Genomic DNA, 57,149 nt, shown 5'->3' with positions numbered 1-57,149 from the left:
GTTGACGGTATCATGTCTGAGATGAGCTTGAAAGGCGCATCAAAGAAGAGGCTCATCAGGACGCTGGCAGAACAGTATAATTTCGATAAGCAGAAGGTGATGTTCAGGCTCAAGCGCGCGCTGATCACGGAGAGGTATGCGGCGGTGCACGCGGAAGCGGGAGGAGCGGGACATTGAGGGAAGGGACGTTATTGTTTTATATCGATACGCTATAAAACCACAAGTAAAAGTCCTAAAATTATCATTTCTGTAATAATAACTTTGATGCGGTCGTCGTTTATTCTCAAAAGGCGAAAGGCGCCGCGCGCTCACATCGCACCGCCGAGTTCTTACAAGTTCGCATCAGTTCGTTGCTTTTTATAAAAGACTGCTGCCGCGCTTCTTCGCGCTCTTTGCGGTGGATTTTAATTACTGTATCTGCTCCTGTTTGTGTTATCAGAATACTTTCGCCCCGCTTCGTTAGAGTTTATGCCCTCTCCCCCCCTAAAACAACTCATCAGCATTTAAATACTATAAAAATTAAATATATGTTACAAGAGGCTATCAGAGGGATTAAATTGGAACTTTTGGATGCGATATTAATAACCATTAAAGCCGCAGGAGATTGTATTCCAGGGCGAACTGCGATTCAAAAACTGGTCTATTTTGAATCTTTATTTGGACTTGTTGATGTAAAATATAAGCCGCATTACTACGGTCCCTATAGTTCCGAAGTCTCCAGCACCATCCACGAGCTTACATACCTCGATTTTGTGAAAGAAGAAGTGGAAACCCGCGAAACAACCGGATTTACAGTCTCTGAGGACTGGAAAAGGTACTGCTATACAATTTCCAGAGACGGCAATGAGATAACCGAACATATTAAGAAAGAACACACGGATGAATATAATAAAATTGTAAATTTAGTCAAGATCTGCAAAAAAACCGCGAACCTTGATGTAAATATTCTATCGTGGGCTGCAAAAGTAAATTACATTCTTTCAGAGCAGGGTAAGCCTATGACACCTGAAGAAATAACATTAACAGCCGAATCTTTTGGCTGGAAACTGGACCAGTCACAAATTGATACTGCGGTCGAACTTTTAAAGCAATTGAATCTTTGTCAGGCTGAGTAATGCTTGAATTTGAAAAATTTTTCAGGGATCCTCTTTATGGTTTTATCGGGCTCACACATAAAGAACTGGAGCTTTTAAGTACACCCGTCGTTCAAAGACTCAGGCGAATTAAGCAATTGGGAAACACTCATCTGGTCTATCCAAGCGCCTGCCATTCCAGATTTGAGCATACGCTTGGAGTTCTTCATATAGCAACCAGAATGGCAGAAAAGCTCAGACTAAGCGACCATGAGATTGAGATTGTTCGCTATGCTGCGTTGCTCCATGATGTCGGGCATGGACCTTTATCCCATAATTTTGAAGCTATTCTTGAGAATGTGAACAAAAAAGAGATCAGCCATGAGGATATTACACTCCGGATAATAGAAGAAGATGAGGATTTAGACAAGATTCTGGGTGGCTTGAAAGATGATATTCTTTCTTTATTTAATGAAAAAAATGATAGCGTCAATGGCAAAATTATTTCTGGAAACATCGATGCGGATAGATTGGATTATTTAAGAAGAGATTCCTACCACACAGGCGTAGCATATGGTATATTCGATCTTGAAAGGATTCTTCATACCATACAAAAAGTGGTCGATGGAGAGAGATCAGAGATTGCGATTTTGAAAAAAGGGCAAGATGCTATTGAAAGTTATCGTCTGGCTCGGTTTTTGATGCATACCCAAGTATATTATCATCATGTCAGGGCAATTTCAGACAATATGCTAAATCGCGCTGTGGAGATAGCCATACATGACGGGATTTTAGATGAGGATTTACTCAAATTTGATAACGATGAATTTTTGGAGAACTACCTATCGCTGGATGACAGCAGGCTTTTCATAAAAATATTATCGAACAAAGAAAGCAACTCATTCAAATTAATAAACGATTTGGAAAATAGAAATCTGTTGAAAAGGGGATTCGAAATAGACCTTAGAAAATTAAATCCAATGAAAAAAAGGAAAATAATGCGATTGAAACCCAAAGACTTCAAGATATTAGAAGAAGAATTGGCCGAAAAATGCAATTGTGATAAAGATTTTATTATAGTGCATTTACAAAAAATCGAGAATACATTATACAAATCTTCTTATGAATTTTTTAAGTCAGGTGAGACCCCCATACTCATTCTTGACGATGAAGGGCTTCACGAAATCGAAAAAGAGTCTCCTATTTTCGGCTCACAAGAACCTCTTTTAAAGTTATACGTTTTCTGTCCTGATGAAAATAAGTCGCAGGTAAGAGAATTTGCCAAAGATATTCTGCTATGAATAAAAACTAAATGGATTGATAACAGAATAAGGAAGGACTAATAATGAAACCCGATAGATGCAGTTTCTGCAAAGGCAAGTTAATGAAAGGAAAAACCGAGTTTGTTGTAAAGGTGGGAGAAGAGATACTGGTCATAAAAAATATTACCGCATATATCTGTAATGAATGCGGTGAAGCCTATTATTCTCCGAAAGAATCGGAAAAGATTGACAAACTTATGAAAAAATTCCAAAAATCCGACTTACTTGTTCACCCGCTTGCAGCGGGCGAATTGAGCTTGAGTGAAGCTACAGCTTGAGACGCTCTCCATATTTCCCTCCATGCTAAGAACATTTGAAATAAAAGACTACTGCCGCGCTTCTTCGAGCTCTTTGCGGTGAGCATATCTGGAATGCTATCCTGCAAATTCTATCGGCAGTCTGAATTGGATAGGTTTAAATAACATAATACTCTAAATCTTATTGTGAAAAATATGTTAAGGGGGTTCTTTCTGCTAATGCTGGTGTCATCCGCTATCCTGGGATCAACACGGGGAGCGCCTTTAGAAAACCTGAGCGAGATAGCCACTTTCACAACTTCCAACCCCCATGGCGCAGAGTTCTATGAAGGTTACCTGTTTATCGCTGATGATAACTCGCTTCTGATATACAACACAAGCGATCCAGAACGACCGAAAATTGCTACCAGATTCAATGACTTTGGCGGATCTGATAGGGTTCTTGGCCTGTCGATCTCGGATGAAAAGTTGTATGTTGCAGCAGGTCCAGGATGGGTATATGTGCTCAACATAAGTGACCCGGGAAACCCACGGGAAATTTACCATTACTCGTATTTCAGCTCCGCAAATGACGTAGCTGTCGCCGGCAGATATATGTATGTGGCCGATTCCAACACCGGAATGCTCATCTTCGATTTGAGCGACGAAGCAAACCCCTTGCTTGTGGGTAAGTTTTACGTTCAGCAATCCGATGTCAGCGGGTATATTCAGGGATTGGGTGGAATAGCGGTGGCAGCATCTGGAAATTACGCATTTCTAACAGGTGCGCGGAGAATGGGATTTTATATAATCGACGTGTCCGATCCATCAACGCCAACAGAGATGTTCCATACTATCGGAACAAAAATTGTCTATGATATAGCAATATCGGATGGCGGGGTTTATCTCGCACAGGCTGACGGGACATCGCAATTTGATCTGCTGGATGTCAGCAATCCTCATGCACCAAAGATCGCAGGCAGTTTTTCGATGACGGGACTCGCAGATAAAAGTGCCATAGCCATCCGTCCATCGGGTGATTACATATACGCGGCATCGGGCAACACATGGCATGTATTCAGGGCACCTCCCCCGCCTCAATTGATGATCGAATCGCCCGACCAGGGTGAAACATCCACGAACCAGACAATTATCGTTTCAGGCACGGCTTTTTCCGAATCCGGGGTCAAAGAAGTACTGGTCAATGGTAAATTCGCAGGAACTGAGGTATGGAATCAAACAATCACGCTTTTTGAAGGGGCAAATAATATTATCATAACCGCTTCCGACAGATACGGGAACAACATAACAAAAATCATACAGGTAACATACAGTCCCCCGGTGCCCGGCATCAAAACCCCGGCGCCAACACCTACCCCCATTCAAACTGGTATAAAAGCGCCAGTGACCTATAATCCCATGTTGGCAGTATTGATATTTGTGATATTTATTGCATTCGTAGTTATAATCTATTGGGTCTGGATGCGCAAGAAATAAGACGATGATGGCAATGCCACAATATGTTTCACGGTGACCCGTTAATCGTCTTAAATTTCAAAGCTTATGATAGCCTCCGGCGGCTTTTTTCTCTTCAAGAAAACCAACTGCGTGATTGGTGCAGTCCTCCTGATCAGGGGAACATACTACATAGCCGCAGCATCTCATTTATTTCAGAAAGCAGAGGTTGGAATTTGCGTCCATGTTGATGGCGGGGAGGGCATCGTAAAAAGATTCCTGGAGGACTATGACATTGCACTCATCGAGCTTCCTTCCGGCATTACAGCCGGGATCACCGAATTTGGCGACGCGGCCTTATTGGAGGATGCCGTACTCGCCAATGAGCGACACCGCATCCCCTGCAGGGTTATTGGCGCCGGAGCTTCGCTTCTTTATCTTCAGTTCCCCTGCTTTGACATGCCCCAGCCTGGCGACAGCGGTTCACCCATATTCCAGAAGGGGAAGGTAGTGGGGCTTCTATCTTCGATCATGCTGAGCAGCTGCACAGGGACAGCGGTCTCATCCGATGTTCTCCATGCCTTAAGCATTTAGGAATTCATTTATCAAAGCAAGCAAAATACAGGCATTCCTCGCGCGGTATTTGCGGTATTTCCACGCTCCCCTCAATGAATATAGCTGGAGCGTCCCTGATAAGAACCGCAGGGGTGCTCTCATCCGCCTCCCCCATGATTATCTGCGCCGCAGAGACCAGATTATCCGCAGTGGCGCGCCGGGTTATCAAAAGAGGCTTCCCGAATAGGTCTTTGTGCCCCCTCATATCCTCAACAGGCTCAATGCCCGCACAACCAAGCGCTATACCCACGCAGCCAAGGCGCAGCGGCTGTGTCCTGCTGTCGCCTATAATCACTGCTATGTTGCACCCGTATTCATCCATCAGCTTTTCCCTGATCTCAATGGCGCTTTGTCTTGGGTTTTCAGGCAGCAGAACCACATGCCCTTCGGGTGCATTGGAATTATCAATGCCCGCGCTTGGAGAGAGCACACCTTTTGTAATGGTCACAACCACGCCGGGTATCCCGCCAAGTATCTCCTCGGATTCCCTCAGTATTAGTTCCATTTTTCTCGGGTCGTTATAATAGAGTTTTGATAGTTCCATCGCTTTTTTACTTGGGGTAACATCTTCAAGCCTCACGATCCTTGCCTCTGCGCTTGCCACAGCCGATTCTGCAAGCACGATTATATCGTTTTCCTGCGGCCTGATCCCCTCCGAGGCAAAAGATTTGATCAAGACTTCTGCCATATTATCCCCCGGTCTGATCAAAGGAGTCCTTATACCGAATAACTTCATCTGGTAACCTCTTTCATTATCTTTATTGCGCAGAAATCCCCGCACATGGTGCAGGGCCCAACCTTTGGCGCAAGAGATCTTGCTTTATCGCTATCGAGAGCATAACTCATCTGTCCTTCCCAGTCAAGTTCGGCCCTCCGCTTCGCCAGGTTCCGGTCTCTTTCATCGCTCCCATATTTTATGGAATCTCCTATATGCGCCGCTATCTTAAACGCCATGAGCCCTTCCCTGACCTGCCCTGGACCTGGAAGCCCCAGGTGTTCAGAGGGTGTGATATAACACAGGTAGTCAGCCCCCGCTCCGCTGGCGATGCTTGCGCCCACGCATCCTGCGATATGATCATACCCCACAGCCACATCCGTGGGCAAAGGTCCTGCTACAAAAAGGGGAAAATCGGAACTGGCCTTGTGAAAACGCACATATTCTGCTATCCTGTCAGCACGCACATGCCCGCCAACCCCTTCAATCACGGCCTGCACTCCTTCTTCGTTCGCCCGCCTGGCAAGTTCCACGTTCTGTTTTATCTCTTCAAGTTGCGCCCTATCTCTCGTATCGTTTATACACCCGCTTCGCATAGTGTTACCGAGCGAGAGGACTATGTCATGTTCTTTCATGAGTTTCAGTATTTCATCAAAATTCTCGATGAAGGGGTTCTCACACCTGTTACGTAACATATATGCGCATGTGAGCGATCCTCCTTTTGATACCACCCCCAGGATCCGCCTTCCCTTTTCCAGTGCATTGAGGGTTTCAACTTTGGTGCAGTGAAGCACAAAAGAACTGACACCCTCCTCTGATTGCTGCTCCATGGTTCCAAGAATATCTTTCCCCGACATGTTCTCAAGACCTTTTTCAACTGCGACCTGGTAAATTGGAACCGTGGTTACAGGAAGGGTGGTGCTTTCAAATATTTTTTTCCGTATTTCGCTTATGTTCCCGCCCATCGATAGGTCTGTTATGGTGTCAGCACCGTACTTCTCTGCGATCCGCGCTTTTTCCAGCTCCTCCTCCAGGTTTATTTTTGAAGACGACGTCCCGATATTGACATTGACCTTTGTCGTCATGCCTTCACCTATACCGAGCGATCTTCCCCCACGTGCCATGATAACAACGCTGCCTTTTGCGATACGGGCAAGCAGATTGTCAATGTCAATCCTCTCCGATTCGGCCACTGCTTCCATCTGCGGTGTAATATCTCCGGCTCTCGCCAGATCCACCGTGGTTTTCATATTAAACCCGCCATTTCGAGAATATCTCCCGTATTTTCATGTGTAAGGATAGGCATTATATGCACTCCATGGCACATGCTTCGCAATTCTTTTATCAGATCAGCCGCTATTTCCATTCCTTCGGTCTCAGGATCTTTCGCAGCCCTCATCCGGCTGATTATATCGTCGGGAACTTTTATGCCTGCGATATTATTGTTAAGAAAACGCGCGTTCTTTTCCGATCTAAGCGGGATGACCCCGGCTATTATTTTTATTCCGCGTGACCCATCCACCTTATCCATAAATTCAGAAAACCTGTCAATATCGAAGACGGCCTGTGTCTGAATGAAATGCGCTCCAAGCTCAATTTTCTTCTTAAGTTTGATAAACGCAACTTCATTTAGGTCAGTATTTGTCACCGCACCCGTGCAAAAATCTGTCCCGCCTTCAAGCCTGCTGCCTGAAAAATCAAATCCCAGGTTCATCTTCCTGATCAATCCCAGAAGCTGCACGGAATCCATATCGTAAACCGGTTTTGCCCCCGCCTGGTCCCCTTTCGTGGGATGGTCTCCTGACATTACCAGTATGTTCTTTATTCCGTGTGCATATGCTCCCAGAAGCTCTGACTGCAATGCAAGCCTGTTCCTGTCCCTGCATGTGAGGTGCATTATTGTTTCACATCCCTGCTGCCGGAGCATAATGCATGCAGCCAGAGGGCTCATCCGCATCACTGCCCTCTGGTTGTCCGTGATATTGATGGCATCAATGCATCCCTTTATCAGATCTGCATCCTTCAGCAAGCCTGTTGTATCTGTGCCCTTTGGCGGACTTATTTCTGCTGTTATCAAAAATTTCCCGGAGAGGAGTTTTTCCCTGAAGTTCAAATCTTTTGCCCCCTAAATTTTTTCGCATGATCTTTTGGCTCATGTATGATTTCGAGATACTCGAGCTTGCCCATTTTCTTAAGCCTCTCATAAATCCCATCCCACGCGCATTGGCGCTCATCTACCTCACATTTTCCTTCCAAAGCGCCTCCGCACGGGCCGTTAAGCAACCCTTTGGGGCACTGGATTACCGGGCAAATCCCTCCGTAAAGCCAGACCGTGCATTCTCCGCACATGCTGCACTGCTCTTTAATTATCTCATCACGGCATATCCCCCCGAGGGATTCCGTATCCAGGGCCGGATATACCTGCAATCCCGCGAACCTCGATATTACGGACACCCCTCCACCGCATGACATGACCAGAAGAGCCTGCGCTTTTTTGATCCCGGGATTTTTAACCATCACTTCTTCCCACGAACCTATACTGCATGCAGAGTTCAGGACTGCGAATCCCACAATGTTTTTCCCTTCCTTAACAAGCCGGTTTCTCATTTCAATTGCTTCAGGTTCGCCTCCCACCCTGAGTTTTGCAGCACATTTCCCGCATCCGATTATGAAAATATCCCGCTCACTCACCAACTTTACAATCTCATTGATTTCCTTTTGTCTTGAAATTATCATGTTTTAGAATATCTGAAAACCCTGTCGTGCCTTTTTTCGATCAATTCAGTGAGCATATCCGCAATTATTGGTAAATCCCTGACCTGGGACCTTATTTTCTTTATGAACCGCTCTACCTGGAGCTGGGTACCCATAATTATAAGATCTACTTTTTCAACCTCGTGAGACACCGCACCCCGCGGAAGAGCGGCATCCCCTCCCCTTGCAAGCATCTCCTGTTTGATGATCAATGCTTCTGTTGTTGTTATATTCCTTAGAAGGATGTTGTACAAAACGGTCTTATTTTTCATGACCTGGCTGCCAGTTCTTGTCGAGCCGATAGAGGTCATTGACCATGCTCCATCATCTCGGTTCTCTATGCTAAGCAGTTCTGCTTCATAGTCACCTGATCTTACGGCAGGTATTCTCGCTCTTGCATTTTGCGCAACTCTCACAGCGTCCAGCGTAGGTCCCACATCGTGAGTGCGAATGATGTGGGCTCCGTTCCGTACTGCGATCGCAGCGGCTGCAATGCTACCATAAAGCCGCTCACCTGCAGTTTTTTGAAGGGTTTCACCGATAAATGACTTCCGGGACACGGCTGCCAGGATGGGTTTCCCGAAAATCCGAAGCCTCTGGATATTGTCTAATGTCTCGTAATCATACATCGTCTGTTTCTCTGGCGTCCATTTTCCTATGGCAGGGTCTATGACAATATTATCCGGATTTATTCCACCCCCTTCTGCCCTGCAGATTATCTTATCGAGAGAATCCATTACCGCATCCATACCCACGGGATCGCCGGGGACTTTGTCGCTTGCCATCAATATTACAGGGCAGTCATGCGATTTCGCCACCTCTATCATTCCCTCATCCGCAGTAAAACCGCTCACATCATTGATAATATCAGCTCCGGCGGAAAGCGCGTCCTCTGCTATATCCGAAAACATGGTGTCCACCGAAACAGGGGTGGTGATATCCTCCAGAAGCTTCATGACAGGGATGAGCCGGGAGCGTTCCTCCTCTTTTGAGATCTTTTGCGCAAGAGGCCATGTTGAGCGGGCTCCAACATCGATCAGGTCCGCTCCTTCATCGATCATCCTCCGGGCTGCATCGAGAACAGAATCCTCCGAGACCACAGAACCTTTATAAAAAGACTCCTTGCTGAGATTTATTACTCCCATCACTCTTACAGGTTGATCGTCCCCAACTTTCAATCCTGCAATGGTTTTTTCTATCACGTTTTACTCTAATACTTCTTAAGGTTATAAAAATGTAACCTTTAAGTATTCATTTTTAAAAATTCAAAAAAACCACAAAACAAATATTTATTTTATGCATATTAAACCTGATGGTGCTATGCTATAGTTTGATAGCAACAGGCGTACCAGGGCATTGCTTAGGATCAGTAAAATGTTCACGTCTTGGCATTATTCCATCCCTTTTACTATCTGGATGTACATATTATGTGATTTGTCGTTTTGTATTTCCTGTGCTTCTGGCATATCTTTTGACCTTGAGATTGCAGTTTTCTTCCTAAGTAGCGCATCGAGATAAAGACATCGTACTCCAAGAGCATCTTTTATTTCCATGAGCTCATCTCTTGATACCACAAGAGTAAAGTTTTCTTGTTGTTTGTCTTTATATATTTCCATTGTATTTGTCCTTCAGATACTACTTCATTTTGTGGTCCATCTCTTTCTCTATCATCCTGTGATAGGTCATCTCGATAATTTTTTCAAGATTCACCACGTCTTCTGCGTTGTATTTTACCAGTATATCAAGGGCTTCCTCCTTTCCCCGTTGATACATGTTCCACAATCTCACGGCATCAAATCCCATGATCCCGCAGGTTTCCTCACTTCTTGCTATGCCAAGTGAGGTCTCGATTTTCTTAAGTCCCCCGCTGTACCCAATTTTTTTCAGGGGATACATGAGGTCAACATGCAGATGATTGAAAAATCCAGGGAATTCGCGTTGAATAAAAGGAAGGTCAAACCTCGCGCCGTTGAATGTAACCAGCTGTTTATATTTACGGAGCTCATCCTGCGCACCCTCGAGATTGATGCCTCTTATAAATGTTTTCGTTTCCTTCCCGTTGTATATCCCGATCATCGTTATCCTGCTGAACTCGGGTGAAAGCCCGGTGGTCTCGATATCCACATAAGCAGTTACATTCTTAAAATGCCGGTACGCCCTCCACTGGTCGCGCACCTCCAGTCTCCGGGAGAAAAAAATATGGTTCTCGCATGTTAATTGCTCGATGGATTCTTCGATCCCCGATAACAATACCCTCTTTTTGGTTTTTGGCACTTTTATCAGGTTGAGGTTATCCAAAAAGTCTTCCCAGTTTTCTATGCCGGCCTTCCATATCTTCCGTTCTGTTGATGATCCGATTCCTGGTAAGTGTATATACGTGTTTTTCAGCATTTCAGTCAAAAGATAATATTTTGTAGTCCATGCTTGCGAGATTTACTATGGTCGCCTTCGCCGGCATGGGCTGGAGGTTCATCCTCTTCTGGAATTCTGTCTGGCTCTGCCATGTCCCGCTGTTTATTGTCAGCACATCTTTGTAGCGTGAAACACCGACAGTATGCACATGCCCGCAATGGAGGATATCCGGTATAGGGTCGATTACGAAGTGATCCTTTTTTTCAGGCGCTATTGAGACCCGGCCACCGTAAATTGGCGAGAGGTGGCGGAGTTTCAGCATTTCGTTCATGGGTTTTGAGGGATCGGCATAAGAAAATCCCGGCGTGTTTGCAATAATGTCATCCATTGACCTGCCATGATATATCAGGACACGTGCTCCTCCTATCTCCACCAGTGCAGGGTTGCCGACGAAGGTTATGTCTTTCCTGAACATCCTTGTTATTTTTTCAGGAAAGCGCGGCTGCGGCTCTGCCTGCCTCACTGCATCGTGGTTTCCCGGGGATATTATGATCCTGATGTGTTCTGGCACTGCGTTCAAATAACCCGCAGCTTTCTCATACTGCTCGTAGATATCCAGGACTGCCAATTCCTTATCCTGGTTTGGGAACACCCCTATTCCATCCACGACGTCCCCTGCTATGACAAGATAATCAATATCATCTCCGAGCCATTTCACGAACCTGAACCAGGCATCTTCAAGAAAGGTCTTACTGCCTACGTGGATATCCGAAATAAATACTGCTTTTCCCTCTTTTTTCCTTTCAAGTGAATTCTGGGTGTTGGGTAAGTCAGGTCTTATGATCTTGTTCGCGAATATGAGATTCCCATCGCTGGAGAGCGTGCCTGTTACTCCTATCACTTCATCTAGGAGGATGCTTCTTGCCAGTTCAAGCAACTCCTTATCTCTTTCCTTATGGATCAAAACGCGCGCAGTTCCTGTCCTGTCCTCTACCTCGATCAGTTTATGTCCGTTTGATGTTGTTCTTATATCTAAAACCATGCCGATTATGGAAAGTTCCTCTTTCGAATCCAGGTTACTTTTCTTCAGGCTCTCGATGGGTCTTCCGCTTAATCTCTTCCGCAGAATGTCCGAAAGCAGACCGTAGCGGTCCCTGAAATACCCCACAAAATCTGTGTATTCTCCTATGCAGGTTGACTGGTTCGTTATATCCGAGAGTATGGTCACGGGGCGGGGTCCGGAGATCTTGCCTGTTGAAGATTTTAACTTTTTCCCGGCAAGAGACTCATTTTCTTTTTCAATTTTTACGCCATCAACAGTTATCCTGGAGGTCAGAGGTTTGAGATGCTCTGCCCCGACCACCATCACCGAATCGTCCATTGACTTCAATAATACCTGTATCAATTCAGGCGATCCATTTGACCTCAATATATCGAGCGCCTCAGGGTCTATCTGGAATCCAGATTCCGCGAATACCTGAATGATCTCGCCAGTCTCCATGTTTAACCTATATACAGTGAGTCGAGATAAAATTTTTCCTGCCATCAGGCAAACCTTTATCCTTTTATTCTGATATTAGATTCCTGCCATGGGTCTGAAAGAGAGTTTTAAAGCCTTCAATGAAAGCGAGAACTTCTGGGTAGGATTGATAAGGGATTTTATTTTTGTAATTCTGGCAGTAACGATCTTCGCATCGATATCGTATGTCGCACTCGGTCTGTGGACACCCATGGTTGCCGTGGAAAGCGGCAGCATGATACCGCATATACAGATAGGAGATATCATCTTTGTTGAGAGTATCGACCGCACCCAGGTAATAACATATGAGACGGGAAGAAAGATCGGGTATGCATCCTTTGATGATTACGGTGATGTGATACTTTACAGACCATATGGAAGACCGGGGGTCACTCCGATCATCCATCGTGCCAGGTATTATGTGGAACAGGGGGATTCCATGTGGCCTGACGGACCTGCGGCACCTCATGCAGGATACATAACCAAAGGGGACAACATCTACACCAATCCCTACTATGACCAGCAGGGAAGCATAAGCTTCAATCAGCCGATAAAAAAGGAGTGGATAATAGGCGTTGCCCGTTTTTACCGCGTGCCCATACTGGGTTATGTGTCTCTTATTCCCAGGAAAATGCTAGGCGTATAGCTTTGTCTGGTTGGGAGGCTGGAATCCCTCAAGCGGTTTTAACCTGTAATCTTCAAAGAGCACTTTACGCGTGCTGTCTGTCGGGACGCTCAGGGATATCTCTTTTGTCCTCCCGTACCTGCCCTTGCTTATAACGGTAGCGTTCAATATGCCGAGCATATCAAGTTCAGAGATCAAATCCGTAACCCTTCTCTGGGTCAAGATGTCTATCCCTATCATCCTGCACATCTGCTTGTAAATATTGTATGCTTCTCCTGTTGTTATATTTCCCTCAGCATTGTTGTTGAGAAGCACAGCGCTCAGCAATACAAGTTTTGACTGGCTGGGTAAGGTCTTGACAACTTCCACTATCCTGTCGGTCTCGATTTTCTCCTGGGCCTGCCTCACATGAATTTCAAGGACTTTCGGGGCCTTGGAGCGTTCTGCGAGCTCGCCTGATACACGCAGCAGATCCAGAGCCCTCCTGGCATCACCATGCTCCTGCGCGGCATATGCTGCGCACAGGGGGATTACTGACTCCTCCAGAACCCCGGGCTTGAACGCCATTTTCGCTCTTTCCTGCAGGATATCCCTTATCTGGTTGGCATCATATGGCGGGAATATTATTTCTTCCTCGCCAAGTGAACTTTTTACCCTTGGATCCAGGAATTCCGTAAACTTCAGGTCATTAGTTATCCCGATAAGACTGACCTTTGTCTTTTTTAGATCAGAGTTTATCCTTGTGAGATTGTAGAGTACGTCATCCCCTTTGTTTATCAGCTTGTCCACTTCGTCAAGAATTATTATCGCGATGCGTCTCGTGGAGTCCACCGCATTTTTGAACTCAGTGTATACCTGGTCCGTGGGCCACCCTGTCATGGGTATTTCTTTATCGAAATGTCTCGCAAGCGATGCGAGCAAACGGTATTGAGTATCCACAACCTCACAGTTTATGTAGATAACAACACACGGTATTCCGTAGATCTCACCAGTTCTTTCCAGCTCCTGCCCAACATGTTTTGCTACAGCCGTTTTTCCTGTCCCGGTTTTACCATATACCAGAACATTCGAAGGCGTTTCGCCTCTTAGCGCAGAAACAAGAATTGTTGCCAATCCCTTTACCTGGTCATTCCTGTGGGGGAGATAATCCGGTGTATATGTCGACCGGAGAACCTCTCTGTTCTCGAAGATATTTACTATTGTAAGCATATCCTCGAAGATTCCTTTTATTGTTGTTGCATTGTCCAATCCTTCAACCCTCCGTTGCACGTGATGCAATGGAAGGAAAGGTATTAAGACTTTTGGTTAAGACCCCATTGTTTCCTGTGGAATTTTTCGAGTCGGTCCGGGCACATTTTATAAAATCGATACGCTTCTGGCTCTTTTAAAATTCATTTTTCTTATTGGCTGGAGTGATTTTATCCCTTGCAGCTTCTTAACCCCTTTATTTCTACTGGAGAGACATGTGATGAGACCAACCCCATTGTTTCGTCTGGAGATAGTCTAACACCAATTCAATATAATATTTGATATAAATAACCCCAATGTGTCCTACTGTGGTCTTAACTATATATAAATCTTTCTCTTTTTGATAAAAATTAAAAAAATGTAATGAAAGAAATCAAAGAAATTTGGGGAAATTATGACAGTAATTCCATAAGGTCCAGAACACGTATACTGAAAATTCCGAGGTGGACAATGACCTCACGATAGCCCCGGACCAAGAAAATTCCAACTATCCAGATGAAATAAGGGGGTAGGTTATCATCCCGTGAATTCAGTGTTCATCGGTCTACAGGAATTGTCTCCAGTTGACTTGAAAGCCCCCAGATCAATGTCCTTGTATGAATGGGTACGTTTGGATCATTGCCCATCTCATCCAGCCTGGAAATTACCATGGCAGTTCTAACGGACGGAGGTTCTTTTTCATTTGAAAGCACGTTTTTCATGTTATCCGCAGTTCTTCTGATGTTCCTTGGAACAGAATCGTCATTAACTATCCTATCCAGCACCTCGATGCACTGCCTTATCACTTCGGTTGAATTTTCCGACACGGTAATCACTTCAGGCTACGTTTATAAAACAAGCCGCCAATAATAGAACTATTGCATGAAAAGACTTTCGGTGATACAAAATGACGGAAACGGATGAGAACAGAAAATTACAGATGATCACAAGGTTGCTTGAAAAAGGCGGGACCATGCTGGCGAACCACCATGAATGCGGGGCTCCAATGTTCAGATACCAGGGAAAGGTCCTCTGCCCGGTATGCGATTCTAGGGAAGGTATTCCCGAAAAAAGACCCGAGATCAAGACGGACCAGGTATCAAATACGTCAAAAAGGCAGGAGGAAAACATATCCGGTCAGAGCCATCCAGGGCAGCCAGCATTCAACCAGCTCGACCTTGTGCTAAGAAACAAAATCCAGAGCATCGCTCAGGGCCTCGAAAATGAAACTGACCTTGCGAGAGTTAAAGAGAAAATGGAGTGTATCGAGCTGGGGATTAGAATTCTAAAATTACTCCAATAGCATTACTCCGGTAGCGCAGATTTCTTCCTGCGTTTCCAAATATACTCTGACAATTTCTTTTTTATCTTCATATATTCAACATCGGAAAGCCCTGAGGCCTCCAGCGCGGAGTCTCTGAGGATACAGGGTTTGGTTATCTTGCAGCACCATGTCATGCTGCCAAAACAGGTCCCCTCTCCATACTCGAGGGGTGTTTTCCGGGCAAATTCGGTCTTTATCTTCATGAACTCTTCAGCACTTAGCCCGGCCTGCTTGAGGGCGCCATGCAGTGCGCAGGGCTTTACAGGAAGGCAGCAGAACGCAAGCGCACGGAGATCACCGCCACCGCAGATATGCTTAGGGGCGTTGTACCATCCGGTCATGGACTGGAAAGAAGAGACTTCTTGTACTAGATAATCGATGGTTTGAGGCGCCTTAAGAACAGCGCGCGCTACGGATACCATATCCGCGCCATGCGAGAAAAATTCTTTTGCGCTCTCAAAATCCACCACTGAATTGTTACCTATTATGAACAGGTCGGTTGAGTTTCGAACGCGTTTAATAACCCCGATATCCACGCCCTCAGGATGCATGGCATCGATATGAATTATATCCACACCAGCTTTCTCAAGAGCCCTGGCAAGCTCAACATCATCCACCACGTTTGCACGAGTTTTAACAGAAAGTACAACACCCGTCTTCTTTATCTCACGGGCATACTCGCAAAGGCGCGGGATATCTTTCAATAATGCTTCACCCACGCCGAGTTTGGTCATTTCAGGCTGCCTGCAATGAGCATTTATTTCCAATATCGCATCGAATTTTTTTGCGAGGCGTGCAGCCTCTAAAAAAGGCTCGAGGGATGCGGCGCGGACATTGACCGCAACAGTGGTGAATCCTTTTGTGGCTTCAAGTTCGGCCTCCAGGAACTTCATCGGCTCGCTGGAAACGAATTCCTTCCGTCCGCGTTCCATTTCTTTTCTTGCAGCTTCATTCGTTTGCTCATCAAGATTGTAACCCCCCAAAATGATTAATCCTGCGTTCTTGAACCTCGATGCGAACTTGCTGTCGTTGATGCCGGCCATGGAAGCAAGCGCGATGGGATTCTTGGGCTTTGCATAGCCGATTATAATATTAAATAAGTCATTATTCATGAAACCTCATGGTATAGAATCTTTTTGGCCCTCTGTTGTCTCTTTCATTTAAGAATATTACTATAAAACAATTTCATAAGCTTTTTATATCAATAATCCTTTTTAAAGCTTTATTAAAGGTGGAACAAAATGGCATCAAATGCATTTTTTGATAACTATTTGCCGGTTGCAGTTCTTACACTACTCGGCATAATATTCGTGGCAATATCTTTATTCATGTCAAGGATGGTAAGGCCAAGCAAGAAATCCAAAGAGAAATTATCAACGTATGAATGTGCAGAGACCCCGGTGGGGGATGCCAGGATACATTTTAATATTCAGTATTATCTTATCGTTATCGTCTTTCTGATTTTTGATGTAGAGATATTGTTCCTGTACCCATGGGCAGTCCAGCTAAAAAAACTCGGGGGCCTGGGGTTCTTTGAAATGGTTGTTTTCATAGAGATACTGATAATCGGTCTGGCCTATGCCTGGAGAAAGGAGGCTTTAGAGTGGATCCAGTAACCATCGACACCACAAAAATCAAACCCACCAAAAAAGAACCTGTTACTGCGCTTGAAAAGCTGGAAGATACCGGGCTTATCAGTACGGTCATGGCAGCGAAGGAAAGGGAAGGACTTATTCTTTTTTCAACCATAGACCAGGTATTTAACTGGGCGCGTTTAAGCTCACTCTGGCCCGTAACCTCGGGTCTTGCCTGCTGCGCCATTGAAATGATGGCCACGGCGATGGCTCATCACGATATCGCACGCTTCGGGATGGAGATCTTCAGGGCAAGCCCAAGACAGGCGGACCTCATGTTCGTTGCAGGAACTGTGACAAAGAGGATGGCACCCAGAGTGAAACAGCTTTATGAGATGATGGCGGAGCCAAAATGGGTTATTGCCGTTGGAGCATGCGCCTCAACAGGCGGGCCTTACCATGAATCATACTCTGTCCTGAAAGGTGTGGACCTTATAATACCTGTGGATGTGTATATTCCGGGATGCCCCCCCAGACCCGAAGCATGGATATACGGGGTTATCCAGTTGAGGGAAAAGATAAAGAATGAGGGATATGGGGCAAAATGGGGGCTTAATAAATGAAAAACTTTAGGAAAGTTTTATCAAAAACTGTCGCGCCGGTTTACATCGCACACACATATGGCTTCGCCATATGTGGATATTTCATAAAGCGAGGTGTCGCTTTATGAACGCAGCAGAAGAATTAAAACAGGCGATGCCGGATGCGGTAGTCAGCACTGGGATGCAAATCAATAAACCCCTTGCGGTCATAAAAAAGGATGCGCTCTTAAAAGTCGCGGGGAACGCCAAGAAAATGGGTTTTGAGCATCTTTCCGTCATCACTGGAGTTGATTACGGAGATCGGTTTGAGGTCATCTATAATTTCTTTTCCTATTCCAGAAAACAGAATCTCGTGTTGAAAGTTATTCTCGACCATGATAATCCCGAGGTCGATTCACTCACCCCCATTTGGAAAGGGGCGGACTGGCTTGAGCGCGAGACGTACGACCTCGTGGGAATCAAGTTCGCAGGCCATCCCAATCTTGTCAGGATATTGCTGCCGGAAGGCTGGTCTGGTCATCCTCTCAGGAAGGATTATGATATGAGCAAAGAGCAGTTCGTCACCATCGGAGAGGATGGAGAAGACGTGGTGAGCACTGATGGGTCAAATCTGCTGAGGGGGAAGTAGCATGGAAACAGAGGAACTGCTTTTAAACATGGGCCCGGTGCATCCGAGCACCCACGGAGTTCTCAGGTTCAAGTTGAGGATGGACGGGGAGATAATCAAGGAGTGTACTATTGTTATGGGGTATCTCCACAGGGGAACGGAAAAACTCGGAGAGATGAAGACGTATCTGCAGTTCGTCCCGTATACGGACAGGCTTGATTATATCTCTGCTTTCCCCAACAATTATGCCTATGTCAAAGCGGTCGAAGAGCTTGCAGGTATTGAGGTTCCGCTGAGGGCGGAATATATCCGCGTTATTACCATGGAGCTCAACAGGATAGTGAATCATCTTGTGATGATCGGCTCTCTTCTACTGGATCTCGGGGCATCTACAATGATCATGTACGGTTTCAGAGAGAGAGAGAAAGCCTTGCAGTTGTTCGAAATGCTCTGCGGGGCAAGGATGACCTTCAATTATATCAAACCCGGCGGGGTGCGGGAAGACCTGCCAGAAGGCTTCATTCCGAAACTCAACGAATTTTTAAAGGATATGGAAAAGCGCATCGATGATTATGAACAACTGATCAACGATAATGAAATATTCCTTTTGAGGATGAAAAATATAGGTGTAATAAGCGCTGAAGAGGCCATCAATTATGGCATGACGGGCCCCGCGCTCCGTGGCCAGGGAGTAAATTACGATATCAGGAAAGTGGAACCCTATTCCATATATCCTGACCTGGATTTCAAGGCATGCGTTCGTCATGAGGGGGATAGCTATGCAAGGTACATGGTAAGGATAGATGAGATGAGGGAAAGTCTCCATATTTTAAGACAGGCTGCGGATACCATTCCCGAGGCAAAGATAGCAAGCACCCAAAGGTACGGGATAGCTCCCATGACCGGAGAACCTTCCTCTGTAATGGCATATTTCCCGAGAATATTTACTCCTCCAGCTGGGGAGGTCTACAGCAGGATTGAAGCGCCAAAAGGTGAGCTGGGTTTCTATATCGCAAGCGACGGCACGACAAAACCGTATCGCGTCAAGATACGTTCACCCTCTTTCTGCAACCTCACGGCCATACCCAAGATGGTGATTGGCCTTAAAATCCCGGACCTGATCGCGGCTTTTGGCACCATAGATGTGGTTCTTGGCGATGTGGACAGGTGATAAGATGATAACGAACTCTTATGAACTGATAGTTTATGTTTTAACTGCACTGGGGGTTTATGATCAAATCCACAGCGTATTCCAGCTTCTGGGAATTGAATATGTTCTGAAAATAATAATCGTATTGGTGGAACTGGCTGTACTGTTCGCATTTGTCCTTGTCACAATAATGTTCCTGACATGGATGGAACGTAAAGTTGTTGCCATGGTGCAGTCCAGATACGGTCCGATGGTCACAGGCCCGCGGGGTCTCCTTCAGCCCGTCATGGACGGGATAAAGCTCATCGGCAAGGAGGATATTATCCCGGCAAAGGCGGATAGGTGGATATTCACGCTTGCGCCGTTCATCGTTTTTATACCTGCGTTACTTGTATTTATCCCCCTACCGTTTGGGAAATCCCTGATAATATCCGATCTGAGTGTGGGTCTGCTGTATATTATAGCGATCTCTGCGATCTCACCGATAGCCATTTTGCTTGCGGGATGGGCATCAAATAATAAATACTCCCTGATGGGTGCGATGAGGGCTGTGGCCCAGGATATCAGTTATACCGTTCCGCTTGCCCTGACAGCTATCGCGGTGGTCTTATTTGTGGGGTCTCTTAGCACTGTTGATATCGTGAATGCTCAGGGAGGATACTGGTTCGGCATAATCCCGAAATGGTTCATATTCCTACAGCCGCTTGGATTCGTCCTCTTCCTTATCGCCTCCATTGCTGAAATGGGGCGCATTCCTTTTGACTTCCAGGAATCAGAACAAGAGCTGGTAGCCGGTTTCTTCACGGAGTACAGCGGGATGAAATTCGCGATGTTCTTCCTTGCGGAATATGCACATTTATTTGCAGTTTCGGGGATAGTAGTCACGCTATTCCTGGGAGGATGGAGCGGCCCGACAGTGCCCTTCATACCGGTTCAAATAACCTCGCTTATAATATTCCTGATAAAAACCTATGCAGTGATATTCTTTGCAATGTGGCTCCGCGACACGGTGCCACGAGTAAGGATAGACCAGCTTCTTAACCTTGGCTGGAAAATCATGGTGCCTCTGGCGCTATTGAACCTGCTTGCTGCGGGTTTCCTTGTAGCAGCGGGGGTGGTCTGATGGCATGGATCAGCAAGAACTGGGCAATGAGCGGGATAATTAAAGGTCTCATTGTCACGATAAAACATGTTTTGCATATCGGGGATAGACCTACTGTAACAGTCCAGTATCCTTATGAACGGATGAAGCTCGCGCCAAGGTTCAGAGGAAGGCATGCAATTGACCAGGACGCCTGCATCGGCTGCGGAATATGTGAAGTGAACTGTCCCAATTCTACTATTCAGATAGTGAAGTACAACAGCAGATGGTTCCCGCAGTTTAACCTCGGGATGTGCATGTTCTGCGGGATATGCGTGGATGTCTGTCCTATGAATGCCCTTAAGATGACAGGGAATTACGAACTGGCTGATTATACCAGGGAAAGCCTGGTTTACGGACCTGACAGGCTATTGTTCAAGAAAGAGGCGAATCAATGATAGACGTAGCGTTCTTAATTATTTCGGTTATGACTATCATATCTTCGATCATGGTCGTCCAGTCAAAAAAATTGGTCCACAGTGCAGTGTACCTGGCAGGAACGTTCATAGGCACAGCAGGGCTTTTCATTCTGCTTAAAGCAGAGTTCATCGCATGGGTACAGGTGCTCGTGTATGTTGGAGCGGTCGTGACGCTCATACTGTTCACCATAATGTTAACCAGAAAGGGAGAAGAAGAATAATGGTCAACAAGATTTTTAATTTCTTTATCGCATTACTGCTATTTGCAACGATGTTCGCGGCAATCGATGGAAGTACAAAGGTCTGGTATGGAAAGGAAGAGGTAAATCCAACCAGTATTGCCGATATCGCAGGACCAGTCAAAGGCGGAATATTCAGTGATTTTATCTTTTCATTCGAGGTACTTTCCTTGCTTTTGCTCGCAGCATTGATCGGTGCCCTTTATATTGCAAGAAAGGAGGCCTGAAATGTCCCTGTATACATATCTTCTAATAGCCGCCATCATATTCACGGTGGGAGCATACGGAATAATTACACAGAGAAGCGGAATCAAGATCCTGATGTGCATAGAAATCATGCTCAATGCTGCGAATCTTAACCTGGTTGCCTTTTCGAGTTACAATGGGAACGCCGCAGGCCAGGTATTCGCGCTATTCTCAATCGCTATAGCGGCAGCAGAAGCAGCCATAGGGTTTGCAATACTCGTTGCTTTGTTCAGGGTAAGGGATACGATCAATCTTGACAATATCAATATTCTGAGGTGGTAAGATGTTCAGTGATTATGCAGCAGCAATTGTATTGCTACCCATATTCGGGTTTGTGCTCACGCTTTTCCTGGGAAAGAAACTCCCACATGGGGGTGCATATATCCCAATCGCAGCTATAGCATGCTCGTTTATCATTTCTCTTGGCATTTTCTTTGAGATATATCCCGACAGAATAGTGCAGCAGTCCTGGCCATGGTTCGCCGGGATGAACCTGGGGATACTGATCGACCCGCTCGCCATTGTGATGCTGCTGATGGTCACGTTCGTAAGCCTGCTCATTCATATATACGCCGTGGGATACATGGCGCATGACCCTTCAAAACCGCGATACTTTGCGGAAACGTCTCTTTTCACGGCAGCCATGCTCGCCGTTGTTCTCTCAGACAACATTCTCCAGTTCTTCATATCATGGGAGATAGTGGGTCTTTGCTCTTATCTCCTCATCGGGTTCTGGTACCACAAGCCCTCAGCTGCAGCTGCCGCGAAGAAGGCTTTCCTTGTGACCAGGGTAGGGGACGTGCTTTTCCTTGCAGGGATCGTACTTCTTTATGTCAATCTGAGTGAGATCATCACGAACCCGGCCAGTGCATTCAAGATCGAGCCTGGAAATTTTATCCTCCAGTTCAAGACCATGTTCCAGGCGATACCGCTTATCGATAAGACACAATTGACCTACATCACTCTGTTGTTCTTCGGTGGCGCAGTCGGTAAGAGCGGTCAGTTCCCGCTCCATGGCTGGCTTCCGGATGCAATGGAAGGACCGACAACGGTTTCGGCATTGATCCATGCGGCAACGATGGTTACCGCTGGTGTATATCTTGTCGCCAGGACGTTCCCGATGTTTGCTGCAGCCCCGGACTCGCTCCTCGTGGTGGCGTATATCGGCGGGTTCACCGCGCTTTTCGCAGCCACGATGGGACTTGTGATGAACGATATCAAGAGAGTGCTTGCATATTCGACCGTCAGTCAACTTGGTTATATGATGCTGGCGCTGGGAACAGCGGGACTTGCAATCGGCGCACAGGCAGTCGGGATATCCATGTTCCACCTCATAAGCCATGCGTTCTTCAAGGCCCTCCTTTTCCTGTGTGCGGGAAGCGTTATCCACGCGGTTGGGACGAACGATATCCGCGAGATGGGGGGACTGTTCGATAAGATGAAGATCACCGCCATCACTATGTTGATTGCTGCTCTTGCACTTTCCGGGATTGGTATTCCACTGATCAACCTTGGTATTCCAAGTATAGGTGCATCGGGTTTCTTCAGCAAGGATGCCATCATAGAAGGGGCGTTTGAATTCGGTGATAAAACCGGTAATTTCATCCCGTACAGTTTCGCCATTATTGCAGCCCTTCTGACATCCATATACATTTTCAGGCTGTGGTTCATGACCTTTACGGGAACGCCGCGCTCGGAGCGCCATGCCCACGAGTCACCCAATGTGATGACCCGACCGCTTATGATCCTGGCGGTATTTGCCCTTTTCTTCGGTTACTCACAGACAGGTTTCTACAATTATCTTGATAAAAATTTCGAACTCATGGATGTATCAGTTCCGGCACATGAAGGTGAGGCAGCATTCAATCCATCCATCATAATTGTATTACTGCCGGTACTGGTCGGGGTGGCCGGACTTCTGATATCCTATTATATCTATTATAAGCGCAGGCTGGATATGAGCAAGCTCGTTTCATCGGAAAACCCCGTGTACAAACTCTTGCTAAACAGGTATTACGAGCCCAGGATAGCCGCGGATATAATAGGTGTAAAACTGACGCATGGCGTTGTGGCACAATCCGGTGAGTTCGTGGACAGGAAGATTATCGACGGGCTCGTGATAGATAATGTTATCAGCAACACATTGTTCAAACTCGGTGAGTTTGCCAGGAAATTACAGACAGGTGTTGTCCAGAATTATGCATCTGTCATATTGCTGGGAATAGGCCTGCTTTTGATGTACTTTTTGATCAAAACCGGAGGGACATAAATGGCTGATTTGATCTCGTTGATGATTGCCATCCCTTTGATAGGCGCTATTATCGCATTTTTGACCAGAACCAGGGAACAGGCCCGTGCGATCGCGTTACTGACATCGGGGATATCGCTTGTCATCTCGCTTGTATTGCTCATGAGGTTTGATTCCTCCGTCTCAACCATCCAGTTTTTTGAAACGCATCCATGGATAAGCAGTCTCGGGATAAGCCTGAAATTCGGCGTTGACGGTATAGGAATGCCGCTTGTCCTTCTGTCAAATATAGTTATCCCGCTCACTGTCATATTCGCATGGGGGGAGACAAAAGAGGCGAACAGGTTTTACGGACTGATACTACTTGAACAGGTCGGCGTCCTCGGTGTCTTCACCTCCCTTGACTTCTTTGTGTTCTACATATTCTGGGAGGTCGTCCTGATACCCATGTATTTCCTCATTAGCATCTGGGGAGGGCCGCGGAAAAATTACGCTGCGATAAAATTCTTCATATACACGCATGTAGCCAGCCTTGTGATGCTGCTTGCGATATTCTCGCTGTATTTCAATGCATGGCAGATCTCCGGTACCCCAAATTTCGATATGTTCTACCTTCTGAAAAACTATTCTGTGATCGAATCCCCCCTGCTGAAGGATGCAATATTCCTGGCATTACTGTTCGGTTTTCTCGTTAAGATGCCGGCAGTGCCTTTCCATACATGGCTGCCGGATGCGCATGTGGAGGCACCCACGGCGGGGAGCGTAATACTTGCTGCGCTGCTTCTCAAGATGGGTGGATACGGCCTTTTCAGGGTGATACTTCCACTTCTTCCTTATTCAGGCTCCCCGGATAAATTGATCAGCCTGATGGCGATCATAGGTGTCCTGAGCATTCTTTACGGGACATTCCTCGCCCTTGCCCAGCGGGACCTCAAGAAGATGGTGGCATATTCAAGCATCAGCCACATGGGTTATGTGACTCTTGGCGCAGCAGCTCTCATCCCTCTCTCCGTGAGCGGGGCGATGTTCCAGCAGTTCTCACACGGTCTCATTACGGCCGTATTGTTCATGTCCTGCGGCGTGATCCAGCACTCAGCGGGTACGCGCATCATTGGCGACCTGGGTGGCATTGCAAAACACATGCCAAAGCTGGCGTTCCTCATGCTCGCGGGGTTCCTTGCGTCTCTTGGATTGCCGGGAATGAGCGGTTTCGTCGCGGAGTTCCTGGTACTTGTGAATTCATACTTCACACTGCCCACGTTCGTGATACTTGCCCTCTTCGGAATAGTTTTCACGGCAGGGTATCATCTCTGGGCCATGCAGAGGGCTGTCTTCGGGACGTATAATGAGAAACTCGGGCATATCCACGATGGAGCAAGCTATGAAATACTCGCCATGTCGATGATTGTACTGCTTGTGATTTTCTTCGGGCTCAACCCGAACCCCATACTTAACATGATGACCACGAATGCAGAGCAACTCGTGAAATTTGTTGCTCTTAGAGGAGTGATAACATGAATTATGCATTGCTCGCACCGGAGATACTGCTCACAGTAATGGGATTGGTAATTGTACTGCTCGGTCTCCTGATGAAGGACAAATCCAAGAATGTGCTGGGATACATAAGTGCTGCCGGTCTTGCCGCAGCGCTCATATATATTATCGGTTCAAAAGGCGAGGGGAGTTTTTTCTATAATGCTATAGTTATCGATCCCTTATCCCAGTTCTTCAAGTTAATATTCGTTGTCGTATCGCTTCTGGCCGTGATAGCCTCGATAAAGTATTTTGAGAACAATCGCAACCAGGATGAGTATTATGCTCTTCTTCTTCTTGCGACAGTGGGAATGATGGTCGTTGCCTCAGCAAATGATCTGCTGGCGCTCTTTGTGGGATTTGAACTTGCGAGCATGTCGACGTACGTACTTGCGGGTTTTGAGAAAAAGAACCCGGCATCGCTCGAAGCGGCTTTAAAATATTTCATTATCGGCTCCCTCTCTTCGGCGTTGATGTTGTTCGGCATGTCTCTCGTATATGGTATAACAGGTTCCACGAATATTCCGGCGATCGTCGAGTATTACAGGACAGGCCCTGCTGTCGGCCTTGACATAATCGCCATGATGTTCCTTATTGCAGGATTTGGTTTCAAGATGGCGCTTGTCCCATTCCACATGTGGGCGCCGGATACATACGAAGGTTCGCCGAGTGTTGTGTCTGCTCTCCTTGCCGCTGGGTCTAAGAAGATGGGTTTTGTTGCAGCATTCAGGATACTCGTTCTTGCCCTTGTTGCGATCCGCATCGATCTCCAATTGGCCTTTGCTATCCTTGCAATAATTACGATGACATACGGCAATGTCGTAGCGATCTCCCAGAAAAGCATCAAGCGCATGCTTGCCTATTCTTCGATAGCCCAGGCAGGTTACATATCACTTGCATTCGTTGTCACGACCCAGATGTCCATAGGAGGAGGGATACTGCTGGCTCTTGGCCATGCCCTGATGAAAGGCGGGGCTTTCATCGCCGTAGCCGTGGTGGGTTACATGGTTTTATCCGATGACAAGAATGCAAAGAACACCGATGACCTGTCTCATTTCGCAGGGCTTGGTAAACGCGCGCCAATAACTGCATTCTCGTTGCTAGTATTTTTCCTGGCACTGGCAGGCATTCCGCCGTCTGCGGGTTTCATCGGGAAGTTCGTTATATTCTATTCGATAACGATAGAAGCAGTAAGGCAGGCGAGCAGCTGGCTCCTCTTTGTTGTGATTGTGGCCATCCTGAACAGTGCTCTCTCCATCTATTACTATGCCCGCGTTATAAAGTACATGTACGTGCATGAGCCTAACGGCGAAAGGATCAAAGAGCCAACACCGTACGTAATAGCGATCGTGCTTGCGGTGATCGGGACGATCGGGATCGGCGTTTACCCCGAGCCATTTATTAACTGGGCATTGGCAGCGGCAAGAGTATTAGGAGTGAGTTAAAATGGCAGACTGTGAATTGTCCGGCGTGGCAAGACCAACTTTGTGCCCCGTGAAAGTGAATGACCCGGGAGTGAAGGCAGCCTATCCGACTGGCACATGGAAAGGTATCAGCGAAGAGAGCCTGGAGAGCTGCCATCAGGCAAACCTTAACAGGGTGCCTGTAAATGGAAAGAAATGCGATCTGTGCGGGATAAAAAACTCACCACTTTACCTGGTCAAGGTGCAGGTGCCGATTTTCCAGGAACCCTATCACAGAGAGGTCGATAAGGCAATCTGTGAGAGCTGCTTCGAGGCCTGTGAGGATACCATAAAAAGAAGGGAAGCTGAAAAGGAAGAAGCGCACCACTAAGAGTTTGCCTAAAAATAAATAGCAGTATTTTGGAAAACAAACCGCAGATTAACGCAGATGAACGCGGATTTGTTTTCAGGAATTATGAATAAAATTGGATAAGTTATTTTTCCGTGAACTCTAACTACATCTATTTCCCGATGTCCCCCGGTGAAGCCTGGTATTTGGAGGGGCATTTTGTGAGCATCTTATAGGCTTTGAACACATTACCGTCGAACTGCCCAGTAGCAACAACCTGAATATTCGTATAACCTGGCGGGATATCGGGTTTGTTGCCAATTGAAATAACATCGATCGTCTCTTTCCCATCCGTCATTTTGAATGTCAGTGTACGGTTGAGCGCATCCCAGTTGTCTGTGCCCGTGACCATTGACCCATTTACGTTGATCATTTTACCTGCCAGATTTTCCTTTGCTGCCACGGCCTCACTGACCTCATACTGGTTCGAAGCCACTCCATTAAAAGCCAGGTATCCCAATATCACTATAACAATGGCCACTCCCAATATCAATCGCTGTTTTTTATGTTTGGTGTTGGACAATTATGAATGGAACACAGATGACACGGATTTGACGGATTTTCACGGATAATTTCAATCCGTGCGCATCCGTATCATCTGTGCAATCTGTGTCCCGTCTCGGTTCGTCTTTGTTCAGCAAAAACCTTCCGAACAACTTTAAGACCAAAAGATTTTACATCATCACCGGAACCATAAGTTAAGATCATGAATCCATAAACTAAAACCTAAAAAATCAGGTGAATAATAGAGTTAAAGAAAAGTTTGAGTTAATAAAAGATTTATTGAGAAGGTAAAGATCAAAACAGCTGCAGAAGATAAAGACACATGAAGTGTGCTATTCATAGGGCTTGCAAGGCTAAGGTAAATGAGTATGAAGTCTCTGGAGAAGTATTTTTTGGTGTTTCCTCCCAAAACTTTAATAAATGTAGGTAACATGACAGGTTGAAGTTATTAAAATTAGTTGTAACAAGGGTACATTATGCCGGACATGGAAATCTTTTTTGATATCGGTGGGATGTTATTTTTCCTGATAGTGTTGACCCTGCTTGTTAAGCCTGTAGGGACATATATAACGAACGTATATCAGGGTAAGCGTACTCTTTTAAGTCCCGTCCTGGTGCCTCTTGAGAATCTGATCTACAAAGCGGCAGGCATAAAGCATGATGAAGAGATGGACTGGAAAGATTATGCAAAGGCAATGCTCTTATTTAACTGTCTTGGAATAATCGTCCTGTTCCTGATACTGCTGCTCCAGGGCATCCTTCCTCTCAATCCGCAGGGGTTCCCGGGATTTTCGCTTGATCTTGCACTCAATACAGCCGTCAGTTTTGTTACAAATACCAACTGGCAGGCATATAGCGGTGAATCGGAAGCAAGTTACCTCACCCAGATGTCAGGGCTGGCAGTCCAGAATTTTCTTTCGGCTGCTACAGGTTTGTGTGTAGCTCTCGCCTTAATCCGCGGCTTTACCAGGCATACTTCCCAGACCATTGGGAACTTCTGGCAGGATATGACTAAAAGTGTATTATACATTCTGCTGCCCGTTGCTATCATTGCATCCCTGCTGCTGGTCTCCCAGGGCGCTATCCAGAATTTTGATCCTTATGCAAATATTTCGCTTGTCCAATCCTTCCTAACACCGGACGGGCAAAGCATCAGCAATCAGATGCTTCCCATGGGACCTGTTGCATCCCAGGAAGCAATAAAAGAATTTGGGACGAACGGCGGCGGTTTTTTCAATGCAAACTCAGCACATCCTTTTGAAAACCCCACTCCTTTAACCAATTTTCTGGAAATACTTCTTCTCCTTCTCATCCCTTTTTCTCTTACGTACACTTTCGGACGCTTCGCGGGCAATACCAGGCAGGGATGGGCAATATTTGCAGCGATGATGCTGCTGTTCATAGTGTTCCTTGGAGTGATGTACTGGTCTGAGTATAGTGGCAACCCGCTTGTGCAGCCCGGTGTCAATGGTTCTTATATGGAAGGTAAAGAGGTCAGGTTCGGGATCGGCGGCACGGTTCTCTTTGCCGTCAGTACAACTGCTACTTCCACCGGCGCTGTGAACGCAATGCATGATTCATTAACGCCAATAGGCGGAATGGTCACGATGCTGCTTATACTATTAAGTGAAGTTGTTCCCGGCGGTGTAGGGTCAGGGCTTTACACTATTCTTGCCTTTGCAATCATAGCGGTTTTCATTGCAGGTCTCATGATAGGCAGGACGCCGGAATATCTTGGCAAAAAAATAGAGGTCTTTGAGATGTGGACATCGGTGTTGATCGTCCTCACCTCAGGCATCCTGGTGCTCATTTTTGTTTCTATTGCACTGGTAATATCGGCAGGAATTTCTTCAATCCTGAACCCCGGCCCGCACGGTTTAAGTGAAGTGCTCTATGCTTTTGCCTCTGTATCCAATAACAACGGCAGCGCATTTGCAGGACTTAATGCCAATACCCTTTTTTATAATCTGTCAACAGCCATTGCAATGCTTATCGGCAGATTTGTTCCTGCAATAGCAGCACTTGCCATGGCCGGGTCACTTTCGAAGAAAAAATATATCCCGCCAAGCATCGGTACCCTCCCAACACATCAGATTACATTCGTCTTATGGCTTGCCGTTGTTATTCTGATAGTCGGAGCCCTTACGTTCTTTCCTGCCCTGTCGCTGGGACCGATTGTTGAGCATATGATCATGCATGCAGGTCAATAATATGACTAAGACAAAAAATATAACAATCTTTGAACCAGAACTCTTACGCCAGGCATTACTGGATTCGTTAAAAAAGCTAAATCCCCTCAGCCTGTGGCGAAACCCTGTCATGTTACTCGTGGAGTTCGGAAGCATCATTACTACTGCCAGCTTCTTTGCAGGCTTATTTTTTAAATCAGGCGAATCTTCCTGGTTCACAGGAGCTGTATCCTTATGGCTCTGGCTGACGGTGATTTTTTCAACCTTTGCAGAGTCGCTTGCAGAAGGGCGGGGAAAGGCACGCGCCGAGTCGCTTCGTAAAACACGCACAGAAGTAATGGCAAAAAGGCTGGGCGATCCGGGGTCGAAAGAAAAATACGAGCTTATCTCTTCTGCAAACCTCCATAAAGGGGATTATATACTCGTGGAAGCGGGGGAAATAATTCCCGGCGATGGTGAAGTGGTTGAAGGTGCAGCCCTCGTGAACGAATCATCTGTCACAGGCGAATCAGCCCCGGTCGTCCGGGAATCAGGCGGAGACAGAAGCGCTGTAACAGGCGGGACAAAAGTCATTTCCAACCAGATCATCGTGCGCATAACAGCGAATCCGGGTGAGGCTTTCCTGGACAGGATGATCGCCATGGTTGAAGGTGCAAAGCGCCGTAAAACCCCCAACGAGATCGCACTGGAAGTACTGCTGATATCGTTAACAGCGGTCTTCCTGCTCGTGGTTATCAATTTCAGCTCCCTATCCATATACAGCATCCAGGCTGCGGGACATGGGGCTCCAGTCTCGATTACAGTCCTTATAGCGCTTTTTGTTTGTCTGGCGCCGACAACGATTGCAGCACTCCTTCCTGCTATCGGGATTGCGGGCATGGACAGGCTCTTTGCGAAAAATGTGATAGCCCTTTCGGGGAGAGCCATTGAAGCGTCCGGAGATGTAGATATCCTTCTCCTCGATAAGACAGGAACAATTACCCTGGGTGACAGGCAGGCGGTGGAATTTATTCCGCTGACGGGACGTTCCGAGCAGGAAGTTGCCAATGCAGCACTATTTGCATCGCTGACTGATGAGACGCCCGAAGGAAGGAGCATTGTAGTACTTGCAAAAAAGAAATACCAGATGCGGTTGACCGCGCTACCTCACACTTCGAAATCCATTCCATTTACCGCCCAGACACGCATGAGCGGGGTTGATATTGACGGGCAATCGTATCGTAAAGGAGCTTCCGATGCGATCACGGAATATGTTAAAAGCAAAGGAGGAAATGTGCCCCCTGAACTTGAACCGAAGGTGGAAAGTATCGCAAAATCAGGCGGAACACCTCTTGTCGTATGTCATAACGCGCAAATCCTGGGCGTGATACATCTCAAGGACATTCTAAAAGGCGGCATCCGTGAACGATTTGTGCAGTTGCGGAAAATGGGTATCAAGACTGTCATGATCACTGGCGATAACTATCTTACAGCAGCAGCTATTGCAGCAGAAGCTGGTGTGGATGATTTTCTTTCAGAGGCAAAACCTGAAGACAAGCTTCGCTTGATTCGTGAAAACCAGCAGCAGGGTCATATGGTAGCCATGACAGGGGACGGTACGAACGATGCACCGGCACTTGCGCAGGCGGATGTGGCTGTAGCAATGAACACAGGAACACAGCCTGCGAGGGAAGCAGCAAATATAATAGACCTGGACAGTAACCCGACCAAGTTAATGGATATTGTTGAAATCGGCAAGCAAATACTCATAACACGTGGGACACTGACAACGTTCAGCATTGCCAATGACATTGCAAAATATTTTGCCATCATACCTGCAGCCATGGTTTCCATCTATCCTCAACTGGATATTCTCAATATCATGCATCTTGCGAACCCGTACAGCGCGATCCTGTCGGCTGTTATTTTTAATGCGATCATTATCCCCATGCTAATACCACTTGCATTGAAAGGCGTCAAATACCGCCCGATGCCTGCTGAAAAGTTGTTGATGTACAACCTTCTCATCTATGGGCTCGGCGGAATAATAGCGCCGTTTATAGGGATAAAAATTATTGATATTGTAATAAGCGCGTTTATGCGCTAGAGAGGACAGGGAATGAAAAACATAAAGACCACGCTAAAACTCTTTGCAATCCTGATGGTGCTTGTCGGTGTTATCTACCCCGTCGCAGTAACCGTACTGTCGCAGTTATTCTTCCCAAAAGAAGCGGGGGGAAGCCTCCTATACGATTCTGGCGGTAACATCACAGGTTCAGCCCTGATCGGGCAGCCTTTTTCAGACCCAAAATACTTCTGGCCGCGTCCTTCAGTTACTTCAGGCTATCCATATAATCCCCTGGCTTCCGGAGGCTCAAATCTCGGACCTACAAATAAGGATTTGATAGACCAAATTTCCAATAGAACAGAGCTACTGAAGTCATCCGGCATACAGTCTCCGGTACCTTCGGATTTAGTAGAGGCTTCGGCGAGTGGTTTAGATCCTCACATCAGCGTGCAATCCACTCTGGTACAGATACCCCGTGTCGCAAGGGCACGTAATCTCAGCGAAGATACGTTAAATAAACTGGTGGTTGAGCACATTGAGAACAGGCAGTTCGGGTTCTTAGGTGAGCAACGTATTAATGTCTTGGAATTGAATCTCGCTCTGGACAGTATGAAGTAGATTTTAATGACAGATACAGAAGATAAAAGACCGGAACCAGAATCTCTCCTGGCAATTGCACAACAGGAAGAAACAGCCAAAAAACGTGGAAAACTGACCATCTATTTTGGCGCCGCACCCGGTGTCGGGAAAACCTATTCCATGCTCTCTGATGCCAGAATGCGTAGACAGGAAGGAATAGATATTGTTGTTGGTTACGTTGAAACACACGGCAGGGCAGAAACCGAAACACTCCTGGAGGGTCTGGAAACCATTCCCCTCATTGTTTCTGAATATAAAGGGGTACAGCTTGCGGAGATGGATTTAGAAAGTGTTCTTGAGCGGCGGCCCAGGATTGTGCTTGTTGATGAATTAGCCCATACAAATGTTCCCAATTCCCGCCATGCCAAGCGCTATCAGGACGTAGAAGAGCTCCTGAACGCAGGAATTGATGTATATTCGACCCTGAACGTGCAGCATCTGGAAAGTTTAAATGACACCGTCTTCCGTATAACAGGAATCCGTGTCAGTGAAACTATCCCGGACACTTTTTTCCAGTTGGCGGATGAGATCAAGCTTGTAGATCTTCCTTTTGAGGAGTTGCTGAAACGATTGAAAGAAGGAAAGGTCTATGCAAAAGATATGGCGGAAAATGCTGTTAGGCGTTTCTTTAAGCCTGGGAATTTGCTTGCACTTCGTGAAATGTCATTGCGGCTTGTAGCCGGCAGCGTAGATGAAAAAATGCTTCAGTACATGAGGGCGCATGCAATCGGGGGGCCATGGTCTGCTACAGAGCGTATCCTGGTGGGAGTATTAGCCAGTCCTTATGCGGAGCAACTGGTCCGCTCAGCCTTTCGCATAGCCTCTGAACTGAATGCAGAATGGATAGCGCTCTATGTAGAAACTGTCAAACATGGGCAGTTATCAGATAAAGAACAGGAATGGCTTAAAAATACCCTGGATCTCGCTGAAAAGCTGGGTGCACGTGTCGTCTGGATCAAAGGGGATGATGTTGCTGAGGAAATCGCCCGGTATGCACAGAGCCATAATGTTACAAAGATCGTAATGGGCAAACCCAGGCGTTTTGGATTGTTTCCTTCTCTGGCCCGGAAGATCATGGTGCGTACAAGAGATATCGATGTTTTCCTCTTTGCAGGCAAGAGCGAACAACCTGTACCTGAGAAAAAAATAGGTATGATCAGCCCGCTAAATTATTTCATAAGCGCAGTTGCTGTTATTCTTGGTTCTTTATTCGGTTTTCTTTTGAGAGACATTCTTGGTCCGATTAACTTACTATTCTTAATGCTTCTACCTGTTGTATTGATCGCCATTTTCATGGGGAGAGGTCCGTCTATCTTTGCAGCAGTCTTAAGCGTTCTCATTTTTGATTATTTCTTCATTCCACCGTATTTCAGCTTTGCCGTTTCAGATGTAAGGTATTTTTTATCTTATCTCATGTTCATTGCGTTTGCCTTTGTAATTAGCAATCTTGCGTCCAATCTTCAATACAAGGTGCATCAGCTTCAACAGAGCGAGTCCAGAACTATAACTTTATATGAATTAAGCCAGGACCTTGTCACTGCCCGGAGCATTGATCAGGTTTTACATCTGATGATTCGCCATACAAGGCAAATTTTCCCATGCGATATGGCTATTTTTCTTCCCGAAAATGGACAAATTTCGGTCAGGGCTTCTACCGAGAGGTTTCAGATAAACCCGAAAGAACTTGGTATAGCAAACTGGGTCTGGCTCAATGGCGAACCTGCAGGCATGGGCACGGACACACTACCCGAAGCATGGGCGTACTATCTTCCCATGAAAACGGCAGATACCGTAAAGGGTGTTGTGGGATTTCATTTCGACGCTCCTCTTCAGATTCTTACCCCCGAAAATAAGGTTGTATTTGATACCATTGCTCGCCTCGGGGCTCTGGCGATTGAAAGGATTGGCTGGATATAGAAGTCCTTTTGAAACTATGAATGATGTGATTACAAATTTACCCCAACATGTCTGTGGACATTAACATTAATGTATTAGAATTGAATCTTGCTCTGGATAATATAAAGTAGAATTTCAATGATAGATTCAGAAGATAAAAGACCGGAACCGGAATCTCTTTTGGCAATTGCCAAAAAGGGAGAAACAGCCAGAGATATCGCTGTTTTTCTTTTTACAGGCAAGAGTGAACAACTTATATCTAAGAAGAAAATAAGTACGATCAGTCTACTAATTTACGTCATAAGTGCAATTGGTGTCATTATTGCTTCTTTATTAGGTTTTCTTTTTCGGGATATTCTCGGTCAGGTTAACTTACTGTTCTTAATGATTATACCTGTCGTACTGATCGCTATTTTTTGGGGACGTGGCCCATCTATCCTTGCAGCGGTCTTAAGCATTACGATTTTTGATTTATTGTTTGTTAAACCGTATTTCAGCTTTGCTGTTTCGGAAGTAAGATATTTTTTATCTTATCTCATGTTTATTGCGTTTGCCTATGTAATAAGCAATCTTGTATCAGATCTTTACTACACTGTGCAGCAGTTTGAGCAAAGCGAGACCAGAAATACAACTTTATATGAATTAAGTAAGGATCTAATCACTGCCCGGAGCATTGATCAGGTTTTACACCTGATGATTCGTCATGCAGGACAAATTTTCCCTTGCGATATGGCCATTTATCTTCCTGAAAATGGACAAGTTTCTCTCAAGGCTTCTACCGACATGATCCAGATTAACCCGAAAGAACTTGGTATAGCAACTTGGGTCTGGCTCAATGGCGAACCTGCCGGTGTGGGCACGGACACACTACCCGAAGCATGGGCTTACTATCTTCCCATGAAAACGACAGATACCGTAAAGGGTGTAGTGGGATTTCATTTCGACGATCCTGAGCAGATTCTTACTCCTGAAAATAAGAGTGCACTAGAGATGATTGTTCTGCTGGGAACTCTGGCGATTGAAAGGATTGGCGGGAAGGAATGATGTCATTCTTCATTTCCAGATCCTGTTCTCTGTTCTGATTTCAGTAACATAAATAATTTCACAGGCACCATATCCGCTGTCATATCGAGTCAGGCTTGTTTTCCATGAATTACCTTTTTCATTCTTCACATTGATCAGAAAACCCTTTAATGTCACTTTGTCATTGACTCTCATAGAATTAAGTGCACTGGAAACATTACCGCTGGCAGGGATGATGTGGTTGTTCGAGGAGTGTGATATCATATAATATTCACCGAAATAGGGCACTGACCTGTAGTAATACGAACAAAATCTTTCGCTCTGGCTGTAACTTATGTTCGGCTCGCCGGCCATCTGCCCCCAGACGGTGCATAGGTCTATTGGAGAAACCTGCATTTCGTCCTTGTATGTTCTTATGCTGACCACTTTCGCCGATATTTCATAGATCGCCACAGGTGTGAGCGTGTATCTGTCGTCAAATGAGTTTATGATAAAGTTTTCTCCTTCGTACTGCTTCTGCAATGGTTCTTTGGAAATGTCAATATCCTTTGAAATATCAACATCCTGCGGAATAAATCCATGAACTTCCCACCCCGATACAAGCGTTCCGATCAAGAAGATCATAAGAATTACAACCAATACAGATGCTATTGCCATCAGGATAAATGAAGAACTCTTTTTTTTGGGTACTTGTCCTCTGTCTGGATTAGTATAATAATATTGAATATTCATCATCTTTATTTATATTTTATAATAACAATTTATATAAAAAGCTTTGCTCTACATTTAGGGTACATATCTTTGCTTTCCAGGATGGAATTATGTCAGATGAAAATAGATGGTGTTATGGACGCAATACTGAAGAGGTTTAACCTTAATTGATAATTAGCTGATTGTGCTTGAGGATTAGAGAATGCTTGACCATTCAAATAGGGTTTAGATAAAATTAATCTTATCCCGGATAATGAGAGCGCATGGAAGTCCTCCTGATAATACTCGTTGCATTCTTTATAGCCCTTGTTTTCTCGATGCTCGGCCTTGGAGGCGCGATCATTTACACCCCGCTATTCTTCTGGCTTGGACTTCCTATTTTGATCGCCATACCCATGGCGCTTCTCATGAACGCGATAACAACCGCCTCGGCTTCTATTACGTATTTGAAAAATCAAATGGTGGACACAAGAACGGCTTTTCCGATCATTGGCACATCCATTCCGGGTGCGCTAACAGGTTCTTACCTTGTAAGGGTGATGGATACTGGAATAATAATTCTAATACTCTCAGTTGTACTTCTTGCAGCTTCCATAAGGATATTTTTCTTCAGCAGTATCGGCTTCACCCTCGGGACGACGTTTAAAAAAAAGATATGGATAGGCGCATGTGCAGGCTTTTTGATCGGAGTGATTTCCTCTCTTGTGGGCATAGGGGGAGGAACTTTTGTAGTTCCTCTCCTTCTGGTCCTTGGGTTTGAAATGAAAAACGCGATCGGAACCTCATCCTTCATTATAACTTTTACATCTTTATCAGGATTTCTGGGGCACATGAGTTTTGGAGGCCAGAATATGGACATGACCATTTTATTTTATGCCGGCGCGGCGGCATTTATTGGAGCCCAGACAGGTTCAAGGGTAATATTCAAGAACATCTCTTCAAGATCGCTTGAGCTTATGTTTGCACTTGTGCTTTTGCTCATCGCGGGCAGACTTCTCTACGGGCTAAAGTGATTATTCCAGCTTATTCAATTCCTTAAAATCAATGATGGTAGAAATCGGATGCGTGTCCACCTTGATCCCCATTTCTTCCACTGCTGCCATACCATTTACTCCCGCATAAGCCACGATGCCTACCTTGCCGTTCTCAACTGGCGCGTTCAGTACGGACTTTCCGGGTTTGCCGATTTCTGCAATACCGCCTATTTTGGCTTCAATAATGGATTGCAGGACGACTTCAGCTTCCGATACAGCCGATGCAGGGATCTCGCGTAGGTTGGCAAGCAGTTTGCCTGAACCCTTTTCCACAGCGTCCATGACCCGCGTCATCCTCTTGGATATAAAGATCCTCATCGGGTCAATAGAAGTACCGCTATAAGCAATGATATCGTCAAAACCGGCGGGTTTCCTGTTCTTTACATCTAATAAACCACCGTATCTGGTATTGACGGGAATCCCATTTTTCATTAATATCCCGTCGATGGTGATACTGCACATCGTAGCTATTCCTATTTTGCCTTCGGGGATCTTAATATCAGAAGTTACAGTTCCCTCTTCTATTAACTTGATATATGGACTGATGGAATAACTATCATACATCACATGGTGGAGCATTCCCATCGTTTTTTCAAAATCGTTCTTGTCAATAACCGAGGTGTTGACAATTACGCTGCCCTGACCCGACTTCAGGTCAAATGTAGTATCATAAATTAGTTTCTCGATCCTTGTGATGATAAAGCCCAGCCTGTCTCCAACAAGCGCATTATTGAGTTCTTCTATTCCCCGCTCTGTGATTACCCTGCCGTCGTAGCCCTGGCGCTGGGTGAGGCCGCGCTCATCAAGGATGCGTAGATGGTAGCGGACGCCCCTCTCTCCGATGGGGTATCCGCGTTCATTCATCCTGTCAGCGATAAGCCGTGCCCCTATAGGTTCGTGGTTCTCATAGAGTATCCTCAGGATCTCTATCAGTTTCCTCTGTACCATCGAGTCGATAGTGGTTGTGTTCATTCATTCAGGTCAAATTGTGTTCAGATATCGATTGATCTCCCAATCATGTACGCTTATCCTGTATGCATCCCATTCCGCTCTTCCAAGCCTCATGAAATCTGCATATACGTGTTCTCCAAGTGCTTCCCGGATAATATCGTCAGTTTCCAGATAATCCAGTGCTTCCTTCAGGCTGCCGGGGAGAGATTCGATTCCATGGGTCTTTCTCTCTTCATCGTTCAGGTGGAAGAGGTTAAGCGTGGTGGGCTCGCCCGGGTCTATCTGGTTCTCTACGCCGTCAAGCCCCGCCATTAAAATCACCGCAAAGGAAAGATACGGATTGCACGATGGGTCTGGGCTCCTGAGCTCGACGCGCGTGCTCATTCCCCGGGCTGCCGGGATGCGGATCATGGATGAGCGGTTCGCTCCAGACCATGCGATATAGACCGGCGCTTCATATCCGGGTACGATTCTCTTATAACTGTTAACTATTGGGTTTGTGACTGCTGTGAATGACTTGACGTGTTTCTTCAGCCCTCCAACGAAATATCGCAGGGTATCACTGACCCCCATATCCTTTGACTCGTCATAGAAGGCGTTCTTTCCATTTTTGAAAAGCGATATGTTTGTGTGCATGCCTGAGCCATTTATCCCGAAGACGGGTTTTGGCATGAAAGAGGCGTGCAAGTTATTTTTTTGTGCTATGGTCTTGGTAACGAACTTAAACGTAATGACATTATCCGCGGTCTTAAGAGCATCTGCATATTTGAAATCTATCTCATGCTGCCCCATGGAGACTTCATGATGGGAAGCTTCTATATTGAAGTCCATTTTTTCAAGGTCATTAACTATTTTCTGGCGTATTTCTTCAGCCTGGTCAACAGGCGGGAAATCAAAATATCCGCCAAAATCATGAGGAATATTTGTTGCCTCACCATCTTTTCTCTTGAAGAAGAAGAATTCAAGCTCTGGACCGGTATTCATAACATAACCGCGCCTGGCTGCTTCCTTGAGTGCTCTTTTCAGGACATAGCGCGGATCGCCTTCAAAGGGCTTGCCGTCAGGTCTATAAACATCACAAATCATTCTGGCAACCTTGCCATCGCTAACCTCCCATGGAAGAACATTGTAGGTGTTTATGTCGGGTCTCAGGATCATGTCGGATTCCTCTATCCTGACAAAACCCTCAATAGACGAGCCGTCAAAGGCTATGCCGGATTTCAGGGCCTTTTCCGCCTGTGAAACAGGGATGCCAACGTTCTTGACCATGCCACCGATGTCAACGAATTGGAGTCTTAGAAATCGTACCTGGTTTTCCTCAATTGATAATAACACGTCTTCATTTGTTTTGATCATAGTTATCACTGCAACTTAAATCTATAATTTCAATATTTGGTTATAAATCATTCGGATTTACTTTTTCACAAGGCATCAGATTCATCAATAGGTGATATGTCAGTTCTATTTCCGTTTCCATAATTGATTCAAGAGGTCTTTCGGGTATTGCCATATACTTTTCTCCTGTGATGTTATGGTCTCTGCACAGCCTTATTTGATTAAGATTCACAAGGAATCAACTGTTTACAATGTATTCCCAACTTGAGAGACAATTCAAATGAAGGATGTGCGAGACCGACTATAGGCTACCGTTTTCGGACTTAAATAGTTTTCTATATATTGCCCTTCATACATACAGTTTGACAATCGGATAAAAAGAGGAACGATTATGAGAATACACTCGCTTGAACACGAGCCATTTGAAGGCCTTGGAAATATCGAAGTATGGGCGAAGACCAAAGGACACAGCATTGAGAGAACATTGCTCTATGAAAATGAGCAACTTCCCAAAACAGCGGAGTTTGACTGGCTTGTCATAATGGGAGGTTCCATGAACATTTACGAGGAAGGGAAATACCCATGGCTTATAGAGGAGAAGAAATTCATTGAAGAAGCGATATGCAAAAATAAGGTAATTCTCGGAGTATGTCTTGGATCTCAGCTCATTGCAGATGTCCTGGGCGGCAGGGTGCGAAGGAACAGGTATAAGGAGATCGGCTGGTTCCCGGTGACATTGACAAAGGAGGCCGGAGACTCCACTATTTTCAGATCATTCCCGGAAAAATTCACTGCATTCCACTGGCATGGTGATTCCTTCGAAATACCTCCCCGCGCATTAAGAATAGCTGAAAGTGAGGGCTGCGCGAACCAGGCATTTGAATCCGGGAGGGTTATTGGATTGCAGTTCCATCTTGAATATTCTGAAAGGAGCATCGACCTCATGTTCAAGAATTGCGGGGATGAGATAGTGGAGGGGAAATATATACAGAAGCCCGGGGAGATCCTATCTCAGATCAGCATGGTGAATGAGATGCGGAGAATCCTGAATCTGCTGCTGGATAAGATCGAAAGAGAATTTGGTGAGCCTTGAGTCATTATATATGCCTTTCTACTATTACATGCCTTAATGGATGTCCGCTTATCCCGTCCCTGCGTTGAAGACCCCACCAGGTATATAGCAGAATGTAATCTCGGGAGAAAAGTTGCCATGGAGAGATTATGCGAATTCTTGCGCAACATAGAAGCAAAGGATTTGAAATGCTCAGTGAAACTTGGGGTTGCGCGCTTTGAAATGGAAGGAAAGAGCGTGATGATATACAAGAGTGGCCGCGTGGATATCAGGCGAATCAGGAGCACTGACGAGGCAAGAGACGTGATGGGAAGGATAATGGATATGGTTGAAGAGGCTTTCAGCGATAAATCCTCTTAGAGAATTCCCCTATAGTATTGCTGGTTTTGTTGGACACGTCCTCTATCTTTCGTCCCAGGTTCTCCTCAACGCCTTTGATGTTTATCCTTATGGAGCGCTCTTTCGCATTTAAAGATTCTTCCAAGACCCGCACTCTTGTATTGAGCAATAGAATCATCATTGCCAGAGAACCGATCAGGAGCATGGCTGCCATAAGAATGACCGGGTCATAATCATGGCCGAGCCGAGTGAGCCATTTATACGTTAACACTATCGAAGACAATACCATAACGCCAGCAAGCCCGACATCTTTTGCATCCATTGATCCACCTCTGATATTTGATAACAGTTATACTTGTAAATATATATAGATTTAGTTAAGATGATTTTTTGAAGAGGGGAAATATTATTAGAAGCCCGGCCAAATATCCAGGTGATGGCACGAAAACTTGGTCCTTCGGATCTGCTCATTTTAAAAAAACTCGCACCTGAGCTTGTCGATCCTACCTGTGCACACGCGGGGCATGAATTCAGGTCGGTGCTTCCTCCTGTATCGCAGCATTTTTCCAGGGCAAAGGAGGATTTCAGGGAACGTCTTCTGAAACTCTCGGAAGAGGAATTAAATTATCTTGTTGATCTCATCTTCGAAGGGATGGAAAGCCTTCACTGCGTCAAAAAAGAACATGTGGACGCCCTCATTGAGGTTGTTAGCATGCGCCTCTCAAAAGTAAAAGCGACCGAACTGCTTGAATTCTATAAGTTCGCAGGTGATTGAAATGCCCCATATAATGGAACTCTTCGGGAAAACTCGCGTGGTGGTGAAGAACGGTAAAGTTGTCGAAGTGGGTGAACCTGTCGCTGATTGGTGCCCGGTGTTCAGCAAAGTCGCAGGTGTTTCGAAGCTCACACCGGAGGAGGCGAAAAAGAACATGGAGTACAGGATCCGCGAGCTGGGGATGTTCACCCCGCAGAGGAGGTTGGACTATGGCGTTTTTGTGAATTTCGGGGCAAGCGAGATAATGATGACTGCCCTGCGGCGTGGAATTATAGACTCCACGGTAACAGTATGCGACGGTGCAGGGACAGTGGTCACAGATAATCCGGAGCTTGTGCAGGGGATGGGCGCATTGATGTCGGGGCTGATAGAGACAGAACCCATACGTGAAATAATCGCGGGAATAGAGGCACGAGGGGGGATTGTGCTTGATAAGGAAAAGGCAAGCATTGACCAGATGGAGGGTTTCAGGAAAGCGTGTGAACTTGGATATAAGAATATCGCAGTGAGTGTGGTGCGTCCGGAGGATGCGGGAAAGCTCCGTGAAATGGAGAGAGAATATGGAGTTGAATTGACTTTAATAGGTGCGCATCTTACGGGATTACAGACCGGGGAAGCCAGGACTTTCATTGCGGCACTTGATATCGTAACCGGATGCGCCTCAAGGACTGTGCGTGATATAGTGAAACCCATTCTCCAGGTGGGTACGTCAGTGCCCATGTTCGCAATAACGCAGAAAGGTAAAGAATTACTATGCGAGAGGGCAAAAGAGGTGGATTCGCCAATTCTGGTAAATACTATGAAATTGCCTGTGCTTCCTGAACACAAGCAGCCAAAACCGCTTGCTTAAGATTCTTATCTTAATCCTTTAAGTAGTTCCAGATCTATTCCTTCATCAGGGAAAATGAGTTTTTTAATCAGATTTGCGCGCCATTGGATCGCAGGCGAGACCCTGGATGATGCCATTGTACGCGCGAAAAAAGCAAACAATTCAGGCATGGGTACCATCATCAATTATCTGGGGGAGCATGTGCGAGAGCGGTTGGAAGCGGAACAGAATCTTATGGAGATCCTGAGGCTCCTGGACAATATTGAAAAATCAAAAGTTGGCGCTTCAATTTCAATTAAGCTTACCCAGCTCGGGCTTGTTATCGAAAAAAAGCTCTGTTCATCGAATGTGGAAAAGATCGCAACCAGCGCAGCTTCAAAGAACATCTTTATTTGGTTCGACATGGAGAACTCTCCCTTTACAGAGGATACCATTGACCTCTATCTTGAGATTTTAAGAAAATATGGGAACACGGGCATTGCCATTCAGTCCAACCTGAAAAGAAGCGAAAATGATGTAAAGAGAATTGCAGCAGCTGGGGGATTCATCCGCCTTGTCAAGGGTGCATATAGCGAGAAAAGCGGGATAGCCTATAGGAGCCGCAAAGAAATTACTGTTAATTTCTCAAAGCTCATGGACAACCTTTTCTACAGAAGCCCCTTCTTTGCCATCGCAACCCATGACGATTTGCTGATAAATGAGGCGATAGAGGCTAATAAAATCCACAGGAAGAAGCTTGAATTCCAGATGCTGATGGGAGTGAGAGAAGAGCTTAAAAACCAGCTTGTAGAGAAAGGTTTAACAGTCGTGGATTACATCCCATACGGAAAGATCTGGTTTCCCTATACCACCCGCAGGTTGAGGGAACGTAAAAGGAATATACTGTTGATCCTGCGGTCTGTATTCGATTTTTAAGAAAGAGAAGCTTTTTATTACTTTACACTGTATGTAAAGTAAGGTTTTTATATAACCCCCGACTTATAACGCTTTGAAAGATTGATGCACTCATGAACCCTACAGCACCCTCCATTATTCTGGTTTTCATAGCAGGCGTGGTTACAATACTGAAGCCGTGCTGCCTTCCGCTAGTGCCTGTGATATTCTCTGGCTCAGGAGGGCACAGGCTGCGCCCCTTTGCTATCGTTTCTGGACTGGCATTGACCTTCACTGCAATGGGAGTGCTGGTATCAGCTTTCGGCGCCACGTTCACAGCATACACCGACTCCTTGCGCAGCCTGGCCATTCTATTTATCATAGGTATGGGTGCTGTGCTTTTTGATGACGACATAAACATGGAGTTCATAAAGATTTCAAGCTCGATAACCCAGGGATTGAGGCAGAATTTCGGCTCGATGAGCGGGTATTCATCAGGCATCCCTCAGGGAGGCCTGGCAGGTGGATTTTTCCTGGGCATGTCCCTTGGCATCCTGTGGATCCCGTGCGTTGGGCCCATACTGGGAGCAGTGCTTGCATATGTGGCCTCGGTAGGCAACATGTCATACGGCGCATGGATGCTGTTCGTTTACTCTGTCGGCATGAGCCTTCCCATGCTGTCCATAGCCTATTATGGCAAGAAAGTCACGAACAGATACCAGTGGTTCGTTAAGCGCGGGCCTATTCTCAAGAAACTCTCCGGACTTGTGCTCATCGTTATTGGCATTATGCTGCTGTTCAACATAGACAAGCTGATAATCAGAGCACTTTCTCCTTATTTCCCGACCACTTTTTATGGTATATAAGGCCAGTCACTTTGCAGGTTTTTGCCTGGAGTTCTCTGCATTTATCCTCGGATGCTCCTAGGCAAGTGAGGCCCTTCAATCACATTGAGAATGGCTTCCTGTATGGCGAGTATTATCAAGATCGAATGTGAATTTCCTGACATCACTCTAGCAGCTGTCAGACGGCTCTTGATTGTGGCTAAGCATGTCATGGATTACTTTCCCATCTCCCGGAAGCCACCTTCTTTTCTCCAAAAGGCTGGGTCAATATCCTGACATCGAGAACTATCCAGTAATGTTCATTCGCCCTTTTTTGTTTTCATTGCCATTATCAGGATTATTCCCGCAGCGAACAGCAGGATGCCAACCCAGGCGAAGTTTACCGCAGGTATTATTTTTAGACTCAATGGCACAATACCGCTGCTCACACCCTGGAATATCACATAGACATCAGTTCCTGTTATGCTGCTGTCCACCATCGGGAAAGTCCCGCTTCCTTTTCCTTCAAGATACTCTGCGACTCCGCTTCCGATCTTCCTGTTATTTTGGTAGACTTCAAGCCTGAGGCTCTGGACTTTATACTGACCGGAAGCTGATGTTTCACTGATTTCATCCGGGCTTGAGAAAATGATCAGGGGATATGTGGTGTTGGTTGAAGGACTCGTAAAACCAGCCATCAGGGCTCCAGTTACTGTCACCTGAATTCCCTCGGGGATGGCTACAGGTACATTGCTCTGGGTTGCCACCCAGATATTTCCCGTACCGTCGTTGAGCTCGAAATACGTTGTGTAGGTGATGGGTGGAGTTTTGGATTGTGCATTCTGCACACTTGTGATTTGACCGCTGACCTGCACTGCATTATTGGCGTAATTTTCAGGATTGCTGATTATATCCGATATCCTGGTAGCGCCGGCGGGAACACCGGTTTCAACCAGGCTGCTGGTTGATAAATCCAGGACCTTAATGCCATAACCGTTCCCGACATCAAATTGCTCTCCTTTTGCCGCGAGAGGGATGTTTATCCTGTCTATGGTTTGCGTGAAACTGGAACTGATGATAGCGCCAAAGAGAATGAACACCACGCCAAAGTGAACTGCAGCCAGACCTATGCCTTTGATCTTCGGCCGAAGGCTGCCCAGGCGAAGGAAATCTGCCAGGCGCTGGAATGTGGATATAAGTGCGTATACCATGGGCGGGAAAATAGACAATACCGAAATTGAGCCTATCAGTTTATAGAGAGTTGGTTCCCTGACAAAAAAGGGACTTGTATGATCGAGAACATAGAAGTGCTCTGTCCGTGGGAACATGGCTATAACGGTGATTGCAGCCACGATGAAAAGCGTTTGTTTCTGCTTATCCTTTTGCGATTCCTTGTAGTTCAGGCAGAATCCCAGGCCAAGGAGCAGTATTATAGTGAATGGGTAGCTCCATAAATTGAAGAAGTTCTTGGTATCGGAGGCGACATTTACCTTCAGATTTTGTGTGATCTGGATGAATGCCGGGTAAGTGATGCCCCAGAAGGAAATGAAAGCCAGGATAACGAATAATAGCAGGGATACATAGAAGATATTCCTCTTGCTCCATAATCCCCACTCTTCTTCAGCCTTTTCAGACTCGGCAAGGTAGCGCCTCATGCCAAGGACGATGGATACGACTGAGATTATCAGTATAGATATGAGAAGAAGCGAACCTGTAGAAGTGTCCCCGAAGGCATGGACAGAATTAAAAAGCCCGCTTCGGACAACGATGGCTGCATACAGTACTAAAATAAAAGAAACTGCAGCCAGCATTGGGGCTGCTATTGAGAATGTCGTCTTGTTCTTCCTGTGCAGAGCTGCCGCATGAAGGAAACCTGTAAGCGTGAGCCAGGGTATGAACGAGGCTGTCTCCACTGGGTCCCAGGCCCAGAAACCGCCCCATCCCAGTACAAGATATGCCCAGACACCGCCCACAGCAATGCCCATGCCCAGGAATAACCAGGTGAACCTTGCCCACTGCCTGCTCAACTCTTCCCACCCATCGTCTTTTGTAAGCAGGTACACGATGGCGGCGGCAAAGGGTATTGTCATGGCGGCATAGCCTATGAACATCAGGGGAGGATGGACTATCATCCAGAAGTTTACTAACAGGGCGTTCAGGCCGCTGCCGTCCGGAGGCACGAAACCAATAAGATCGGGTCTGCCCTCGTATATGGATTTGAACGGGGTCTGGACAAGAGTGAGAATTATGAGATATAGGCCTATAATCAGGGTTATTATCTGCGTTCTTATAGCCAGGGGTTTTGCATGTCTGGTGGTGTAGGCGAGCCATGCTGCGGAAAGGAAGATCACCCATGCCCATAATAGGTAAGTGCCCGGCTGACCTGCCCATGCCCCGCTTATTTTATAGATAAGCGGCAGATCGCGGCTTGAGTACTGCCAAACGTATTCATAGGTAAAGTCGCTCGCAACGAAATAATAAGTGAGAAGCAGATAGGCCAAAGTGAGAAGGCCTGTCCCCAGGAGAATCAGAGGTGTTATTGCTCTTGATAAAATATCCCTGTTCTTAAATTCTTTCAATAAAAGTCCAATTAGCGCAATCACGCTTACAGCGAGACTTGCATAAAGTAATTCATTGCCTAAAGTCGTCATATCTATTTTCCCCTGACCTGTTTTCTTACCTCAGTAACTACGGGCAGGAACGTACTGGCATCCACGGCGCCATTTATCCTGAAATCCCTCATTTCGTTTCCCTTATTGTCAAGGAAAATTACCGCAGGCGGAGCCTGGACGCGATATTTGTTCGCAACGTCCCTGTCAACATCGAGATCCATCGCTACAAGAACAAAATCATCTTCAAGTATTTTCTTAACTTGCGGGCTCCCCAGCGTGTCGCTCTGGAACTTTGCGCAGTACTGGCACCATATGGCCCAGAAATATATCGCTACAGGCTTGTTTTCCTGCCCGGCCAGTTCTATCGATTTATCCAGCGATCTTGACCAGGTGAGCCCTCCCAGGTAACTGTTGTTCTTATCGCTCAGCCTGAAATCCTTGAGGGAGATAGTGTAAGAGCCGTATGCGAAGGCTATGATCAGTATCAAAACAAGTATTGACTGCAATTTTTTGGTTTTCATAACTCAATCCTGATTTGTTTCCTATATAAGCTATATGGTTTTGCGCTATTATTTTTCTTTTTTTTTACATGTTTATACATTATACTTTACGAGATGTGTAAAATAATTATACTATCGGGAGCGTTAGAATTATCACCCCTATGAAGAGATAAATAATTGCGGTAACACTTATTGCAGTCATGCTTTGCCTGAACTCCTTATGATCAATCGATTGCCTTTTGCTGATAAGATACCCTGCCCATACGGAAAAAATGAACCCTGCCAGCAAAATGAGGATCTGCGCCTGATTAATGGTGTCAAAATTAACATCGAATTGCCATACCCCACCAAAGACCTTACCCGCATTCTCCAAAAGAAAGAATAATCCTTTCAGCAGCCTGAAGGTGTTTTCTGCAAGGTAGACAGAAAGGGCCAGGGGTATGAATGCATAGGAAAATTCCATGAACTTTTGCTTTGTGTTTTTTCCGGGAAGGGATGCCCGGGTGGAAAGGTAGAGGAGACCTGCGGCACCAAGCGTTATCAGGCTAAAAATTATTATCGCCCACATGTTCCTCCAGTAAAGGTCAAGGAAGGTCACCGAATTAACAGGAAGCGTGGATTTCACGAAATTGATGATCGTATTCCTGAACTGGAAGCGTTCCATCCCCATGACAAAAAGGAACATAATGATTATCCCGTGGACAAGATATGCTTCATCCAGATGTATCTTTTTTGCTTTTACGATATCCGCACCGGGAAGCCTTGGGCTTAGTCGGATATTCCCTTTGGAACAAGATTTCACGCATTCCATGCACATTATACAATAGTTGTTCCGCTCCATCGTTTGCGGGAACTCGCCGACTGGGCATGCTTTCCCGGCTTCGTTGCCGATGACGCACTCTTTAATGTTGTGGTCTGCGCAGGTTTTCTTTGACTTGCAGCGAAGTTCAATTGCCGAGAGCATGGAGAAAACACCCAGCACAAGCCCGATTGGACAGATGTACCTGCAAAATGACCGCTTTTCATACACAACCGCCATTACCACTGCCAGCCCGGTGAAGAATAAAAGGAGATATGCAGTATTCGGGGGATTCCGCGTAAACATGAAAAGATGCCTCTCGGCAGCGAAAATGAACAGGAAGAGAATGACAGCGATCCAGAGGTTCCGGTACTTTTCAGGATATTTCTTCTTGAAGCTGAAGAGCGACTGCGTCCAGTCCCCGACTGCGCCTATGGGGCATGCAAAACACCAGAGCCTCCCGAAAATTATGAGGGTGAAGACGAGCAGTGGATGCCAGAGGTCCCATATCATTGTCGTAGAGAAAGGGATCCCGCCGTGGAAACGCAGGTCTGGATTGCTTGAAAGCCCGAAGTATATGATGACTAAAAGGAAGATGAAGAAAAGCAGATTGATCACTGGCCTGAAAAACCTGTTCTTGACAAGGCTCCTGAAAAAATAGATATCCAGCAGATCGAATTTTTCGTCGTTTTCAACATCGTTCTTATTCATTGCGACCTCAGAAATAAACAGGGAAATAGGGCAACAGTATTTTCTTGAGATATCTATCGATCTCAAAGAGCATCATTAATCCTACGATTATCAGGATCAAGCCTGAGAGCTTCTTAAAAAAATGACCTCTTTTCGCCAACCAGGTGACACGGCCCGAAACTCTTTTTCCCGAATATGCAATGCCAAGCATGGGAATTCCAACCCCGAGAGAATATACCAGGAGAAGAATACTCCCTTGAAAAAGATTGGCAGAACCTGCGGCGACGAAAGCAAATACTGCCCCGAGAATAGGGCCCACGCATGGTATCCAGAGGATGCCGAGGGATACACCCAGGAAAAGACCTCCGAGCAGCCCTTCCCTGGGCGCGAATGATTCAATGTTTCCCATATAAGAGAAACGCTGCCTTGCGAAATTCAAAATCGAGCTTGAAGCATTCACGTATGCCTGATTTATATCATTGTCAAACAAGACAGCGCCCATGCCGATAATAAAAAAGATCGAGAGCCATCGCAGGTAATCAGCGAAAAAAGAAAAAGACGCAACCGCTGAAATGAGGACGCCCATCAGAGTAAAGGTTATTGTCATGCCCATGACTATGGCTAAGGGGCGCAGTCTGCTCCCTATGGAGCCAGACAACACCGCAGGCAGGATGGGGAGAACGCACGGCGTTATCACTGTTGCCATGCCTGCGATGAAAACCAGGAATATGGAAGGTGCGGGCATTAACCGAAGACTGAAATATCAATTCCGTACTGCTGAGTGGCTTCAGCAATAAAATTATTCAGGTTAGAGGTCGTTTTTATAATTAATATATTATTTTCCTGGCTCACTTCATAAGACTTAAACCCGCGAGATAGGCTTGAACTTTTCAATTCGTTATATTGTGCCAGCGGAACTGAGCTGTTATCCTTGATTCTAAACGCGATTTCTCCCTTTACTTCTCCCAGTATGCCGGTTTCGGATTTTATTATTCCAATATAACTTGCATCCGCAAATGGAGGTGCTGTGGTATTTATCTTTGCAAATCCCGCATTTTCATCGTCCACTTTTTCCAGGATGGATTTAAATGAGTCATATGCATTCGCATTAGTTGCAGAATTTTTAAAGAGAGCCTGCACACTGTTTGTTTTATCTTTGGAATCAAATATAAATGGTCGTGTAGAAACGATATTGTCAGCATCTGCTCCAGCATTTGATATAACATTTGCGTTTGCTTTGCCAACATCATGCAGTTCTACCCATGAGCCGTCGGGATATTCTGAATTCAGCATTCCTATAATCGGTATGCCGTAAAAATTCGTATCATGCATAAATTTCTGCTCGACTCCGATTCCCTGTTTCAGATTCGCAAAATATGCCCATGTAATCCCGGGTGGAATAAGTTTCAAACCGTCACTTAACGATCTGAAGTTATCAGGCAGGGAGAGTGCGGATAAGTCGATTGTCGGTGTCGGTGCTGGTGTTGCCAGCGTTCCGGCAAGTTTCGGTTTCAGGATTGGTATATAATTATCACTTACAGGGGGTGTATTTGTCATCATTGCCCCTATTTTGCTGTACTCCTGGTCTATCAGTGCCCTTGCCTCCGTGAGCGTCTTGCCTTCGGCGAGATATTCCTGAACTTTAGTGGCTTCTCCTACGCAGACGTCACAGAATGAGGCGTGTTCGTCATATTGCCAATTATCATTAATATAGCAGTCCCTCAGAAAACGATGCGGCCTGTAATCCGAAGCTTCACTGCCGTGAGATCCACAGCCGCAGTAGCATGGTATCTGTTCAAGTATTTCTGGATGTTCGGTTGCGTATTTATAAGCTTTTAATGTTATCGGGTTCGTATAAGCAAAACTTGGAAGTTTTACCCCGGTGTCTTGTGTTTTTTTTGTTGCTGGTCCAGCGGAGAAAACAGCATACGCTATTCCGGCAAGGACAATTACCGCAACGATGCCGATAATTAACGTACTGTTACCTTTCTTTTTCGAAATTTTTTCTCTCTTTGCTTTTACATTTTTTTCTTTCTTTTCAGGCTTCATTCTTCTTCAGGCCTCTCTATTTTTATAATTCATTTATTGTGTTGAGAAATGTTTCCGTATCTGCATATCCAGGTATTCTTCTTATTTCCTTGCCAGATGAGTCAAGAAATATCTCAGTGGGTGTACCTCGTATCATAAAATTTCGGGTTTCATTTTTTTGCTTGTACACATCGATTGAAACCAATATGAAGTTTTCGTTTAGTTTCTTGATGGCGCTCTGGTTCGTGAAGGTTTCTTCTTCGAATTTCTTGCACCAGCCGCATGATTCAGACCTTGCGTATAAAAATACAGGTTTGCTCTGCGCTTTTGCTGCCTCAAGTGCCGGGGTGAGATTCGTATAGAATTTCAATTCCTGCAGCGTCATCTTCCCGTCATCAACGGACTGGAAATTCTTGGATTGAGCCAGATAACCTGAAAATAACACGAGCGCTGCGAGCGATACGAGGATCCACTTCTTTGATAGCATCTTATTTTACGATGGATGTAAAGTAATATAAGGATTTTGGTTCTTCGTAATAGATAAAACAAAAAAACAAATTGTAAAAGAAGATTTCATCCCTTCTTTATTCTCGTTACAGCAAGCCTCACATCTTCCTGCTTGACCGTGGTCCTGCCTGCATGTTTGGCAAGCGTAATGGCCTCCCTTGAGACCTCAAGTCCGTAATCCTCAAGCACTTTTGCGAGTTCAATACCTGCATCTTCGCTTACCCTGTCCGCCCCTGCCTTTCTTATTATGCGCTCCACAGGTGCAAGGGGGAGCACGGGCAATACCTGTTGTGTCATTTTATTTTCACCTCAGAATTAAAATCTACGGTGCTTTTCATAGGAAAATAGGAGTATATATAGTTTGTCAGCTTGAAAACGTTGCTTATAAACCTGATAATCCGGGTGTCAGGGTGTAATCCATATTTTAATGCCCGGGTATGCACGCCATTCCTGATGTGTTGCTTGCGGGTACAGGGCAAAGCAAAACTTCTTAAATCGACAGGTAAATCAAATATTGATAAAGGAGGTTGGAAGTTTTGGTAATAAAACATCATGAAAGAATTCATGCAGATGAAGAAAATCTCTGCAAGAAATGCATCGGCGAACTGGAGGATTTATACAGTTACCTTGAACTTTCAAGGGAAGAACTCGACCTGCTGGATATGCCCAGACGTACGTTTACCGTCCACTTCCCGGTAAGGATGGATTCAGGGAAAGTAAAGATGTTCGTGGGTTACAGGGTGCAGTATAACGATGCAAGGGGCCCTAATAAAGGGGGAATAAGGTTCCATCCTGAACTCACACTCGATGATGTCAAAGACCTTGCCTTTCTGATGTCACTCAAATGCGCCGTGGTGAACATACCTTTCGGGGGGTCAAAAGGGGGTGTTGTGGTGAACCCCAAGGAACTCAGCAGGAACGAGCTTGAGATGGTAACACGCAGTTTTATCCGTGCAATAGCGGACTATATCGGGCCTTACAAGGACATACCCGCCCCCGATGTTTATACCGATGAAAAGATCATGGTCTGGATACTCGATGAATATGAGCGGATAAAGGGAGAACATGTGCCTGCGGTAGTGACAGGAAAACCCATCGAGCTCGGGGGCAGCAAAGCCCGGAGTTATTCAACTTCCCTGGGCGGAATACTTGTTCTCGAAGAAGCCCTGAAGAAGAAAGGATTGGATAGGTCCCAGGTGGATCTCGCGGTCCAGGGGTTCGGGAACGTGGGTGAGAACGCAGCCAGAATACTTCATGAGAGAGGATATAAAGTCATTGCAGTGAGCGACTCAAAAGGTGGAATAATAAATAAAGAGGGTCTTGACATCCCTGAGGTCATGAAGCACAAGAACCAGACAGGTAGCGTGGTCGATTTTGCAGGGAGTACCAATATCACCAACGAGGAACTGCTTACCTGTGAATGCGATATCCTGGTCCCTGCGGCCCTTTCGGAGCAGCTTCATGAGGGCAATGCCGGAGATGTTAAATCGAAGATAGTCCTTGAGCTTGCCAATGCCCCGACTACGATAGAAGCGGATGAAATACTCGCCGAGAAAAAAATTATGCTCATACCTGATATACTGGCCAATGCCGGTGGCGTGGTTGTGAGTTATTTTGAATGGATACAGAACCTTAATAACGATTACTGGGAGGAAGAGAGGGTTCTTGAAAAATTGGATAAGATAATGGTGAGCTCATTCAATGATGTCCATGCGCTCTGCATTGAAGAAAACTGCGGTTTGCGAAGGGCGGCTTACCAGCTCGCGGTAAAGAGAATACTTCACGCCGAAAGATTGCGTGGGAACCTATGACCGGGCCTTTGCGCTGGCGGCTATGAAATCGCGCACAAGCTTTGTGCCCAGGAGGGCCGTCCCTCCGGAATCATATGGAGGAGCAATCTCGACAATGTCAAAACCAACAATATCAGGCGCCAGACATGAAATCGCTTCCCTGATATCGCGAGGTGCCAGCCCATAGGGCTCAGGTGTTCCCAGAGCGGGGGCATAAGCAGGGTCAATGGCGTCCATATCGATGGACAAATATAATGGCCCATCGATATAATGGCGAATTTCATGGATTATTCTCTCGATGCCAGAGGAAAACACGTCTTCTGCCGAGAACATCTTGATCCCGTTATTGCTCACATACTCATATTCCTCGCGTGCTCCGCTTCTAATGCCCACGGCTGCATATTTTTTCGTCACATTTTCAATGATGTGCCGTGAGATACATGCATGGCTGTTTTTTTCGCCTTCATATTCTTTCCTCATATCCATATGTGCATCAAAGACCACGAATCCCAGTTCCGGATATTTCTTTTTACAGGCTTTGGCAAAAGGCAGTGTGAGGGAATGCTCACCCCCGAGCATTACAGGGATCTTTCCGTCAGCTACAAAATTCCCGGCATGGACTGAAATCATATCCAGGGTTGAATCCACATCCGAAGCTATCTCAAGATCTCCCGCATCATGTATTTCGACATCGCGCAGGTCTATATCGAAAAAATAGTTGTATGTCTCGAAATTATATGAGTTATTCCTCATTTCCTGAGGCGCGATTTTACTTCCACGCCTGAAACAGGAAGTGCCGTCAAAAGGCACCCCACAAATCACGTACCGTGCGTTTTTATAATCCGATGTTGCGTCAGCAAAACTGGTTCTTTGCATCTATGTTCGCATATCTATTTTCATTTTTCCCATCGAGATCAGATAGGAAATCTCTTTTCCCGCTTCTATTTTGCCTTTGAGGTCATCTGGTATCTTAAGTTCCAGTGTGGAATAATCCGCCAAATCCATTATCTGGGCAACTTCCCCGGAAACTGCCAACACCTGCCCGTTCTTTCTTTCAACGATAGGTATGTAAGTCTTTTCTGTCACCGGGGCTATGATCGACCGCTTCATCCCGTCGAATATGCCGATGGCATCGATCCTGGATTTCGCTGAACCGTGCTTTCCTGTTTTTGAATGGGTCATGCTCTTGATGACGCAGGGTTCATCATCTATCAGGATGTATTTTCCTTCCTTTAATGAGCGTATTTCAACTTGTTCCTTCATTGCAATTCTCCTGGTTCCAAGATACCTTCTTATATAATAAATATGTCGATGATTTGATATTACCTTGGAGATATTTATTAATGTGGAAGTATAAACCTGAAACGCTGTACGCGCGGATTATGCATGGTAATATTCGCCTGTCGAATGCGCCTGCACGGGAGAACCACATGGTTCTTGACCTGGGACCCCGATCGCATCCGCGCGGCACTGCCTGCACAGCCTGAACTGGGGCAGGAACTCTTCAGCGATCGTCCTTGCCATGTTAAGCTCATCGCACTCCGGCGGTCTTTCTTTCTCAAACCTGTTAAGGGGTATCAGGGGAATGATGTTCATAATTATCGCCCCGTTTTCTGCGGCTCTTCTTGCTATTTCCTTCACCTGCTCGAAATTGATCTCGGGGATAAGGACTGTGTTGACTTTAACGTTCAATCCTGCTTCGCTTGCCTTCTTTATGCCTTCGAACTGTTTCTCGATCAAAAGTTTTGCACCTTCCACGCCTCTATAGGTCTTATCATGGTAGCGAACAAAGGAATATATCTTTGCTCCGACTTCAGGGTCAACCGCATTTATCGTAACAGTTACGCTTGTCACTCCTGCTTTGACAAGATCATCCACTTTTTCAGAAAGCAAAAGACCGTTGCTCGCCACGCATTTTATAAGGTCAGGATATTTTTCATGCACAAGTCGCATGGTTTCTAAGGAGTCTTCATTCGCAAGAGCCTCGCCAGGTCCGGCGATACCCACAACCTTTAGATTTTGCATTTCCTTTGCGTATTTATCAACCCTTACAAGTGCTTCACGGGGATTCAAAATACTTGAGGCCACACCGGGCCTGTGTTCGCATTTGTCCAGTTTCCTGATACAGTAGTTGCACTGGATATTGCAGCGCGGCGCCACAGGTAAGTGTATCCTTGCTGTCGTGAAGTGTGCTTTTTCATTGTAACACGGGTGCACACTGGTCAGGTGTGCGAATTTGGACCCGATGTTGCCCCAGCGTTCCTGTTTCATATTGTCCTCGTTTATTCGTGATTATACGAACTATTGGAGTTAGAACTATATAGGTATTTTCCCAATTGTCTGCCAACACACTTTTTTCTTTAATAAATCTACCGATTATTTAACCCTCCCGTTCATTGAATGGCATGCAGGTTCTTCCCTATCCCCTTGAACACTTTTCCGAAGTACATATTCGCACATTTCCGGTCACCTGATATCCAAAACCAACATAACACACACTGAACATATTTGCCTCCGTTAAATTTTTTCAAACATGTCTTTGCCTACGCCGCACTGGGGGCATACCCAATCATCCGGCAAGTCTTCAAAAGCTGTACCGGGTTTGATTCGAGGTGCGTCCCCTATTTCCGGGTCATAGATATATCCGCAGACGGTGCATCGATATTTTATCATATGTCCTCCACTTGGTAAATGACTTCATTCTTAACGGTTCATATTACCAATAGTTTTTAATTCCATTGGGTTAAATAACTATTGTCAGGGAGGTTAAAAATGACAAGAATCGAATTGACAAATGGAGTCTACTGGGTCGGTGTTGTAGATTGGAACCTGCGGGATTTCCATGGGTACACCACGCCGCGTGGAGGAACGTACAACGCATATCTGATCGTTGACGAAAAAATCGCTCTTGTGGATACTGTAAAAAAAGGTTTTGCAGGGGAGATGATCGACAGGATAAAGGAGATAGTAGACCCGTCAAAGATCGATTATGTGATCTCCAATCATGTAGAAATGGATCATTCGGGTTCGCTGCCTGAGATCATGGAACTGGCAGCCAATGCAGAGTTAATCTCGACGGAAAAAGGAAAAGAAGGGCTTAAGAGACATTACGCAGGTAACTGGAAATTCAGAACCGTCAGAACTGGTGATGAACTCAAGCTCGGCAAAAAAACCCTTTTCTTCATTGGCGCGCCGATGCTTCACTGGCCAGACAGTATGTTCACCTATCTGAAGGAAGATAAGATACTCCTGTCAAATGATGGTTTTGGGCAGCATCTTGCCACTTCGTTCAGATTTGATGAGGAAGTGTGCAGTCTTATTGGGTATGAGTGCGATACGGTAATTGAGGAGGCTGCTAAGTATTACGCCAATATCCTGATGCCTTTCGGTGGGATAATTCTTAAAAAACTCGAGGAAATCCAAAAACTGGGTATCGAGATAAAAATGATCGCTCCATCCCACGGCATGATATGGAAAAACCCTGATAAAATAGTCAAAGCTTATATAAATTGGGCAAGCGGCACATCAAAAAAGAAGGTCCTGGTGATCTATGACACCATGTGGAACAGTACCGAGATAATGGCAAATGAAATCCTGAAAGGAGTGTCAGACTCTGGAATTGAGGTATCGCTTTTTCACCTGCGCAGGAATGAATGGAGTGAAATAGTGAAGGAAGTGCTCGAGGCAAAAGCGATTATTATAGGTTCACCCACGTTGAATAACGGCATGTTCCCTACAGTTGGGGGATTTTTAACGTATCTTATGGGCCTGCGTCCAAAGGACAAGCTCTGGGCAAGCTTTGGTTCTTATGGGTGGGCGGGGGGCGCGGTGAGAGCAATAAATGAAAAATTAAAGGTATCGGGATACGAGCCCGTGGAGTCGCTCGAAGTGAATTTCAGACCAGATGGGACTGATCTGGCAAACTGCCAAGCGCTTGGAAAAAAATTGGCCCAGATGGTCTCTAGCGGAGCTGCATGACCTGGGGTCTTATGAAATGAAGGCGATAGCGCAGGCACTCCTTGAAATTATCTCCATGGAAGTCGCAGGGTTCCAGGTCCGCGGCAGTGCATTTATCTCCTGAGCAGAAATTACATTTTTCAAATGCCATTATTGAACCTCAAATATAGGATATAAGAGCGTGGTATTATTGTTTTCGGTTGGGCTGGTATGCTCCAGGTTGTACCGGGGGAGATGATTCCCATATTCGTAAACTTTTTCATCCTGATAAGGAAGACCTGGCCATCCTTTATAGATTGGCCCATGCAGTCGTAAATCCGGGTCGGGCTGCCCGGCAGCATAGCCTGAAAAATTCAGAGGTGTATTATATCCTGAAGGGGGAAGGCATAATGCGTATCAACGAAGAATCTGCAAATGTACATCCCGGCCAAGCAGTT

Annotated in this window: 64 protein-coding genes (2 of these 64 only partly in view); 36 read left to right on the top strand and 28 right to left on the bottom strand. The window is 45.8% G+C overall.

What is annotated here, in order from left to right; all coding sequences use genetic code 11:
- The 6 genes from O8C65_05695 to O8C65_05670 all read left to right on the top strand — a co-directional run.
- Positions 1-177: the 3' portion of a hypothetical protein gene (locus O8C65_05695; GenBank protein ID MCZ7356408.1), read on the top strand. 171 nt of this gene lie to the left of the window's left edge; only the last 177 of its 348 coding nucleotides appear in the window; the start codon falls outside the window, past its left edge; the stop codon is at positions 175-177.
- A 380-nt stretch (positions 178-557) separates the two neighbouring features.
- A complete protein-coding gene (locus O8C65_05690; GenBank protein ID MCZ7356407.1) occupies positions 558-1,115 on the top strand; it encodes a hypothetical protein in 558 nt (185 codons plus the stop codon).
- On the top strand, positions 1,115-2,374 hold the full coding sequence (locus O8C65_05685) for an HD domain-containing protein (protein MCZ7356406.1): 1,260 nt from the start codon (positions 1,115-1,117) through the stop codon (positions 2,372-2,374). Before O8C65_05690 ends, O8C65_05685 begins: the two co-directional genes overlap by 1 nt.
- A gap of 44 nt (positions 2,375-2,418) precedes the next feature.
- Positions 2,419-2,673 carry a type II toxin-antitoxin system MqsA family antitoxin gene (locus O8C65_05680; protein ID MCZ7356405.1) on the top strand — a complete coding sequence of 85 codons (255 nt, stop codon included), beginning with the start codon at positions 2,419-2,421 and terminating at the stop codon, positions 2,671-2,673.
- Positions 2,674-2,847: 174 nt separating this feature from the next.
- Positions 2,848-4,128, top strand: a complete 1,281-nt coding sequence (locus O8C65_05675; protein MCZ7356404.1) for a hypothetical protein — start codon at positions 2,848-2,850, stop codon at positions 4,126-4,128.
- Positions 4,129-4,194: 66 nt separating this feature from the next.
- Positions 4,195-4,680 (top strand): serine protease, encoded by a 486-nt coding sequence (locus O8C65_05670; GenBank protein MCZ7356403.1) that lies wholly within the window; start codon positions 4,195-4,197, stop codon positions 4,678-4,680.
- A gap of 4 nt (positions 4,681-4,684) precedes the next feature.
- Here O8C65_05670 and cofE read toward each other — a convergent pair whose 3' ends face one another.
- The 8 genes from cofE to O8C65_05630 all read right to left on the bottom strand — a co-directional run bounded on the left by cofE (position 4,685) and on the right by O8C65_05630 (position 12,023).
- A complete protein-coding gene (cofE, locus tag O8C65_05665; protein ID MCZ7356402.1) occupies positions 4,685-5,437 on the bottom strand; it encodes a coenzyme F420-0:L-glutamate ligase in 753 nt (250 codons plus the stop codon).
- Positions 5,434-6,666, bottom strand: coding sequence for a phosphomethylpyrimidine synthase ThiC (thiC, locus tag O8C65_05660; protein MCZ7356401.1), 1,233 nt, complete (start codon positions 6,664-6,666; stop codon positions 5,434-5,436). The genes cofE and thiC overlap by 4 nt, the downstream gene beginning before the upstream one ends.
- Positions 6,663-7,529: a methylenetetrahydrofolate reductase gene (locus O8C65_05655; protein MCZ7356400.1), complete on the bottom strand. Its 867-nt coding sequence runs from the start codon at positions 7,527-7,529 to the stop codon at positions 6,663-6,665. Before O8C65_05655 ends, thiC begins: the two co-directional genes overlap by 4 nt.
- On the bottom strand, positions 7,526-8,152 hold the full coding sequence (locus O8C65_05650; protein MCZ7356399.1) for a methylenetetrahydrofolate reductase C-terminal domain-containing protein: 627 nt from the start codon (positions 8,150-8,152) through the stop codon (positions 7,526-7,528). The genes O8C65_05655 and O8C65_05650 overlap by 4 nt, the downstream gene beginning before the upstream one ends.
- Positions 8,149-9,372: a dihydropteroate synthase gene (gene folP, locus O8C65_05645; protein MCZ7356398.1), complete on the bottom strand. Its 1,224-nt coding sequence runs from the start codon at positions 9,370-9,372 to the stop codon at positions 8,149-8,151. Before folP ends, O8C65_05650 begins: the two co-directional genes overlap by 4 nt.
- Before the next feature lie 189 nt (positions 9,373-9,561).
- Positions 9,562-9,786, bottom strand: a complete 225-nt coding sequence (locus tag O8C65_05640) for a hypothetical protein (protein MCZ7356397.1) — start codon at positions 9,784-9,786, stop codon at positions 9,562-9,564.
- 19 nt (positions 9,787-9,805) lie between these two features.
- The gene (locus tag O8C65_05635) at positions 9,806-10,561 is read right to left on the bottom strand and encodes a ribonuclease H-like domain-containing protein (protein ID MCZ7356396.1); all 756 of its coding nucleotides are present in this window, start codon (positions 10,559-10,561) and stop codon (positions 9,806-9,808) included.
- Between the two features lies 1 nt (position 10,562).
- Positions 10,563-12,023 carry a DNA-directed DNA polymerase II small subunit gene (locus O8C65_05630; GenBank protein ID MCZ7356395.1) on the bottom strand — a complete coding sequence of 487 codons (1,461 nt, stop codon included), beginning with the start codon at positions 12,021-12,023 and terminating at the stop codon, positions 10,563-10,565.
- 88 nt (positions 12,024-12,111) lie between these two features.
- Here O8C65_05630 and O8C65_05625 point away from each other — a divergent pair, with 88 nt between their 5' ends.
- Positions 12,112-12,687: a S26 family signal peptidase gene (locus O8C65_05625; GenBank protein ID MCZ7356394.1), complete on the top strand. Its 576-nt coding sequence runs from the start codon at positions 12,112-12,114 to the stop codon at positions 12,685-12,687.
- On the opposite strand, the gene O8C65_05620 is transcribed toward O8C65_05625, so the two are convergent.
- Both O8C65_05620 and O8C65_05615 read right to left on the bottom strand, forming a co-directional pair.
- Positions 12,676-13,914, bottom strand: a complete 1,239-nt coding sequence (locus O8C65_05620; protein MCZ7356393.1) for an ORC1-type DNA replication protein — start codon at positions 13,912-13,914, stop codon at positions 12,676-12,678. The genes O8C65_05625 and O8C65_05620 overlap by 12 nt on opposite strands.
- A 536-nt stretch (positions 13,915-14,450) precedes the next feature.
- Positions 14,451-14,720, bottom strand: coding sequence for a UPF0147 family protein (locus O8C65_05615; protein ID MCZ7356392.1), 270 nt, complete (start codon positions 14,718-14,720; stop codon positions 14,451-14,453).
- Positions 14,721-14,800: 80 nt separating this feature from the next.
- Between O8C65_05615 and O8C65_05610 the strand changes: the two genes are divergently transcribed.
- Positions 14,801-15,196: a hypothetical protein gene (locus O8C65_05610; protein ID MCZ7356391.1), complete on the top strand. Its 396-nt coding sequence runs from the start codon at positions 14,801-14,803 to the stop codon at positions 15,194-15,196.
- 2 nt (positions 15,197-15,198) lie between these two features.
- Here the strand turns inward: O8C65_05610 and O8C65_05605 are convergent, their stop codons facing one another.
- Positions 15,199-16,329, bottom strand: coding sequence for a methanogenesis marker 9 domain-containing protein (locus O8C65_05605; protein MCZ7356390.1), 1,131 nt, complete (start codon positions 16,327-16,329; stop codon positions 15,199-15,201).
- Between the two features lie 129 nt (positions 16,330-16,458).
- On the opposite strand from O8C65_05605, the gene O8C65_05600 reads away from it, so the two are divergent.
- The 13 genes from O8C65_05600 to fpoO all read left to right on the top strand — a co-directional run bounded on the left by O8C65_05600 (position 16,459) and on the right by fpoO (position 26,770).
- Complete coding sequence (locus O8C65_05600) at positions 16,459-16,833, top strand: NADH-quinone oxidoreductase subunit A (protein ID MCZ7356389.1); 375 nt, start codon at positions 16,459-16,461, stop codon at positions 16,831-16,833.
- The gene (gene nuoB, locus O8C65_05595; protein MCZ7356388.1) at positions 16,821-17,414 is read left to right on the top strand and encodes an NADH-quinone oxidoreductase subunit NuoB; all 594 of its coding nucleotides are present in this window, start codon (positions 16,821-16,823) and stop codon (positions 17,412-17,414) included. Before O8C65_05600 ends, nuoB begins: the two co-directional genes overlap by 13 nt.
- A gap of 103 nt (positions 17,415-17,517) precedes the next feature.
- A complete protein-coding gene (locus tag O8C65_05590; GenBank protein ID MCZ7356387.1) occupies positions 17,518-18,021 on the top strand; it encodes an NADH-quinone oxidoreductase subunit C in 504 nt (167 codons plus the stop codon).
- A gap of 1 nt (position 18,022) precedes the next feature.
- On the top strand, positions 18,023-19,171 hold the full coding sequence (gene nuoD / locus O8C65_05585; GenBank protein ID MCZ7356386.1) for an NADH dehydrogenase (quinone) subunit D: 1,149 nt from the start codon (positions 18,023-18,025) through the stop codon (positions 19,169-19,171).
- Complete coding sequence (gene nuoH / locus O8C65_05580) at positions 19,158-20,273, top strand: NADH-quinone oxidoreductase subunit NuoH (GenBank protein MCZ7356385.1); 1,116 nt, start codon at positions 19,158-19,160, stop codon at positions 20,271-20,273. The genes nuoD and nuoH overlap by 14 nt, the downstream gene beginning before the upstream one ends.
- Positions 20,273-20,689 carry an NADH-quinone oxidoreductase subunit I gene (locus O8C65_05575; GenBank protein MCZ7356384.1) on the top strand — a complete coding sequence of 139 codons (417 nt, stop codon included), beginning with the start codon at positions 20,273-20,275 and terminating at the stop codon, positions 20,687-20,689. The genes nuoH and O8C65_05575 overlap by 1 nt, the downstream gene beginning before the upstream one ends.
- Positions 20,686-20,931 carry an NADH-quinone oxidoreductase subunit J gene (locus O8C65_05570; GenBank protein MCZ7356383.1) on the top strand — a complete coding sequence of 82 codons (246 nt, stop codon included), beginning with the start codon at positions 20,686-20,688 and terminating at the stop codon, positions 20,929-20,931. Before O8C65_05575 ends, O8C65_05570 begins: the two co-directional genes overlap by 4 nt.
- Positions 20,931-21,176: a dehydrogenase gene (locus tag O8C65_05565; protein MCZ7356382.1), complete on the top strand. Its 246-nt coding sequence runs from the start codon at positions 20,931-20,933 to the stop codon at positions 21,174-21,176. Before O8C65_05570 ends, O8C65_05565 begins: the two co-directional genes overlap by 1 nt.
- A gap of 1 nt (position 21,177) precedes the next feature.
- Positions 21,178-21,477, top strand: coding sequence for a F420H2 dehydrogenase subunit FpoK (gene fpoK / locus O8C65_05560; protein ID MCZ7356381.1), 300 nt, complete (start codon positions 21,178-21,180; stop codon positions 21,475-21,477).
- Between the two features lies 1 nt (position 21,478).
- On the top strand, positions 21,479-23,464 hold the full coding sequence (gene nuoL / locus O8C65_05555) for an NADH-quinone oxidoreductase subunit L (protein MCZ7356380.1): 1,986 nt from the start codon (positions 21,479-21,481) through the stop codon (positions 23,462-23,464).
- Complete coding sequence (locus O8C65_05550; protein MCZ7356379.1) at positions 23,465-24,961, top strand: NuoM family protein; 1,497 nt, start codon at positions 23,465-23,467, stop codon at positions 24,959-24,961.
- Complete coding sequence (locus O8C65_05545; protein ID MCZ7356378.1) at positions 24,958-26,421, top strand: NADH-quinone oxidoreductase subunit N; 1,464 nt, start codon at positions 24,958-24,960, stop codon at positions 26,419-26,421. The genes O8C65_05550 and O8C65_05545 overlap by 4 nt, the downstream gene beginning before the upstream one ends.
- Position 26,422: 1 nt before the next feature.
- Positions 26,423-26,770: a F420H2 dehydrogenase subunit FpoO gene (gene fpoO, locus O8C65_05540; GenBank protein MCZ7356377.1), complete on the top strand. Its 348-nt coding sequence runs from the start codon at positions 26,423-26,425 to the stop codon at positions 26,768-26,770.
- Positions 26,771-26,900: 130 nt separating this feature from the next.
- On the opposite strand, the gene O8C65_05535 is transcribed toward fpoO, so the two are convergent.
- Positions 26,901-27,311: a cytochrome c maturation protein CcmE gene (locus O8C65_05535; protein ID MCZ7356376.1), complete on the bottom strand. Its 411-nt coding sequence runs from the start codon at positions 27,309-27,311 to the stop codon at positions 26,901-26,903.
- A 457-nt stretch (positions 27,312-27,768) separates the two neighbouring features.
- On the opposite strand from O8C65_05535, the gene kdpA reads away from it, so the two are divergent.
- The 5 genes from kdpA (at position 27,769) to O8C65_05510 (ending at position 35,107) form a co-directional block, all read left to right on the top strand.
- On the top strand, positions 27,769-29,502 hold the full coding sequence (kdpA, locus tag O8C65_05530; GenBank protein ID MCZ7356375.1) for a potassium-transporting ATPase subunit KdpA: 1,734 nt from the start codon (positions 27,769-27,771) through the stop codon (positions 29,500-29,502).
- A 1-nt stretch (position 29,503) separates the two neighbouring features.
- On the top strand, positions 29,504-31,567 hold the full coding sequence (gene kdpB, locus O8C65_05525) for a potassium-transporting ATPase subunit KdpB (protein MCZ7356374.1): 2,064 nt from the start codon (positions 29,504-29,506) through the stop codon (positions 31,565-31,567).
- Positions 31,568-31,579: 12 nt separating this feature from the next.
- Positions 31,580-32,146, top strand: a complete 567-nt coding sequence (gene kdpC / locus O8C65_05520; GenBank protein ID MCZ7356373.1) for a potassium-transporting ATPase subunit KdpC — start codon at positions 31,580-31,582, stop codon at positions 32,144-32,146.
- Between the two features lie 6 nt (positions 32,147-32,152).
- On the top strand, positions 32,153-34,084 hold the full coding sequence (locus O8C65_05515; GenBank protein ID MCZ7356372.1) for a DUF4118 domain-containing protein: 1,932 nt from the start codon (positions 32,153-32,155) through the stop codon (positions 34,082-34,084).
- A 117-nt stretch (positions 34,085-34,201) separates the two neighbouring features.
- Complete coding sequence (locus O8C65_05510) at positions 34,202-35,107, top strand: DUF4118 domain-containing protein (protein MCZ7356371.1); 906 nt, start codon at positions 34,202-34,204, stop codon at positions 35,105-35,107.
- 9 nt (positions 35,108-35,116) lie between these two features.
- On the opposite strand, the gene O8C65_05505 is transcribed toward O8C65_05510, so the two are convergent.
- Positions 35,117-35,743 carry a hypothetical protein gene (locus tag O8C65_05505; protein MCZ7356370.1) on the bottom strand — a complete coding sequence of 209 codons (627 nt, stop codon included), beginning with the start codon at positions 35,741-35,743 and terminating at the stop codon, positions 35,117-35,119.
- Between the two features lie 317 nt (positions 35,744-36,060).
- Here O8C65_05505 and O8C65_05500 point away from each other — a divergent pair, with 317 nt between their 5' ends.
- Positions 36,061-36,810 (top strand): sulfite exporter TauE/SafE family protein, encoded by a 750-nt coding sequence (locus O8C65_05500; protein ID MCZ7356369.1) that lies wholly within the window; start codon positions 36,061-36,063, stop codon positions 36,808-36,810.
- Here the strand turns inward: O8C65_05500 and O8C65_05495 are convergent, their stop codons facing one another.
- Positions 36,811-37,803 carry an NrpR regulatory domain-containing protein gene (locus tag O8C65_05495; GenBank protein MCZ7356368.1) on the bottom strand — a complete coding sequence of 331 codons (993 nt, stop codon included), beginning with the start codon at positions 37,801-37,803 and terminating at the stop codon, positions 36,811-36,813.
- 9 nt (positions 37,804-37,812) lie between these two features.
- On the bottom strand, positions 37,813-39,138 hold the full coding sequence (gene glnA / locus O8C65_05490; protein MCZ7356367.1) for a type I glutamate--ammonia ligase: 1,326 nt from the start codon (positions 39,136-39,138) through the stop codon (positions 37,813-37,815).
- Between the two features lie 370 nt (positions 39,139-39,508).
- Here glnA and O8C65_05485 point away from each other — a divergent pair, with 370 nt between their 5' ends.
- Both O8C65_05485 and O8C65_05480 read left to right on the top strand, forming a co-directional pair.
- A complete protein-coding gene (locus tag O8C65_05485) occupies positions 39,509-40,210 on the top strand; it encodes a type 1 glutamine amidotransferase (protein MCZ7356366.1) in 702 nt (233 codons plus the stop codon).
- Positions 40,211-40,246: 36 nt separating this feature from the next.
- Positions 40,247-40,549 carry a hypothetical protein gene (locus tag O8C65_05480; GenBank protein ID MCZ7356365.1) on the top strand — a complete coding sequence of 101 codons (303 nt, stop codon included), beginning with the start codon at positions 40,247-40,249 and terminating at the stop codon, positions 40,547-40,549.
- On the opposite strand, the gene O8C65_05475 is transcribed toward O8C65_05480, so the two are convergent.
- The gene (locus O8C65_05475) at positions 40,530-40,850 is read right to left on the bottom strand and encodes a hypothetical protein (GenBank protein MCZ7356364.1); all 321 of its coding nucleotides are present in this window, start codon (positions 40,848-40,850) and stop codon (positions 40,530-40,532) included. The genes O8C65_05480 and O8C65_05475 overlap by 20 nt on opposite strands.
- 114 nt (positions 40,851-40,964) lie before the next feature.
- On the opposite strand from O8C65_05475, the gene O8C65_05470 reads away from it, so the two are divergent.
- From O8C65_05470 to O8C65_05455, 4 genes are all read left to right on the top strand, one after another.
- A complete protein-coding gene (locus O8C65_05470; protein MCZ7356363.1) occupies positions 40,965-41,303 on the top strand; it encodes a hypothetical protein in 339 nt (112 codons plus the stop codon).
- A gap of 1 nt (position 41,304) precedes the next feature.
- Positions 41,305-42,153 (top strand): DUF2099 family protein, encoded by an 849-nt coding sequence (locus O8C65_05465; GenBank protein MCZ7356362.1) that lies wholly within the window; start codon positions 41,305-41,307, stop codon positions 42,151-42,153.
- Between the two features lie 54 nt (positions 42,154-42,207).
- Positions 42,208-43,047, top strand: coding sequence for a proline dehydrogenase family protein (locus O8C65_05460; protein MCZ7356361.1), 840 nt, complete (start codon positions 42,208-42,210; stop codon positions 43,045-43,047).
- Positions 43,048-43,139: 92 nt separating this feature from the next.
- Entirely contained in the window at positions 43,140-43,871 is a 732-nt protein-coding gene (locus O8C65_05455; GenBank protein ID MCZ7356360.1) for a cytochrome c biogenesis CcdA family protein, read from the top strand.
- 278 nt (positions 43,872-44,149) lie between these two features.
- Here the strand turns inward: O8C65_05455 and ccsA are convergent, their stop codons facing one another.
- The 7 genes from ccsA to O8C65_05420 form a co-directional block, all read right to left on the bottom strand.
- Positions 44,150-46,480 (bottom strand): cytochrome c biogenesis protein CcsA, encoded by a 2,331-nt coding sequence (gene ccsA / locus O8C65_05450; GenBank protein MCZ7356359.1) that lies wholly within the window; start codon positions 46,478-46,480, stop codon positions 44,150-44,152.
- A gap of 2 nt (positions 46,481-46,482) precedes the next feature.
- On the bottom strand, positions 46,483-46,962 hold the full coding sequence (locus tag O8C65_05445; GenBank protein MCZ7356358.1) for a thioredoxin family protein: 480 nt from the start codon (positions 46,960-46,962) through the stop codon (positions 46,483-46,485).
- A gap of 106 nt (positions 46,963-47,068) precedes the next feature.
- A complete protein-coding gene (locus O8C65_05440; protein ID MCZ7356357.1) occupies positions 47,069-48,451 on the bottom strand; it encodes a 4Fe-4S binding protein in 1,383 nt (460 codons plus the stop codon).
- Between the two features lie 7 nt (positions 48,452-48,458).
- Complete coding sequence (locus O8C65_05435) at positions 48,459-49,175, bottom strand: cytochrome c biogenesis CcdA family protein (protein ID MCZ7356356.1); 717 nt, start codon at positions 49,173-49,175, stop codon at positions 48,459-48,461.
- Entirely contained in the window at positions 49,175-50,479 is a 1,305-nt protein-coding gene (locus O8C65_05430; GenBank protein ID MCZ7356355.1) for a PCYCGC motif-containing lipoprotein, read from the bottom strand. The genes O8C65_05435 and O8C65_05430 overlap by 1 nt, the downstream gene beginning before the upstream one ends.
- A 22-nt stretch (positions 50,480-50,501) precedes the next feature.
- Positions 50,502-50,945, bottom strand: a complete 444-nt coding sequence (locus tag O8C65_05425; protein MCZ7356354.1) for a thioredoxin fold domain-containing protein — start codon at positions 50,943-50,945, stop codon at positions 50,502-50,504.
- 86 nt (positions 50,946-51,031) lie between these two features.
- Entirely contained in the window at positions 51,032-51,262 is a 231-nt protein-coding gene (locus O8C65_05420) for a histone family protein (protein ID MCZ7356353.1), read from the bottom strand.
- 239 nt (positions 51,263-51,501) lie between these two features.
- Between O8C65_05420 and O8C65_05415 the strand changes: the two genes are divergently transcribed.
- Entirely contained in the window at positions 51,502-52,776 is a 1,275-nt protein-coding gene (locus O8C65_05415; GenBank protein MCZ7356352.1) for a Glu/Leu/Phe/Val dehydrogenase, read from the top strand.
- Here O8C65_05415 and speB read toward each other — a convergent pair.
- The 4 genes from speB to O8C65_05395 all read right to left on the bottom strand — a co-directional run bounded on the left by speB (position 52,771) and on the right by O8C65_05395 (position 55,428).
- Entirely contained in the window at positions 52,771-53,631 is an 861-nt protein-coding gene (gene speB, locus O8C65_05410; GenBank protein ID MCZ7356351.1) for an agmatinase, read from the bottom strand. The genes O8C65_05415 and speB overlap by 6 nt on opposite strands.
- The gene (locus tag O8C65_05405; protein ID MCZ7356350.1) at positions 53,632-54,018 is read right to left on the bottom strand and encodes a translation initiation factor IF-5A; all 387 of its coding nucleotides are present in this window, start codon (positions 54,016-54,018) and stop codon (positions 53,632-53,634) included.
- Positions 54,019-54,135: 117 nt separating this feature from the next.
- Positions 54,136-55,026: a radical SAM protein gene (locus O8C65_05400; GenBank protein ID MCZ7356349.1), complete on the bottom strand. Its 891-nt coding sequence runs from the start codon at positions 55,024-55,026 to the stop codon at positions 54,136-54,138.
- Between the two features lie 246 nt (positions 55,027-55,272).
- On the bottom strand, positions 55,273-55,428 hold the full coding sequence (locus tag O8C65_05395) for a rubredoxin (GenBank protein MCZ7356348.1): 156 nt from the start codon (positions 55,426-55,428) through the stop codon (positions 55,273-55,275).
- A gap of 99 nt (positions 55,429-55,527) precedes the next feature.
- On the opposite strand from O8C65_05395, the gene O8C65_05390 reads away from it, so the two are divergent.
- Entirely contained in the window at positions 55,528-56,733 is a 1,206-nt protein-coding gene (locus tag O8C65_05390; protein ID MCZ7356347.1) for an FprA family A-type flavoprotein, read from the top strand.
- On the opposite strand, the gene O8C65_05385 is transcribed toward O8C65_05390, so the two are convergent.
- Entirely contained in the window at positions 56,717-56,863 is a 147-nt protein-coding gene (locus tag O8C65_05385; GenBank protein ID MCZ7356346.1) for a hypothetical protein, read from the bottom strand. The genes O8C65_05390 and O8C65_05385 overlap by 17 nt on opposite strands.
- Positions 56,864-56,912: 49 nt before the next feature.
- Between O8C65_05385 and O8C65_05380 the strand changes: the two genes are divergently transcribed.
- A protein-coding gene (locus tag O8C65_05380; protein ID MCZ7356345.1) for a cupin domain-containing protein crosses the window boundary here: on the top strand, positions 56,913-57,149 show its 5' portion. The gene runs 54 nt beyond the window's last position; the window shows 237 of its 291 coding nt (coding positions 1-237); its start codon is at positions 56,913-56,915; its stop codon lies off the right edge, out of view.

Source organism: Candidatus Methanoperedens sp., from assembly GCA_027460535.1.
GTDB lineage: Archaea > Halobacteriota > Methanosarcinia > Methanosarcinales > Methanoperedenaceae > Methanoperedens.
This window is presented reverse-complemented; position numbering and strand designations above follow the sequence as displayed.

Coding starts and splice junctions, on each gene's coding strand:
- O8C65_05600 (MCZ7356389.1), top strand. CDS start 16,459: ATGGCATCAAATGCATTTTTTGATAACTATTTGCCGGTTGCAGTTCTT.
- O8C65_05510 (MCZ7356371.1), top strand. CDS start 34,202: ATGATAGATTCAGAAGATAAAAGACCGGAACCGGAATCTCTTTTGGCA.
- O8C65_05575 (MCZ7356384.1), top strand. CDS start 20,273: ATGGCATGGATCAGCAAGAACTGGGCAATGAGCGGGATAATTAAAGGT.
- O8C65_05395 (MCZ7356348.1), bottom strand. CDS start 55,428: ATGATAAAATATCGATGCACCGTCTGCGGATATATCTATGACCCGGAA.
- O8C65_05650 (MCZ7356399.1), bottom strand. CDS start 8,152: ATGATAATTTCAAGACAAAAGGAAATCAATGAGATTGTAAAGTTGGTG.
- fpoK (MCZ7356381.1), top strand. CDS start 21,178: ATGTCCCTGTATACATATCTTCTAATAGCCGCCATCATATTCACGGTG.
- speB (MCZ7356351.1), bottom strand. CDS start 53,631: ATGCAAAGAACCAGTTTTGCTGACGCAACATCGGATTATAAAAACGCA.
- O8C65_05605 (MCZ7356390.1), bottom strand. CDS start 16,329: ATGAATAATGACTTATTTAATATTATAATCGGCTATGCAAAGCCCAAG.
- glnA (MCZ7356367.1), bottom strand. CDS start 39,138: ATGATCAAAACAAATGAAGACGTGTTATTATCAATTGAGGAAAACCAG.
- kdpA (MCZ7356375.1), top strand. CDS start 27,769: ATGCCGGACATGGAAATCTTTTTTGATATCGGTGGGATGTTATTTTTC.
- nuoD (MCZ7356386.1), top strand. CDS start 18,023: ATGGAAACAGAGGAACTGCTTTTAAACATGGGCCCGGTGCATCCGAGC.
- O8C65_05470 (MCZ7356363.1), top strand. CDS start 40,965: ATGGCACGAAAACTTGGTCCTTCGGATCTGCTCATTTTAAAAAAACTC.
- O8C65_05680 (MCZ7356405.1), top strand. CDS start 2,419: ATGAAACCCGATAGATGCAGTTTCTGCAAAGGCAAGTTAATGAAAGGA.
- O8C65_05455 (MCZ7356360.1), top strand. CDS start 43,140: ATGAACCCTACAGCACCCTCCATTATTCTGGTTTTCATAGCAGGCGTG.
- O8C65_05565 (MCZ7356382.1), top strand. CDS start 20,931: ATGGTCAACAAGATTTTTAATTTCTTTATCGCATTACTGCTATTTGCA.
- O8C65_05435 (MCZ7356356.1), bottom strand. CDS start 49,175: ATGCCCGCACCTTCCATATTCCTGGTTTTCATCGCAGGCATGGCAACA.
- O8C65_05635 (MCZ7356396.1), bottom strand. CDS start 10,561: ATGCTGAAAAACACGTATATACACTTACCAGGAATCGGATCATCAACA.
- O8C65_05590 (MCZ7356387.1), top strand. CDS start 17,518: ATGAACGCAGCAGAAGAATTAAAACAGGCGATGCCGGATGCGGTAGTC.
- O8C65_05610 (MCZ7356391.1), top strand. CDS start 14,801: ATGACGGAAACGGATGAGAACAGAAAATTACAGATGATCACAAGGTTG.
- O8C65_05675 (MCZ7356404.1), top strand. CDS start 2,848: ATGTTAAGGGGGTTCTTTCTGCTAATGCTGGTGTCATCCGCTATCCTG.
- O8C65_05500 (MCZ7356369.1), top strand. CDS start 36,061: ATGGAAGTCCTCCTGATAATACTCGTTGCATTCTTTATAGCCCTTGTT.
- O8C65_05630 (MCZ7356395.1), bottom strand. CDS start 12,023: ATGGAGACTGGCGAGATCATTCAGGTATTCGCGGAATCTGGATTCCAG.
- O8C65_05390 (MCZ7356347.1), top strand. CDS start 55,528: ATGACAAGAATCGAATTGACAAATGGAGTCTACTGGGTCGGTGTTGTA.
- O8C65_05440 (MCZ7356357.1), bottom strand. CDS start 48,451: ATGAATAAGAACGATGTTGAAAACGACGAAAAATTCGATCTGCTGGAT.
- thiC (MCZ7356401.1), bottom strand. CDS start 6,666: ATGAAAACCACGGTGGATCTGGCGAGAGCCGGAGATATTACACCGCAG.
- O8C65_05625 (MCZ7356394.1), top strand. CDS start 12,112: ATGGGTCTGAAAGAGAGTTTTAAAGCCTTCAATGAAAGCGAGAACTTC.
- O8C65_05685 (MCZ7356406.1), top strand. CDS start 1,115: ATGCTTGAATTTGAAAAATTTTTCAGGGATCCTCTTTATGGTTTTATC.
- O8C65_05480 (MCZ7356365.1), top strand. CDS start 40,247: ATGGATGTCCGCTTATCCCGTCCCTGCGTTGAAGACCCCACCAGGTAT.
- O8C65_05640 (MCZ7356397.1), bottom strand. CDS start 9,786: ATGGAAATATATAAAGACAAACAACAAGAAAACTTTACTCTTGTGGTA.
- O8C65_05670 (MCZ7356403.1), top strand. CDS start 4,195: ATGATAGCCTCCGGCGGCTTTTTTCTCTTCAAGAAAACCAACTGCGTG.
- O8C65_05460 (MCZ7356361.1), top strand. CDS start 42,208: ATGAGTTTTTTAATCAGATTTGCGCGCCATTGGATCGCAGGCGAGACC.
- O8C65_05545 (MCZ7356378.1), top strand. CDS start 24,958: ATGAATTATGCATTGCTCGCACCGGAGATACTGCTCACAGTAATGGGA.
- O8C65_05495 (MCZ7356368.1), bottom strand. CDS start 37,803: ATGAACACAACCACTATCGACTCGATGGTACAGAGGAAACTGATAGAG.
- O8C65_05430 (MCZ7356355.1), bottom strand. CDS start 50,479: ATGAAGCCTGAAAAGAAAGAAAAAAATGTAAAAGCAAAGAGAGAAAAA.
- O8C65_05570 (MCZ7356383.1), top strand. CDS start 20,686: ATGATAGACGTAGCGTTCTTAATTATTTCGGTTATGACTATCATATCT.
- O8C65_05515 (MCZ7356372.1), top strand. CDS start 32,153: ATGACAGATACAGAAGATAAAAGACCGGAACCAGAATCTCTCCTGGCA.
- ccsA (MCZ7356359.1), bottom strand. CDS start 46,480: ATGACGACTTTAGGCAATGAATTACTTTATGCAAGTCTCGCTGTAAGC.
- O8C65_05405 (MCZ7356350.1), bottom strand. CDS start 54,018: ATGAAGGAACAAGTTGAAATACGCTCATTAAAGGAAGGAAAATACATC.
- kdpB (MCZ7356374.1), top strand. CDS start 29,504: ATGACTAAGACAAAAAATATAACAATCTTTGAACCAGAACTCTTACGC.
- O8C65_05385 (MCZ7356346.1), bottom strand. CDS start 56,863: ATGGCATTTGAAAAATGTAATTTCTGCTCAGGAGATAAATGCACTGCC.
- kdpC (MCZ7356373.1), top strand. CDS start 31,580: ATGAAAAACATAAAGACCACGCTAAAACTCTTTGCAATCCTGATGGTG.
- O8C65_05425 (MCZ7356354.1), bottom strand. CDS start 50,945: ATGCTATCAAAGAAGTGGATCCTCGTATCGCTCGCAGCGCTCGTGTTA.
- O8C65_05445 (MCZ7356358.1), bottom strand. CDS start 46,962: ATGAAAACCAAAAAATTGCAGTCAATACTTGTTTTGATACTGATCATA.
- O8C65_05550 (MCZ7356379.1), top strand. CDS start 23,465: ATGGCTGATTTGATCTCGTTGATGATTGCCATCCCTTTGATAGGCGCT.
- O8C65_05465 (MCZ7356362.1), top strand. CDS start 41,305: ATGCCCCATATAATGGAACTCTTCGGGAAAACTCGCGTGGTGGTGAAG.
- O8C65_05475 (MCZ7356364.1), bottom strand. CDS start 40,850: ATGGATGCAAAAGATGTCGGGCTTGCTGGCGTTATGGTATTGTCTTCG.
- nuoL (MCZ7356380.1), top strand. CDS start 21,479: ATGTTCAGTGATTATGCAGCAGCAATTGTATTGCTACCCATATTCGGG.
- fpoO (MCZ7356377.1), top strand. CDS start 26,423: ATGGCAGACTGTGAATTGTCCGGCGTGGCAAGACCAACTTTGTGCCCC.
- O8C65_05420 (MCZ7356353.1), bottom strand. CDS start 51,262: ATGACACAACAGGTATTGCCCGTGCTCCCCCTTGCACCTGTGGAGCGC.
- O8C65_05485 (MCZ7356366.1), top strand. CDS start 39,509: ATGAGAATACACTCGCTTGAACACGAGCCATTTGAAGGCCTTGGAAAT.
- nuoH (MCZ7356385.1), top strand. CDS start 19,158: ATGTGGACAGGTGATAAGATGATAACGAACTCTTATGAACTGATAGTT.
- O8C65_05505 (MCZ7356370.1), bottom strand. CDS start 35,743: ATGGCAATAGCATCTGTATTGGTTGTAATTCTTATGATCTTCTTGATC.
- cofE (MCZ7356402.1), bottom strand. CDS start 5,437: ATGAAGTTATTCGGTATAAGGACTCCTTTGATCAGACCGGGGGATAAT.
- O8C65_05400 (MCZ7356349.1), bottom strand. CDS start 55,026: ATGAAACAGGAACGCTGGGGCAACATCGGGTCCAAATTCGCACACCTG.